We start from the raw sequence: 56,198 nt of genomic DNA, 5'->3' as shown, positions 1-56,198 counted from the left end.
CGCAACATCTCCGGCAACCAGGCGCTCTCGCTGGGCCTGGTCGCCGCCGGTCAGCGGTCGGGGCTGCCGCTGTTCCTCGGGGCGTACCCGATCACGCCGGCGTCGGACATCCTCCACGAGCTGTCCAAGCACAAGGCCTTCGGCGTGCGGACCTTCCAGGCCGAGGACGAGATCGCCGGTGTCGCGTCGGCCATCGGCGCCTCCTTCGGCGGGGCGCTCGGCGTCACCACGACGTCGGGCCCGGGTGTGTCGCTCAAGTCCGAGGCCATCGGGCTGGCGGTGATGATCGAGCTGCCGCTGGTCGTCGTCGACGTCCAGCGCGGCGGCCCGTCGACGGGTCTGCCGACCAAGACCGAGCAGTCGGACCTGCTCCAGTCGATGTTCGGCCGCAACGGCGAGGCCCCGCTGCCGGTGATCGCGCCGCGCTCCCCCGGCGACTGCTTCGACGCGGCGATCGAGGCGGCGCGGATCGCGCTGGCCTACCGCACGCCGGTGATCCTGCTGTCCGACGGCTACCTGGCCAACGGCGCCGAGCCGTGGGCGGTGCCCGACAGCGCCGACCTGCCCGACCTGCGGGTCGAGTTCGCCACGCAGCCCAACGGCGAGGACGGCGAGTTCCTGCCCTACCTGCGCGACCCGGAGACCCTGGCGCGCCCGTGGGCGATCCCGGGGACGGCGGGGATGCAGCACCGGGTCGGCGGCCTGGAGAAGGCCGACCGCACCGGCAACATCTCCTACGACCCGGCCAACCACGACTTCATGACCCGCACCCGCCAGGCGAAGATCGACGGCATCGCCGCGACGATCCCGCCCACCGACGTCGACGACCCCGACGGCGACGCGACCGTCGCCGTCATCGGCTGGGGCTCGACCTACGGGCCGATCGGCGCCGCGTGCCGGCGGGTGCGGCGGTCGGGGCGCAAGGTCGCGCAGATCCACCTGCGGCACCTCAACCCCTTCCCGGCCGACCTGGGCGAGGTGCTGGCCCGCTACGACCGCGTGATCTGCCCCGAGATGAACCTCGGCCAGCTCGCGCTCCTGCTGCGCGCCAAGTACCTCGTCGACGTCCAGAGCCACACCCAGGTGCGCGGGCTGCCCTTCCGGGCCGCCGAGCTCGCCGCCGTGGTGCAGGACGTCATCGACTCCACCACTCCCTCGGCCGTCCCCTCGGCCAGCACCGGAGGCACCCAGTGAGCACCATCGACCTCGGCATGCCCCTCGAGGGCCCCATCGCCGACGCCATCTCCTCCTCGGTGGCGACCAACGGCGAGAAGCAGACCGCGCTCAAGGCCAAGGACTTCAAGACCGACCAGGAGGTCCGCTGGTGCCCCGGGTGCGGTGACTACGTCATCCTCAACGCGGTCCAGAGCTTCCTGCCCTCCCTGGGCATCGCCCGCGAGGACATGGTCATCGTGTCCGGCATCGGCTGCTCGTCCCGTTTCCCGTACTACATGAACACCTACGGGATGCACTCGATCCACGGCCGCGCGCCGGCGATCGCCACGGGCCTGGCCGCCTCGCGCCCCGACCTGTCCGTGTGGGTCGTCACCGGTGACGGCGACTCGCTGTCGATCGGCGGCAACCACCTGATCCACGCGCTGCGCCGCAACGTCAACATCAAGATCCTGCTGTTCAACAACCGGATCTACGGGCTGACCAAGGGCCAGTACTCGCCCACCTCCGAGGTCGGCAAGGTCACCAAGTCCACCCCGATGGGCTCGCTGGACCACCCGTTCAACCCGATCTCGCTGGCCATCGGCGCCGAGGCGACCTTCGTCGGCCGGGCCATGGACTCCGACCGCAAGGGGCTGACCGACGTGCTCCGCCAGGCGGCCGAGCACCAGGGCACCGCGCTGGTGGAGATCTACCAGAACTGCAACATCTTCAACGACGGCGCGTTCGACCTGCTCAAGGACCCGGCCACGGGCGTGCAGTGGTCGATCCCGCTGGTCCACGGCCAGCCGCTGGTCTTCGGGCCCGAGGGCGCCTCCTGCGTCGTCCGCGACGACTTCGGCGGCCTGCGGATCGCCGAGACCAACCAGGTCCGCACCGAGGACATCGTCGTCCACGACGCGCACCGGACCGACCCGGCCTACGCGTTCGCCCTGTCCCGGCTCTCCAGCCAGGACCTGCGCTACACGCCGATGGGCGTCTTCCGGTCGGTGCAGAAGCCGACGTACGACCGGATGATGAGCGAGCAGCTCGACACCGCCGCGGCCCAGGGCACCGCCGACCTCGACGCGATCCTCGCCGGCGGCGACACCTGGACCGTCAGCGCCTGAGCGTCCCGGCGCCCCACGCAGGGCCGGTCCCCCTCGGGGGGCCGGCCCTGCGTGCTCCTAGGCCGGGGTGACGCGCAGGAGCCGGTCCTCGCCGTCGCCGTTGTCGGTCGTGACGTAGAGAGCGCCGTCGCGGCCCAGCTGCGGCGTCCGGAGGCGGCCGAAGACGTCCTCGAGCTCCGGGACGCGGAACTGCTCGAGCAGGGCACCCTCCTCGTCCAGGCGCAGCGCCAGCAGGCCGGTGTCCTTCTGCACCCCCACCACGAGCAGGCCGTCGTAGGCGCCCCACGGGGCGCCCGAGAGGAACGTGCCCCCCGAGGTGGCGATGGTGGGGTCGCCGGAGGCCCACGCCGCGAGGACGACGCCCGGCAGCTCCGGGTCGGTCATCGGGACGCTCTCGTCGTAGCTCCCGCCGCCGTCGGGGTCGTAGCCGCCGTTGGCTCCCGGCGACAGCAGGGTCACCTCGTCGTCGCGGTCGGTGCCCTGCTCCACCGCCCACACCTGCCCGGACCCCGGGCGCACGGCCAGGCCCTGCACGTTGCGGTGCCCGTAGGTCCAGACCAGCGGGGAGGCGTCCGGCCGCCCGGCGAACGGGTTGCCCGGCCAGGCCGCCCCGGTGGCGGGGTCGACCCGCAGCACCTTCCCGCCGAGGACGGCGAGGTCCTGCGGGTAGCTGCCGACGGCGTTGTCGCCGGTGCCGACCAGCAGCGCCCCCTCGGGGTCGAAGCGCAGCCGGCAGCCGCCGTGCCGGCCGGAGTCCTCGTTCGCGGGGATGCCGCCCACCAGCGGGTCGGCGACGCGGGTGGCCGCGGTCCAGGACGGGTCGACCGTCCACGCGACCACCTGGATCTCCGCGCCGCCGTCCTCCTCGACGCCCTGGCAGGTGTAGAGCCGCCGGTTCTGCTCGAACGCGGGGTCGAGGACCAGCCCCATGAGCCCGGTCTCCCCCTGCGCGTAGAGGTCGTCGAGGTCGGCGGCGACCTCGACCACCTGGCCGCCGGGCCGCACCGCGGTGAGGCCGCCGTCACGCTCGTCCAGGACGAGGGTGCCGTCGGGCGCCTGCGCGACGTCCCACGGGTGGTCGAGGCCGTCGAGGACCGTCTCGACCCGCAGGGCCGGGACGCCGGGACCGGCGGGCTCCGCCGGGTCGGGCACCTCGGCGGCCGTCGACTCGCCCTCCCGGCCGGGCAGGTCGCCGTCGCCGTCGCTGCTGCACGCGCCGAGCAGCAGGACCACGGCCGCGATGCAGGGCCCCGCCACGAGCCTGCGGGTGGTGGGGCGCGCGATGCCGGCCCTCGTGCAGGGGCCCGCCGCGAGCCTGCGAGCGGTGGGGAGCACGAGGGTCCTCCGTCAGCTGGTGCGGGTGACGACGTAGTCGCAGAGCGCGGACAGCGCCTCGCGCACCTCGCCCTCGGGCACCTCGACCAGGCGGGCCCGTGCCCGGTCGGCGTACTCGCGGAGCACCCCGGTGGCGCGCTCGAGCGAGGCCGACGCGCGCAGCAGGGCCAGCGCCTCGGCGTGCTCGGCGTCGTCGGTCAGGGGCGCGGCGACGAGCTCGCGGAGCCGGTCCTCGGCGGGGTCGTCCCCGGCCAGGGCGAAGAGCACCGGCAGCGTGGCGATGCCCTCGCGGAGGTCGGTGCCCGGCGCCTTCCCGGACGCGCCGACCTCGCTCACGATGTCGATGAGGTCGTCGGAGATCTGGAAGGCGACGCCGACCTCCTCGCCGAAGGCGGTCAGCGACTCCACCAGGGCGGCGTCGACGCCGGCGAAGGAGGCGCCGAACCGGGCGGCGGTGGCCACCAGCGACCCGGTCTTGTCGGCGAGGACCTCGAGGTAGTGGCCGACCGGGTCGTCCCCGGGCGCCGGGCCCACGGTCTCCCGGATCTGGCCGGTGACCAGGCGCTCGAAGGTCCGCGCCTGGATGCGGACGGCCTCGGGGCCAAGGTCGGCCAGCAGGTCGGAGGCGCGGGCGAAGAGGAAGTCGCCGGTGAGGATGGCGACGCTGTTCGTCCAGCGGGTGTTGGCGCTCGGGGCCCCGCGGCGGACGGCGGCCTCGTCCATGACGTCGTCGTGGTACAGCGTGGCCAGGTGGGTCAGCTCGCAGACCACCGCCGACTGGGTGACCCCCGGCGCCCCCGGGTCGCCGAGCTGGGCGGCCAGCAGCGCCAGCATCGGCCGGAAGCGCTTGCCTCCGGCGGCCATCAGGTGGGCGGCGGCCTCGCGCACGAACGGGTGCGGGCTGTCGACGGACGACGTCAGCGCCGCCTCGACCCGGGCGAGGCCCTCGGCGAGGGCGACGCCCAGGGCCCCCTCGGGGAGCCAGGCGCCGATCGTGGACGCCGGGGTGGACGCGCGGTGCCACACCTGGACGGGCGCGGTGGCGTCGGCGGCGCGGGCTCCGGTCATCAACCGACGAATCTAGCCGCCTGGCCTGCGAGGTCGAGCACCGCCCCGGGCACGATCCCCAGGACGAGGGTGGCCGCGGCGGTGACCGCCAGCACGATCGTCGTGGGCAGCCCCGGCACGCCGACCGTGGGGCCCTCGGCCGCGGGCTCGGAGAAGTACATGAGCACGACGACCCGCAGGTAGAAGAAGGCCGCCACGGCGCTGGCCAGCAGCGCGACGACGGCCAGCGGCCAGGCGCCGTCGTCGATGGCCGCCCGGAACACCGCGAACTTGCCGGTGAAGCCGCTGGTGAGCGGGATGCCGGCGAGCGCGAGCAGGAACAGCGTCATCACGGCCGCGACGAGGGGCGAGCGCTGGGCCAGGCCCGCCCAGGAGGAGAGGTGGGTGGCCTCGCCGTCGCCGTCCCGGACCATCGTCAGGACGGCGAAGGCGCCCAGCGTCGTCAGGCCGTAGACGAGCAGGTAGAAGACCGTCGCGGACAGGCCCGGGCTGTCGCCGGTCGCGTCGAACCCGATGACACCGGTGAGCAGGAAGCCCGCGTGCGCGATCGAGGAGTAGGCGAGCATCCGCTTGAGGTCGGTCTGGGTGAGCCCGAGGACCGCGCCCACGACCATCGAGACGATGGCGATGCCGTAGACCAGCGGCCGCCAGGTCCACTCGTCGGTGCCGAACCCGACGTAGAGCAGCCGCAGGATCGCCCCGAAGGCCGCGACCTTGGTGCAGGCGGCCATGAACGCCGTCACCGGCGTGGGGGCTCCCTGGTAGACGTCCGGCGTCCAGGTGTGGAAGGGCGCGACGCTGGCCTTGAACATCAGGCCGACCAGCAGCAGGGCCAGGCCCAGCACGAGCAGGACGTCGTTGCCGTCGGCGGTGACCGTCTCGGAGATGGTGGACAGCCGGACGCTGCCGGTGGCGCCGTAGACGAGCGCGAGGCCGTACAGGAAGAAGGCGGAGGCGAAGGCGCCGAGCAGGAAGTACTTGACCGCGGCCTCCTGCGACAGCAGCCGCCGGCGCCGGGCCAGGCCGCTGATCAGGTACAGCGGGAGGCTGAGCACCTCGAGCGCGACGAACATGACCAGCAGGTCGTTGGCCGCGACGAACAGCATCATGCCGCCGATGGCGAAGGTGGCCAGCGGGTAGACCTCGGTCTGCACGCGGGGCGCGGTCAGCAGCTCCCGGTCGCGCACGCTGCCGGCCGGGACGGCGGCCGCGGCCACGAACGACGACCTCGCGGGGTCGAGCGACCGCTCGGCGAAGAGCAGGACCGACAGCGCCCCGAGCCCGGCGATGGTCGCCTGCAGGAAGACGCCGGCGCCGTCGACGGCCAGCGCGCCGCCGGCGGTCACCTCGGCCCCGTCGCCGGCGAGGTCGCGGCCGGCGGCCAGCAGGATCGCGCTGACCAGCCCGCCCACGGTGCCGACCAGCGCCAGGGCCACCTGGACCGGGTGGCGCGACTCCCGCGGCGCGAAGGCCTCGACGAGGACGCCGATGCAGGCCGCGCCGAAGACGAACAGCAGCGGCGCGAGGGCCGCGAGCGAGAGGTCCGGTGCCTCGATCATCAGTTCCCCGCCTCCGTCTCGGCACCGCCGGTGCCCACCTCGGGCACGACTCCCCCGGCGTCCCCGCCCACGTCGGAGACGGTGGCGGAGACGGCGGGCTCGATCAGGTCGATGAGCGGCTGCGGGTAGACGCCCAGGACGACGACCAGCGCCACCAGCGGCGCGGCCACGGCGACCTCCCGCCGGCTGAGGTCGGGGAACCGCCGCGCCGCGGGAGGCGCCGCAGGAGGCGCCGCGGTCGCCGTCGCCGTCGTCGCACCGCCGTCCCCGGCCGGGACGGCACCGGCCGGCCCGGCGGCGCCGTCGTCCAGGCCGCGCCCGTCCATCAGCCCGCGGGCCGGGCCGTGCATGGTCCGCTGGTACATGAGCAGCACGTAGAGCGCGGCGAGGATGATCCCGACGGTCGCCAGGATCGTGAACACCGGCCGGCTCGGGAACGAGCCGATCAGCACGAGGAACTCGCTGACGAAGCTGTTCGTGCCCGGCAGGGCGAGCGAGGCCAGGCCGGCCACGAGGAAGACCCCGGCCAGGACCGGTGCCTGCGCCGCGACCCCGCCGTAGTCGGCGATCCGCCGGGAGCCGCCGCGGGCGATCAGCATGCCGACCACCAGGAAGAGCAGCCCGGTCGCGATGCCGTGGTTGACCATGTACAGCACCGCGCCGGTGCCGGCCTCGGTGGTGAAGGCGAAGATGCCCAGCGCGATGAAGCCGAAGTGGGCGACCGAGGTGTAGGACACCAGCCGCTTCATGTCGGTCTGCCCCATCGCCAGCAGCGCCGCGTACAGCACCCCGGCGACGGCGAGCACGAGCACGTACGGCGCGAGGTCGCGGGAGGCGTCGGGGAACAGCGGAAGGCAGTAGCGCAGGAACCCGTAGGTGCCGACCTTGTCGAGGACGCCGACGAGCAGCACCGCACCGCCGATCGGCGCCTCGGCACCGGCGTCGGGCAGCCAGGTGTGCAGCGGCACCAGCGGCGCCTTGATCGCGAAGGCGACGAAGAAGCCCAGGAACAGCAGCTTCTGCACGTCGGGGTCGATGTCGATGGCGTTGAGCACCTCGAAGGCGAAGCTGCCCTCGCCCTGCTGCGCGCTGACCACGTACAGGCCGATGACGGCGGCGAGCATGACCAGCCCGCCGACCAGGCTGTAGAGGAAGAACTTGACCGCCGCGTACTGCCGTCGCGGCCCGCCGAAGCTGCCGATCAGGAAGTACATCGGGACGAGCATCGCCTCGAAGAAGACGTAGAAGAGGAACACGTCGGTCGCGGCGAAGACGCCGACCATCATCGCCTCGAGCAGCAGGATCCAGGCGAAGAAGACGTTCATCGAGCGGGTGCCCACCGGCTCGTCGGCCCACGACGCGCCGATGACGACGGGCACCAGGACGCCGATCAGCAGCAGCATCACCAGGGCGATGCCGTCGACGCCGAGGGCGAAGGAGACGCCGAAGTCCTCGATCCAGGAGACCGAGGTGGTCAGCTGGAAGCGGTCGCCGCCGGTGTCGAAGGCCGCGGTCGCGAGCACCGCGAGCAGCAGCACGACGAGGCTGACGCCGAGGGAGACCTGCTTGGCCAGCAGCTCCCGGCCGCGCGGCAGGGCCGCGACGACCGCGGCGCCCACCGCGGGCACCAGGATCATCAGCAGCAGGAACGGGAAGTCATCCACGAGCGTGCGCCTCTCCGTGCGTCGTCATCCCGCTCAGCCCGCCGTCACCGCGAGCAGCGCGCCCGCGACCAGCACCGCGCCGCCGAGCATCCCCAGCGCGTAGGTGCGCACGAAGCCGGTCTGCGCCCGGCCCAGCCGCGCCGAGGAGCCGCCGAGGCCGGCGGCGAGGCCGTTGACCGCGCCGTCCACCCCGCGGTTGTCCACCCACACCAGCGCCCGGGTCAGCCACTGGCCGGGGCGCATGAACAGCGACTCGTTGATGGCGTCGGCGTACAGCGCCTTGCGCGCGGCCCGGGTGACCGGCGAGACCCGCGCGGGGGCCACCACCGGCACCTCGCGGCGGCCGACGAACAGCCAGGCCGCGAGGACGCCGAGCAGCATGACCGCGGTGACGACGACGCCCACGACGGCCGGCGCGACGACGTGCTCGGCCTCCTCCGGCTCCCCGAACACCGGCGTCAGCCACTCCTCGAGCGGGAAGACCTGCACCAGCAGGAAGCCGGCCGCGACCGAGCCGACGGCGAGCACGATCATCGGCACGGTCATCACCGACGGCGACTCGTGCGGGTGCGGCGTCGGCCGCCCCGGCGCCGAGGGCGCCCAGCGCGGCTGGCCGAGGAAGGTCATGAACATCAGGCGGGTCATGTAGAACGCCGTCAGCCCGGCGCCGAGGACGGCGACCCCGCCCAGCACCCAGCCGGAGACGCCGCCGTGGTCGAGCGCGGCCTCGATGATCGCGTCCTTGGTCCAGTAGCCGGACAGGAACGGGAAGCCGATCAGCGCCAGGTAGCCGAGCCCGAAGGTCACGAAGGTGACCGGGAGCTTCCGGGCCAGCCCGCCGAAGCGGCGCATGTCGACCTGGTCGTCCATGGCGTGCATGACCGACCCGGCGCCGAGGAAAAGCCCGGCCTTGAAGAAGCCGTGGGTCAGCAGGTGGGCCAGCGCGGCGACGTAGCCGGCGGGGCCCAGCCCGACGGCCAGGAACATGTAGCCGATCTGGCTGACCGTCGAGTAGGCCAGCACCTTCTTGATGTCGTCGTAGGCGCAGCCGGCGATCGCACCGATCATCAGCGTCACGGCGCCGACGACGAGGACGACGGTGCGCGCGGTCTCGGTCAGGTCGAAGACCGGCGCGGACCGGGCGATGAGGTAGACGCCGGCGGTGACCATGGTGGCCGCGTGGATCAGCGCCGAGACCGGCGTCGGGCCCTCCATGGCGTCGGGCAGCCACGCCTGCAGCGGGAACTGACCGGACTTGCCGCAGGCCCCGAGCAGCAGCAGGAGGCCGATCGCCGTCACCGTGCCGCCGGCCAGCAGGCCCACCGAGCCGAAGACGCCCTCGTAGGAGACGGTGCCCAGCTGGGTGAACATGATGAAGATCGCCAGGGCCAGGCCGACGTCGCCGACCCGGTTCATGATGAAGGCCTTCTTCGCGGCGGTGGCCGCAGCCGGGCGCTCGTGCCAGAAGGCGATGAGCAGGTAGGAGGCCAGGCCCACGCCCTCCCAGCCGACGTACAGGGCGACGTAGTTGTCGCCGAGCACGAGCAGCAGCATCGCCGCGACGAACAGGTTGAGGTAGGCGAAGAACCGCCGGCGGCGCGGGTCGTGCGCCATGTAGCCGATCGAGTAGACGTGGATGAGCGCGCCCACGCCGGTGATCAGCAGGGCGAACATGACCGACAGCGGGTCCACGAGCAACCCGGCGGAGACGTCGAGCGAGCCGGTGTCGACGAAGGTGAACAGGTCGACGGCGACCTGGCGCTCGTCGAGCTGGAACGCGCAGGCCAGCGCGATCACGAACGCCGCGGCCACCGTCCCGGTGCCCAGCAGGTGGCCCCAGCGGTCGGTGCGCCGGCCGCCCAGCAGCAGCACCGCGGCCCCGGCGAGGGGCAGCGCGATGAGCAGCCAGGAGGCGGAGATCAGCCCGTCAGCGGGCACGGTGTCCATCGACGCGGGTCCCGTCTCGTCAGTACTTCAGCAGGTTGGCGTCGTCGACGGACGCCGAGCGGCGGGTCCGGTAGATCGACATGATGATCGCCAGGCCGACCACGACCTCGGCGGCGGCGACGACCATGACGAAGAACGCCATGATCTGGCCGTCGATCGTGTCGGTCGCACGGGCGAAGGTGACCAGGGTCAGGTTCACCGAGTTGAGCATCAGCTCGACGCACATGAACACGACGATCGCGTTGCGCCGCACGAGGACGCCGACCGCGCCGATCGTGAAGAGGATGGCGGCGAGGACCAGGTAGTGGGCCAGCGTCATCGGTCGCCCCGCCCCCCGGGCACGTCGCTCGGCGTCCCGTCCAGGACACCGCGGGCGGCGTCGGGCGAGCCGAGCTGCTCCCGGCCGGTGGGGCGCGGCATCTGGTCGACCTCCTGGGGCTCGATGCCGGTGGCGAAGCTGTCCTCGGCCACCCGCCCGTCGGGCAGCAGCGCCGGGGCGGCGACCGAGTTGGCCCGGGCGTAGACGCCGGGGCCGGGCAGCGTCTGCGGCCGGTCGGTGGTGAGGAACCGGGCCCGCGACATCTCCTTCTGCGTCTGCCGGCCGCCGGGCTCGCGCTCGATGTGCGCGAGCACCATGGCGCCGACGGCCGCGGTGATCAGCAGCGCGCTGGTGACCTCGAAGGCCAGCAGGTACCGGGTGAACAGGACCTCGGCGATCTCCTGGATGTTGTTGTCGCCGCCGTTGCCGTCGCTCAGACCGCCGGCGGGCAGGTCCTGGGTGGCGCGGGCGATGCCGGCGCCGACGAGCCCGGCGAAGCCGACGCCGAGCGCGATGGCGGCCAGCCGCTGACCCCGCAGGGTCTCCACGACCGAGTCGGAGGAGTCCCGGCCGACCAGCATGAGCACGAACAGGAAGAGGATCATGATCGCGCCGGTGTAGACGATGATCTGCACCGCGCCGAGGAAGGGCGCCTGCTGGACGACGTAGAAGACGCCCAGCGAGAGCATGGTGGTGACCAGCCACAGCGCCGAGTGGACGGCGTTGCGCGAGAAGACCATCCCCAGCGCCCCGGCCAGCGCGACCGGTCCCAGGACCCAGAAGACGACGGCCTCGCCGGTGCCCAGCGAGACGCTGGTGTCGGCGGCCGCGGCCAGCGCGGTCACGGGTTCTCCCCGCGCTGGGTGGCGGCCAGGTAGTAGTCCTTCTCGTCGTCCCCGAGCCGCATGGCGTGCGGCGGGGCCTCCATGCCGGGCAGCAGCGGGGCCATGAGCTGTTCCTTGGTGTAGATCAGGTCCTGCCGGTTGTCGTCGGCCAGCTCGAAGTCGTTGCTCATCGTCAGCGACCGGGTCGGGCACGCCTCGATGCACAGCCCGCAGAAGATGCAGCGCAGGTAGTTGATCTGGTAGACGCGGCCGTAGCGCTCCCCGGGCGAGTAGCGGGCGTCCTCGGTGTTGTCACCGCCCTCGACGTAGATGGCGTCGGCCGGGCAGGCCCAGGCGCACAGCTCGCAGCCGACGCACTTCTCGAGGCCGTCGGGGTGCCGGTTGAGCACGTGCCGCCCGTGGTAGCGCGGCTTGGTGACCTTGGGGACCTCGGGGTACTCCTCGGTGGTCACCTTGCGGAACATCTGCGCGAAGGTGACGCCGAACCCCTGGCCCGGCGCGGGCAGCAGGCTCTTGCGCTTGGCGGGCGCGGCGTCGGGCCGCCGTCCCGCCCGCTCGACCTCGCCGCCCCGGACCGCCTGGGCGAGACCCTTCTGCTCGCCGCCGGTGGTCGGGCCCTGGTCGGGCCGCGGATCAGACACTGCCGTCCTCCATGCCGTTGGTCGAGGCGTCGGTGCGGGTGCTGCCGCGGCGGCCGGTGGCGACCACGCCGCTCTCGCCCCGGGGCGCGGCGCCCACGGGCTCGGCGCGCCGCAGCCGCGGCGACGGCGGCACCTGCAGGTCCATCGGCGGGACGGGGAAGCCGCCCTCGGCGCGGCTCGGGCCGCTGCGCTGGGCCGGCCGGCGGCGCGGCCCGCCCACCGGCGGCAGCACCTCCGGCTCCGGCTCGGTCGCGTGCACGGCGCCGGCGGTGGCCGCCTCCGCCATGATCCGGGTGTCGCGGTTGCCCGCCCGGCCGAACAGCCACAGCCCGCCGAGCACCAGCAGCGCGATGGGCACGCCGACGAACAGCGCCACCTGCCCGGTGGAGAGGTCGGCCTCGCGGGAGACCGTGCGCATGGTGGCCACGGCGAGGATCCACACCAGCGCGGTGGGGACCAGCACCTTCCAGCCGAAGCGCATGAACTGGTCGTAGCGGAGCCGGGGCAGCGTGCCGCGCAGCCAGATGAAGACGAACAGCGCCAGCACGACCTTGAGGAAGAACCAGAGCATCGGCCACCAGCCGGAGTTGGCGCCGTCCCAGATCGACAGCGGCCAGGGGGCGCGCCAGCCGCCGAGGAAGAGCGTGGCGGCCAGGGCCGAGACGGTGACCATGTTGATGTACTCGGCGAGGAAGAACAGGGCGAACTTCAGCGACGAGTACTCGGTGTGGAAGCCGCCGACGAGCTCGCTCTCGGCCTCGGGCAGGTCGAACGGCGCCCGGTTGGTCTCTCCCACCACCGCGATGGCGTAGATGACGAAGCTGACCGGCAGCAGGATCGCGAACCAGCTGGGGCCGGTGAACTCCAGGCCGAAGAACGAGACCTGGTTGCCGTCGGCCTGCGCGGCCACGATCTCCGAGGTCGACATCGTGCCGGCGTAGAGGAAGACCGCGACGATCGACAGGCCCATCGCGATCTCGTAGCTGACCATCTGGGCGGCGCTGCGCAGGCCGCCGAGCAGCGGGTAGGTCGAGCCGGAAGCCCAGCCGGCCAGCACGATGCCGTAGACGCCCATCGCCGAGCAGGCCAGGACGATGAGGACGCCGATCGGGGCGTCGGTCAGCTGCAGCGGCGTCCGCTCGCCGAAGATGCTCACCGTCGGACCCATCGGGATGACCGAGAAGGCCAGGAACGCCGGCACCGCGGAGATCACCGGGGCCAGGAAGTACACCGGCTTGTCGGCCAGCGCCGGCATGATGTCTTCCTTGAACGCCAGCTTCAGCCCGTCGGCCAGGCTCTGCAGGTAGCCGCGCGGGCCGACCCGGTTGGGGCCGATCCGCTGCTGCATCCGCGAGACGACCTTGCGCTCGAAGACGATGGCGAACAGCGTCATCAGCACGAGGACGACGAAGACGCCGACGATCTTGATGAGGACGATCCACCAGACGTCGTTGCCGAAGTCCTCGAGCGTCGGCTGCTCGGGGCTGGCCAGGACGGTCACGCGGCACCTCCGACGGACAGGCGGACGACGCCGCCGGGCTGCGTGCCGAGCCGGCTGCGCACCTCGCTGCCGGGTGAGCGCATCGGCAACCAGACCACGCGGTCGGGCATCTCGGTGACCAGCACCGGGAGCGTGATCGAGCCGGCCGCGCCGGTCACGGTGAGCCGGTCGCCGTCGGTGACACCCAGGCGCGCCGCTGCCTCCCGGCCGAGCCGGGCCACCGGCGGGCGGGCGGTGCCGGCGAGCTCGGGCTCGTCGCGCTGGAGCGTGCCGACGTCGAGCAGCTGCCGCCAGGAGGCGAGCACCGCCTCGTCGTCCCGCGGGGTGGCGTCGGCCGCCGGCGGCACGTCGAGGCCGGTCACGGGCGCCACGGTGGCCGGCAGCCCCAGCGTGCCCAGCTCGGCCTGCGCGGCCTCGACGACCGGCAGCCGCAGGTCGACGCCCATCTCCTCGGCCAGCCCGTGCAGCGCCCGGCCGTCGGTCAGCTGGCCGGTGCCGTGCAGCGTGGCGTCGAAGGACCGCACGCGGCCCTCCCAGTCGAGGTAGCTGCCGGCCTTCTCCGGCGCCGCGGCGACCGGGAGGACGACGTCGGCGTGCTCGGTGACCGCACTGGGCAGCATCTCCAGGCTGACGACGAAGCCGGCCGCCGCCAGCGCCGCCTCGGCCAGCCGCGGGTCGGGCAGGTCGGCCGGGTCGACCCCGCCGACGAGCAGCCCGCCCAGGACGCCGTCGCGCGCGGCGGTGAGGATCGCCGTGGTGTCGCGGCCGGGGGCGGCGGGGAGCTCCTCGAGACCCCACAGGGCGGCGACCTCCGCGCGGTGCGCGGCCTCGGTCACCACCCGGCCGCCGGGCAGCAGCCCGGGCAGGGCCCCGGCCTCGACCGCGCCGCGCTCGCCGGCCCGCCGCGGCACCCAGGCCACGCGCGCGCCGGTGACCCGGGACAGCTCGGCCAGGGCGCTGAACGCGCCGGGCACCTCGGCCAGCCGCTCGCCGGCGAGCACGACCGCGCCCGGCTGCTTCAGGGCGTCGACCGCCGGGCCGCCCCAGGTGCCGGCCGCGAGCGCGGCCAGCGAGCGGGCCTCGGTGCCCGGCAGCGTGCCGAGGACGGTGGCCTGCAGCTTGACCGCGGCGCGGGTGGCGAACGGCGCGAGGTCGAACACCGGGAGCCCGCGGGTGCGCACCGCGCGGCGCAGCCGCAGGAAGACGATCGGCGACTCCTCCTCCGGCTCGAACCCGGCCAGGAGCACGGCCGGGGCCGCGCCGAGGTCGTCGTAGGTGACCGCGCCGACGCCGGGGAAGCGGCCGGCGACACGGGCGGCGAGGAAGGCCTCCTCCTCCGCGGAGTGCGCGCGGGCGCGGGCGTCGACGTCGTTGGTGCCCAGCACCACGCGGGCGAACTTGGCGTAGGCGTAGGCGTCCTCGACGGTCAGCCGGCCGCCGGGCAGCACGCCGACCCCGCCGGCGGCCCGGGCCGCCGCCAGCCCGGCCGCGGCCGCCGCCCAGGCCTCGGGCCACGAGGCCGGCTGCAGGACGCCGTCGCGGCGGACCAGCGGGGTGGTCAGCCGCTCGTTGGCGGTGGTGTAGCGGAAGGCCCAGCGGCCCTTGTCGCAGTTCCACTCCTCGTTGACCTGCGGGTCCTCGCCGGCGAGCCGGCGGAGCACCCTGCCGCGGCGGTAGTCGGTGCGCTGCGCGCAGCCCGAGGCGCAGTGCTCGCAGACGCTGTCCTCGCTGCGCAGGTCGAACGGGCGGGAGCGGAACCGGTACTGGGCGCTGGTGAGCGCACCGACCGGGCAGATCTGGGTCGTGTTGCCGGAGAAGTAGGACTCGAACGGCTCGTCCTCGTAGATCGCCACCTGCTCCAGCGCGCCGCGCTCGAACAGCTCGATGAACGGGTCACCGGCGACCTGCTGGGAGAAGCGCGTGCACCGCGCGCACAGCACGCAGCGCTCGCGGTCGAGCAGCACCTCGCTGCTGATCGGCAGCGGCTTGGGGTAGGTGCGCTTGACGTCGACGAAGCGGCTCTCGGCGCGGCCGTTGCTCATCGCCTGGTTCTGCAGCGGGCACTCGCCGCCCTTGTCGCAGACCGGGCAGTCCAGCGGGTGGTTGATGAGCAGCAGCTCCATCGTGCCCTGCTGCGCCTTGTCGGCGACCGGGCTGGTCAGCTGCGTCTGCACGACCATGCCCTCGGTGACCGGCATGGTGCAGGAGGCCACCGGCTTGCGCTGGCCCTCGACCTCGACCAGGCACTGGCGGCAGGCGCCGACCGGCTCGAGCAGCGGGTGGTCGCAGAACCGCGGGATCTGCACGCCGATCATCTCGGCCGCGCGGATGATCAGCGTGCCCTTGGGCACCGCGACGTCGAACCCGTCGATGGTGCAGCGGACGGCGTCCGGCGGGGTGTGCGGGCCGGGGGCACCGGGCGGGACGGCCGCCGCCGGCTCGGGGCTGACGAGTGTCACGAGGCTGCCCCCACGGGCTCGAGGCGGAGGGATCGGCCGAGCCGGGCCTGCTCCTCGGGGGGCAGCAGCGCGACGTAGTCGTCCCGGAAGTACTTGAGCGAGCTGGCGATGCAGCTGGTGGCACCGTCGCCGAGGGCGCAGAACGACCGCCCCAGGATGTTGTCGCAGGTGTCGGTCAGCAGGTCGAGGTCGGCCGCGGTGCCCCGGCCCTCGACCAGCCGCTCGAGGATCTGGACCAGCCAGTAGGTGCCCTCGCGGCACGGGGTGCACTTGCCGCAGCTCTCGTGCGCGTAGAACTCGGTGAAGCGCAGGGTCGCCTCGACGATCGAGTCGGTCTCGTCGAACACCATGAGCGCGGTGGTGCCGAGCATGGAGCCCGCAGCGGCCACCGAGTCGAAGTCGAGCGGGACGTCGAGGTGCTCGGCGGTGAAGTACGGCGTCGACGAGCCGCCCGGCGTCCAGAACTTGAGCTCGTGCCCGGGCCGGATGCCGCCGGCCATCTCGAGCAGCTCGCGCATCGTCGTCCCCATCGGGGCCTCGTACTGGCCGGGACGGACGACGCGGCCCGACAGCGAGTAGATCTTCGGGCCGGGCGACTTCTCCGGCCCGAACTCCTTGAACCACCCGGCGCCGCCGCGGACGACGAACGGCACGCTGGCCAGCGTCTCCACGTTGTTGATCACCGTCGGGGCGCCGTAGAGACCGGCGACCGCGGGGAACGGCGGCTTGAGCCGCGGCTGCCCGCGGTAGCCCTCGAGCGAGTCGAGCAGCGCCGTCTCCTCGCCGCAGATGTAGGCGCCGGCACCGGCGTGCACGACGAGCTCCAGGTCGTAGCCCGAGCCGAGGATGTTCGTGCCGAGGTAGCCGGCGGCGTAGGCCTCCTGCGCGGCGCTGACCAGCCGGCGGTGGGCGTGCACCGCCTCGCCGCGCACGTAGATGACCGCGAAGTGGCACCGGATGGCGTAGGCGGAGATGATCACGCCCTCCACCAGGGAGTGCGGGTCGGTCATCATCAGCGGCAGGTCCTTGCAGGTGCCCGGCTCGCCCTCGTCGGCGTTGACCACGAGGTACTTGGGCTTGGCCGCCGGGCCGGTCGGGGTCTCCCCCGGCTTGGGCTGCGGGATGAAGCTCCACTTCATGCCGGTCGGGAAGCCGGCGCCGCCGCGGCCGCGCAGGCCGGAGTCCTTCACCAGGGTGACCAGCTCGTCGGGCGCCATGCCCAGCGCGGTGCGCAGGGCGGAGTAGCCCTCGAGCGACTCGTACGTGGACAGCCGCCAGGGCTGGTCGGCGCCCCAGCGCGAGGTGAGGACGGGGGTGAGGGGCATGTCAGGCCTTTCCGGGGCCCGGGGTGGACCGGGGGTGGGCGGCGGGACCCTGACCACTGGTGCCCGGCTCGCTTCCTGCAGGGGTGTCGGTGCCGGCGCGCTGGCGCCCGCGCGGCTGCCCGTACTCGGCGCCGCGGTCGGGGTGGGCCTGCGCCGCGCCGGCGCGCTCGGCCGGGGTGTCGGCGGCGGCGACGCGGGCGTCACCGGCCTCCTTCTCCGGGGTCTCGCCGGTCCGGCCCGAGGGCCGCACCGTCTCGCGCGGCTCGCCGGCGTCGGCCGGCTCGGACGGCGTCCCCGCGGGCATGGGCGGGGCCGCCTCGCCGCGCTCGGCGGCCAGGTGGACGCCGATCAGGGTCGGGCCGGCCTGCCAGGGGGCGTCGACGGCGGCGTCGGCGGCCTCGCCGTCGGCCCACTGGGAGAAGCCGGCCAGCTGGCGGGAGACGCCGCGGAAGTCGGTGAGCGGCGCGCCACGGGTGGGGTGCGGCTTCTCACCCCGGCGCAGCGCCGCCACCAGCTCGCGGGCGCTGTCGACGTCCTGCTGGTCGTAGAACTCGTAGTCGACGGTGACCACGGGCGCGTAGTCGCAGGCGGCCAGGCACTCGGCGTGCTCGAGGGTGACCGAGCCGTCGGCGGCGGTCTCGTCGTGGTGGACGCCGAGGTCGGCGCTGAGCGCCTCGTAGATGCGCTGCCCGCCGAGGACGTTGCACAGGGTGTTGGTGCACACGCTGACCAGGTGCCGGCCGGTGGGGCGGCGCTTGTACATCGTGTAGAAGGTCGCGACCGCGCCGACCTCGGCCTTGGTCAGGCCCAGCTCCTCGGCGCACAGCGCCACGCCCTCGGGGGAGACGTAGCCCTGGACCGACTGCACCAGGTGCAGCATCGGCAGCAGCGCCGAGCGCGGCTGCGGGTAGCGGGCGATGATCTCGCGCGCCTCGAGCCGGGTCTGCTCCGTCAGCGGCGGGAGCTCCGCCAGCGTCTGCGCCGCAGAGTCGACGGGCGTGTCGACCAGGCCGGTCGTGGCGGCACCCTCCGGCGAACCGGGCAACGCGCTCACCGGTCCACACCTCCCATCACCGGATCGATCGACGCGATTGCCGCGATGACGTCGGCGATCATGCTGCCCTCGCTCATCGCGGCCGTGGCCTGCAGGTTCACGAAGCTGGGGTCGCGCACGTGGACGCGCCACGGCCGGGTGCTGCCGTCGCTGACCACGTGGTAGCCGAGCTCCCCGCGGGGCGACTCGACGGGCACGTACACCTGGCCGGCGGGCACCCGGAAGCCCTCGGTGACCAGCTTGAAGTGGTGGATCAGGGACTCCATCGAGCCGGCCATGATGTGCTGCACGTGCTCCAGCGAGTTGCCCATCCCGTCGGCGCCGAGCGAGAGCTGGGCCGGCCAGGCGATCTTCTTGTCCTCGACCATGACCGGGCCGGGCTCGAGCCGGTCCAGCGCCTGGGCGACGATCTTGAGCGACTCCTGCATCTCGGCCATCCGGACCAGGTAGCGGCCCCAGGCGTCGGAGGTGTCGGCGGTCGGCACCTCGAAGTCGTAGGTCTCGTAGCCCAGGTACGGCTCGACCTTGCGCAGGTCCCAGGGCAGGCCGGCGGCCCGCAGGCAGGGGCCGGTGACGCCGAGCGCGACGCAGCCGGTGACGTCGAGGTAGCCGACGTCCTTGAGCCGGCGCTGCCAGATCGGCTGGCCGGTGAGCAGCCGGTGGTACTCGGCGAGGCGGCCGGGCATGACCGCCAGCCACTCGCGGATCGACTCCACCGCGCCAGGCGGGAGGTCCTGGGCAAGCCCGCCGGGACGGATGTAGGCGTGGTTCATCCGCAGCCCGGTGATCTCCTCGAGCAGGTCGAGGCACAGCTCGCGCTCGCGGAACCCGTTGGTCATCGCGGTGAGCGCGCCGAGCTCCATGCCGCCGGTGGCCAGGCCCACCAGGTGGGAGGCGATCCGGTTGATCTCCATGACCAGCACGCGGATCGTCTGCGCCCGCCGCGGCACCTCGACGCCGAGCAGCTTCTCCACGGCCATGCAGTAGCCGGCCTCGTTGTACAGCGGGGCCAGGTAGTCCATCCGCGTCACGAAGGTCGTGCCCTGGGTCCAGTTGCGGTACTCGGTGTTCTTCTCGATGCCGGTGTGCAGGTAGCCGATGACCACCCGCGCCTTGGTCACCGTCTCGCCCTCGAGGTCGAGCACCAGCCGGAGGACGCCGTGCGTCGAGGGGTGCTGCGGCCCCATGTTGACGACGAGCCGCTCCTCGCCGGTGAGGTCGGTGCCGAACGTCTGGTCCCAGTCGCCGCCGGTGACCGTGTAGACGCGGCCCTCGGTGGTCTCGCGGGAACCGGCGTAGGGGTCCTGCGTGCTCGTCATCGGTGGCCCCTCATCGGTAGGCCCTGCGGGTGTCGGGCGGCGGGATGGTCGCGTCGTGGTACTCCACCGGGACCCCGCCGAGGGGGTAGTCCTTGCGCTGGGGGAAGCCGTCCCAGTCGTCGGGCATGAGGATCCGGGTGAGCGACGGGTGGCCGTCGAAGACGACGCCGAACATGTCGTAGGTCTCGCGCTCGTGCCAGTCCGCCGTCGGGTACACGCCGGTCACCGAGGGCACGTGCGGGTCCTCGGCGGTGACCGCGACCTCGAGCCGGATGCGGCGGCGGTAGGTCATCGAGGTCAGGTGGTAGACGACGTGCAGCCGCGGCCGGCCGGGCGCGACGGCCGGGCCGCCGCTGTCGAGGTAGTCGACGCCGGAGACGCTGGAGCACAGCTCGAAGCGCAGCGCCTCGTCGTCCCGCAGCGCCCGGACCAGCGTGAGCAGGTGCTCGCGGGGGACGAAGTAGGTGATCTCGCCGCGGTCGACGAGCACCCGCGAGACCGCGACGGCGTAGGTGGCCTCGCCCACCGCCTCGATCAGCGCGTCGGTGACCTCGTCGAAGTAGCCGCCGTAGGGGCGCTCGGTCGAGTGCAGCGCGACCGCGCCACCCGGCTCGACGCGGACCAGGCCGCCGAAGCCGGAGGTGTCGCCGCTGCCGCTGACGCCGAACGCGCCCTTGCGGAAGCCGCCGGACGGCGCGGCCGCCCCCTGCCCGGCGTCGGTGCCGGACCGGTCGCCGGGGCCGGTCACCGCGGGCTCCGCACGTAGGGCTCGGGCAGGAGCACGGCCCGGCCGCCGCGCTGCTCGATGGCGAACTGGCCGCTGCGGCCCTCGGCCGCCGCCTGCTCGTAGGCCAGCCGGGCGGCCTTGTCGACGCGGACGCTGGAGGGCATCTCCACCAGCAGGTCCTTCGCGGTGCCGTCCTCGCGGGCGCGGGCGAGGGCCTTCTCCCGCTTGGGCCCCAGCGGCTCGTGCTGGATCTTGTAGTGCAGCTTGAGGATCGCGTCCATGAGCATCTCCGGCCGCGGCGGGCAGCCGGGCAGGTACATGTCCACCGGGACGACGTGGTCGACGCCCTGCACGATCGCGTAGTTGTTGAACATCCCGCCGGAGCTGGCGCACACGCCCATGGCGAGCACCCACCGCGGCTCGGGCATCTGGTCGTAGATCTGGCGCAGGACCGGCGCCATCTTCTGGCTCACCCGGCCGGCGACGATCATCAGGTCGGCCTGCCGCGGGGAGGCCCGGAAGACCTCCATGCCGAAGCGGGCCAGGTCGTAGCGGCCGGCACCGGTGGCCATCATCTCGATGGCGCAGCAGGCCAGGCCGAACGTGGCCGGCCAGAACGACGACTTCCGCGTCCAGTTGACCAGCTTCTCCACCGTCGTCAGCAGGACGCCGCTGGGCAGCTTCTCCTCGAGGCCCATGGCTCAGATCCCCACCTTCGGAAGTCCCACGATCAGTCCCATTCCAGTCCGCCCCGCCGCCACACGTAGGCGTAGGCGAGGAAGACGGTGCCGATGAACACGACCATCTCGACCAGCCCGAAGACGCCGAGCGCGTCGTTGGCGACCGCCCACGGGTAGAGGAAGACGATCTCGATGTCGAAGACGATGAAGAGCATCGCGGTCAGGTAGTACTTGATCGGGAAGCGGCCGCCGGTGAGCGGCTGGTCGACCGGCTCGATCCCGCACTCGTAGGCCTGCAGCTTGGCCCGGTTGTACCGGCGGGGGCCGATGAACGGGGCCGCGGTGACCGAGAAGAGCGCGAAGGCCGCGGCCAGGGCGAACAGGCCGACGATCGGCACGTAGGTCGACAGCATCAGCGGCACCCTACGGTGACGACGGTCACGGACATCGAGCGTCGAGCACGCGCCGTGTCGAATCGGTATCGGATCGTCATGTCGACCTCACACCGCCGGGGTCAGTCGGGTCAGGACGGCCAGCGCCCGGTCGAACCGGTCTCCCTGGGCGCCGTCGGACAGGTTGCCCATCAGCCGCAGCGCCCGGCTCACCAGGGCGGGGCGCTTGAGGCCGTGCGCGGTGGCGAAGCGGACGACGTCGGGCCGGTCCAGCAGCGCCAGGAAGCCCATGCCGAGCCGGTGGTGGCGCCCGTACTCGGCGCGCAGCCGGGCGGGGTGGCGGCGCAGCGCCGCCTCGCGCGCGGGCCCCTCGGGCAGCCGGAGCGCCTCGGCCGCCGCCTCGGCGGCCATCCGCCCGGTCTCCAGCGCGTAGCTGATGCCCTCGCCGTTGAACGGGTTCACCGTGCCGGCCGAGTCGCCGGCCAGCAGCAGGCCGCGGGTGTAGGCCGGGCCGCGGTGCAGCGCCATCGGCAGGCCGGCGCCGCGCAGGGGGGTGACGGCGTGCTCCTCGTCGAGCTGCCACTCCGGCGGGAGGGTGGCCAGCCACTGGCGCAGCACGGCGCGCGGCTCGGCGCCGGTGCCCCGGCGGGTGTCGAGCAGGCCGAAGCCGACGTTCGCGGTGCCGTCCCCCATGCCGAACGACCAGCCGTAGCCGGGCATGGAGTCGGCGCTGGGCCCGTCGGCGGAGAGGTCGAAGGAGATGTCGAGGTAGGGGTCGTCGGCCCTCGGCGTGCGCACGTACCTGCGGACGGCGACCCCCAGCGGGCGGTCCTCGCGCCGCACCAGGCCCAGCGACTTGGCCAGCCGGCCCGACAGCCCCTCGGCGGAGACGACCAGCGGCGCCCGCCAGGTCGCCGGCTCCTTCGCCGGGCCGACGAGGGCGTGCACGCCGGCGACCCGCCCGGCGTCGTCGAGGAACGGGTCGGTGACCTGCACGCCGGTGTGCACCCGGGCGCCGGCGGCCGCGGCGTGGTCGGCCAGCAGCGTGTCGAGGTCGCTGCGGGTGCGGATCAGCCCGTAGGAGGGCCACGAGCGCAGCTGCGGCCAGTCGACCTCGACGACCTCGCCGCCGCCGAAGACCCGCAGCCCGCGGTGGCGCACCCAGCCGGTCGTGTCGACGCCGAGGTCGTCGAGGGCCTTCACCCCGCGCGGGGTCAGCCCGTCGCCGCAGACCTTCTCGCGCGGGAACGCCGCCTTCTCCAGGACGACGACGTCGAGGCCGGCGGTGGCCAGGGTCCGGGCCGCGGCCGAGCCGGCCGGCCCCGCGCCGACCACCACGACGTCGGCGCGCAGCTCCTCGCTGCGCGGCGCCTCGGTCAGCGGCGTGGGCACGTCGACATCCCCTCGGTGGTTCCCGGTGAGCTTGTGAACATTTTCACGAAGTCGTCCGGTCCGAGCCTACGCCGCGGTGTGAGCCACGGAACAAGCCCCCCGTGACCAGGTTCACGCGGGCCGGCGCGGCGGCGGCGCCGCCAGGGCGGCCACCACCTCGTCGTCCGCCGTCGGGGAGAAGTCGCGGTAGGCCTGCCCGACGGCGCGGAAGCCGGCCGGGGCGGCGAGGCAGACCAGCGCGTCGACCTCGGTCGCGAGCTCCGCGGCCACCCGAGGGGAGGCCACCGGCACGGCGACCACGACCTGAGCGGGGTGCCGCCGCCGCACGGCCGCCAGCGCCGCCCGCATCGTCGAGCCGGTGGCCAGGCCGTCGTCCACCACGACGACCGTGCGCCCGCCGAGGGCCGGTGCCGGGCGGCCGGTGCGGTACGCCGCCGCGCGGCGGGAGAGCTCGGCGAGCTCCCGGTCGCGGACGGCGGTGAACGTGGCGGCGTCGACCGCCAGCGCGTCAGCGACCTCGGGCGTGCGGACGGTCTCGACGGCGTCCCCGATCGCCGCGACCGCACCCATCGCCAGCTCGGGCCGGCCGGGCGCCCCGAGCTTGCGGACGACGAGGACGTCCAGCGGCGCGTGCAGCGCGGCGGCCACCGGCGCGGCGACCACCACGCCGCCGCGGGGCAGGCCGAGGACGACCGGCTCGGCGGCCATCCGTCCGGCGAGCGCCTCGGCCACGGCGCCGGCGAGGGCGCGGCCGGCCTCGGCGCGGTCGGCGAAGCGCATGCGCCGAGGGGTCAGGCCGGTCCGGGAACCGGGTGCGCTGGTCTCGTCATGGACCGACGCTATGCCGCCGGTCCGGCGGCGGCCAGGGTCGTCGCGCCCCCGCCCGGCGCCGGCTACGGGCGGCGGGCGCGGTGCAGCGCGACGATCCCGCCGGTCAGGTCGCGCCAGGCGACGTCGGCCCAGCCCGCGGCCTGCACGCGGGAGGCCAGCGACGCCTGGTCGGGCCAGGCCCGGATCGACTCGGCGAGGTACACGTAGGCGTCGGGGTTGCTGCTCACCGCCCGGGCGATCCGCGGCAGCGCCCGCATCAGGTACTCGAGGTAGACGGTCCGGAACGGCGCCCAGGTGGGGCTGGAGAACTCGCAGACGACCAGCGTGCCGCCCGGCCGGGTGACCCGCAGGAACTCGCGCAGGGCCGCGTCGGGGTCGGCCACGTTGCGCAGGCCGAAGGAGATGACGACGGCGTCCACGCTCGCGTCGGCCAGCGGCAGCGCCATCGCGTCCCCGGCCACCTTGGGCACCTGTCGCGCGGCACCGGCGCGCAGCATGCCCTGCGAGAAGTCGCACGCGACGGCGGTCGCGCCGCCGGCGGCCAGCTCCACCGTGGAGACCGCCGTCCCGGCGGCGACGTCGAGCACGGTCTGGCCCGGCCGGGCTCCCACGGCCTCCCGGGTGGCCCGCCGCCAGCCGGCGTCCAGGCCGCCGGAGAGCACCGTGTTGGTGACGTCGTAGCGTCGCGCGACCCGGTCGAACATGGCCGCGACCTCGGCCGGGGCCTTGTCCAGACCGGCCCGGAGCCCGGCGGTGTGTGCGTCGTCTCGCCGGTCTCCCACGGCAGCGACGCTACCCGGCTGCCTACATTGGACCCGTGACGACGGCGGCGGTGACCTCCCCGGACGCGGCCGCGTCCGCGGTCACGACCGTCGAGCTCCCGGACGCCCCGGAGCTGCTGCGTCTGCTGCCGGCGCAGGGCGCGCTCTCCTGGGTCCGCCGCGGCGAGGGCCTGGTCGGCTGGGGAGAGGCCGCCCGGCTCGAGGTCTCCGGCCCGCGCGCGCTCGCCGAGGCCGCCTCCTGGTGGGCCGGCCTGTCGGCCGAGCTGGCCGCCGCCGACCCGGTCGCCGTCCCCGGGTCCGGCCCGGTCGTCTTCGGCAGCGTCGCCTTCGACCCCGAGGCGGGCACGTCGGTGTTCGTCGTCCCGGAGGTCGTCGTCGGGCGCCGCGACGGCGTGGCATGGATGACCACTGTCGGCGACCCCGCCCCGCTGCCGGCGCGCCCGGAGCCGGCCCAGTCCCCCGGCCGGCTGCGCTACGCCGACGGCGCGCTCGACCCGGCGTCCTGGTGCGCCGCGGTGGCCGCGGCCGTCCGCCGCATCGCCGCCGGCGAGCTCGACAAGGTCGTGCTGGCCCGCGACCTGCTCGTGACGGCCGACGTGCCGCTGGACCCGCGCCGCCTGCTGGACCGGCTCGCCGCCCGCTTCCCCGGCTGCTGGACCTTCGCCGTCGACGGCCTGCTCGGCGCGACGCCCGAGCTGCTGCTGCGCCGCACCGGCCGGGAGCTGTCCTCCCGGGTGCTCGCCGGGACCGCCCCGCGCGGGGCCGGCGCCGACGACGAGCGCCTGGCCGCCGCCCTGCTCGCCTCCCCCAAGGACCGCGCCGAGCACGCGCTGGCCGTGGAGTCGCTGGTCCGGGCGCTGGAGCCGTACTGCAGCGAGCTGCTCGCGCCGGCCGAGCCCGAGCTCCTCACGCTGGCCAACGTCCGCCACCTGGCCACCGACGTCACCGGCACCCAGCGCCGCGCCGGCCGGGCCGGCCGGGCGTCGCTGCTCGACCTGGTCGCCGCGGTGCACCCGACCGCCGCGGTCTGCGGCACCCCGCCGGACCGCGCGGCGGCCGTCATCGGCGAGCTCGAGGGCATGGACCGCGGCCGGTACGCCGGGCCGGTCGGTTGGCTCGACACCCGCGGGGACGGCGAGTTCGGGCTGGCGCTGCGGTGCGCGCAGCTGTCGCCCGACGACCCGGCGAGCGCCCGGCTGTTCGCCGGCTGCGGCATCGTCGCCGGCTCGGACCCGGCCGCCGAGCTGGCCGAGACGCAGTCGAAGTTCGCCGCGTTCCAGGCGGCGCTGGAGGGCTGACCCGCGGGGTCAGCGCAGCAGCTTCTCGACGGCCGCCGCGCCCAGGCCGACCTCCTCGTAGTGCCGGCGGGCCAGCTCGAGGTAGTCGTAGGCGTCGAAGGTGCCGCTGGGCTGCCCGTCCTCGTCGAGCCAGATGAGCGGGCCGGTCACGTTGAAGTGCACGCGCATCGGCTCGTCCGACTCGTGCGCGACGAGGGTGTGGGCCTCTCCGGGGGTCTCGTAGACGAAGCAGCCGCGGGTGGCCACCCAGTCGTGCTCCAGGTAGCTCCACTTCCCCGACAGCGTGTACCCGAAGACCTGGTGCGGGTGGTAGTGCCGGTTGACCAGCCCGGCCTGCTTCGCCATCAGGACGTCGGCCCAGCGGTTCTGGGTGAGCGAGATCCACAGCGGCCGCGAGCCGACGGTCTCCGACAGCGGGATGTAGTAGCGGTCGTCGTCGTCGAGGGTGTCGGGCAGGAAGATCTCCGGCGCCGCATCGGCGCGGAACACGTTCTCCAAGGGCTTGAGGTCACCCCAGAACTCCCCGCCGTTCGGCTCCGGACTCACCATGGTGGGCTCCCCTCCCGCTCGACTCGTGACGACGGTCACAGCCTGCTCCGCGGGAGCGCGCGGCGCACCAGCAACGGGCGCAGCTCCGGGGACGGTGTCGTTTCCGTCCAAGACCCGGCCGTCCCGGCCCCCTAGCGTCATGGGCAGTCGGGAGGCGCGGAGGGCGCCTCCCCGGGCCGGGGGGACGCGGGTCCCCCCAGGAGCGGAGAGGTGCACCATGGCGCGCGAGCTCGTCTGGACCGGTTTCATGACCCTGGACGGTGTCGTCGACTCCCCCGGCGGCGCGGTCGAGGGCCACCCCAGCGGTGGCTGGGTGCTGAGCACGCCGTTCGTCCCCCAGTCGTTCGCCCTCAAGGCCGAGGAGCTCGAGGAGACCGGTGCGCTGATGTTCGGCCGGCGCAGCTACGAGGCGTTCGCGAGCACCTGGCCGGGCTCCGAGGACCACGCCGCCTACCGCGACCTGCCCAAGTACGTCGTGTCGAGCTCGCTCGGCGAGGACGCGCTGGTCGACGGCTGGGGCCCGCAGGAGGTCCTGCGGTCCACCGAGGACGTCGCCGCGCTCAAGCAGACCGACGGCGGCGCGATCTTCGTCCACGGCAGTGCCGAGCTCGCGCGGAGGCTCGCCGACGCCGACCTGGTCGACCGCTACAACCTGCTGGTGTTCCCGGTGCTCCTCGGGTCGGGCAAGAGCCTGTTCAGCCGGGCCGACCGCGACCGGCAGCAGCTGTCGCTGCGGGAGTCGGAGTCCTACTCGAACGGCGTCCTCAAGGCCGTCTACGACGTCGTGCGCTGAGCGGTCAGCGCGAGCGCACCGCCGGTCCCGCTGCGCAGCTGACCGGCGGTGCGCCCGACGTAGCGCCGCAGCGCGCGGGCCAGGTGCGGCTCGTCGTAGTAGCCGAGCTCGGCGACGACGCCGGCGGCGGTGGCCCCGCCGAGCAGCAGGGTGGTCGCGGCCCGGGCACGCGCGATCTGCTCGACCGCGCCCCGGGTCAGGCCGGTCGCGGCGCGGAACCGGCGCTCGACGGTGCGGTCCGAGCCGGGCACGCCGCTCCCCCGCAGGGCCGCGGTGACGAGGGGGTCGCGCTCGACCACCCCGCTGCGGACGAGCCGCTCCACCAGGGCCTCGGCGTCGTCGGGCCCCGGGGTCTCCCAGCGGTCGCCGAACAGCGTGAAGTGCCGGCCCGTCGTGCCGGGGAGCTCCAGCCCCGAGTCCACGAGGGCCGGGGTGGGCGTCGTCCGCAGGCTGGTGCCCACGGCGAACTGGATGCCGAGGAAGACCGCGCCCTCGGGCACCGCGGCGGTGCTCGTGCGGGTCTCCGGTCCCGTGACCGCCGCGTGCGCCGCGCCGTCCTGCTCCCAGAAGACGAGGCCCCAGGTCTCCGACGCCACCGACGTCATCTGCGACACCGCGTCGCTGCGGCTGGTCCAGACGGCGTCGACCCACGGCGAGTCGGACGCGCGCGTCTCGATCTCCAGGCCCACGCCGACAACCTACGGCGACGGCACCCCCGGCGGCGGCGACCGGCGGTCGTCCTCACCGCGCTCGATGCGGGCGGCGCGCTCACCGCGCGTCGGGCTCCTGCGGTGCAGCTGCCCGTTGGCGCGGGCCAGGCGTGCGGCGTTGGCCACCCACACGCCCACCAGCCCGCCGATCACCACGACGGCCACCACGATCCAGATCCAGGTCACGACGACTCCTCCCTGGGCGCTCGCCGCGCTGCCGCGGCCGTGAACACCCGATCGGTCGTGCCCTACCCATCGGCCCCCGGCGCACGCCTCCCCCGGGTCAGCGGCCCTGCCAGGCGGCCCACAGCGCGGCGTAGCGGCCGCCGGCGGCGACCAGGTCGGCGTGGGTGCCCTCCTCCGCCACCCGACCGGCGTCGAGGACGACGACGCGGTCGGCCCGCAGCGCCTGGGTGAGCCGGTGCGCGACGACCAGCGTCGTGCGGCCCGCGGTCGCGGCGAACGCGGCCTCCTCCAGGTCGCGGGCGCCCGCGCTGCCCGCCTCCGCGGTCGCCTCGTCGAGCACCGCGACCGGGGGGTCGGCGAGCACGAGGCGGGCCAGCGCCAGCTGCTGGGCCTGGGCCGGGGTCAGGGCGGTGCCGCCCTCGCCGACCCGCGTCGCCGTCCCCTGGGGCAGGGCGGCCACCCACCGCGCGCCGACCAGCGCCAGGGCCGCCTCGACGTCGGCGTCGGTGGCGTCGGGGCGGGCGAGCCGGACGTCGTCGGCCAGGGTGCCGGCGAAGACGTGCACCTCCTGGCTGACCAGCGCCACGCGGTCGCGCAGGCCGCGGCCGGGCAGCTCCCCCGCCGGGACGCCGTCGACCAGCACCTCGCCGGCGGTGGGCTCCAGCGCGCCGGCCAGGACGGCGGCCAGGGTGGTCTTGCCCGCCCCGCTGGCGCCGACCAGGGCGACCCGCTCCCCCGGCGCGATGCGCAGGTCCACGTCGGCCAGCACCGCCGGCCCGTCGCCGTAGCGGTGCCCGATGCCGCGCAGCTCCACGGCCGGCCGGTCCGGGCCGGCCGGGCGCTGCGGCACGACGCCGGGGTCGGGCAGGTCCACGACGCCGACCAGGCGCACCAGCGCCGCGCCCGCCGCCTGCACCTCGTCGAAGGTGAACAGCAGCACGCCCAGCGGGGCGAACAGCCGGTGGAACAGCAGCGCCGCCGTCGTCACCTCGCCGACCGTGCCCACGTCCCAGCGGACCAGCAGGAACCCGACGCCCAGGACGGCGGCGAGGCCGAGGTACTCCGACCGGTTCATCCGCCAGCCGAAGTCGGTGTAGAGCCGGAAGACGCCGATCCCCACGTCGCGCGCGGCCGCCGACCGGCGGGCCACCTCCGCGGCGTGCTGACGGCTGCGGGCGTAGGCGCGGATGGTGTCGGCGCCGTGCACCGCCCCGAGCAGCCCGTCGGCGCGCTCGGCGACCACCACGCGCTCCCGGGCGTACACCGGTGCCGACCGCGGCAGGTACCAGCGCAGCGCGAGCCCGTAACCGGGCAAGGCCAGCACCCCGGCTACCGCCAGCCGCCAGTCGAGCGCGCCGAGGCCCAGCAGGGTGAGCAGCACCGCCAGCCCGGCGCCGACCACCTCGGGCAGGCCGGTGCTCACCGACTCGCTGACGCGGGCCACGTCGTCGCCGACCCGGGACACCAGGTCGCCGGGGCGGACGCGGTCCAGCACCGCGGTGTGCAGGTGCAGCACGCGGGCGACCACGGCCTCGCGCAGGCGGGCGAGCAGCGACTCCCCCAGCCGGCTGGTCGCCACCGCCGACGCCCCGACGAGGACCGCGCTGAGGACGGCCGCCACGGCCAGCGCGAGCAGGTACCCGCCGATCGACCCGCCCTCGGCGACGGCGTCCACGAGGCGGCCCAGCACCGCGGGCGCGACCAGCCCGGAGGCCGCGGACGCGACGGCCAGGACGACGGCGGCGACCACGTGCAGCGGCCGGTCGGCGGCGTACCGGCCGACGACCCGCGCCGCCCGCCGGCCCGTGGCGGTGGGCAGCAGCTCCGCCGCCGTCGCGCCGGGGGCGGTCCCGACGGCCGCGGGCTCCAGCGCCCCGGCGGTCACCGGAGCACCGCCGTCCGGTAGGCGTCGGCGGCCGAGAGCTCCGCGTGCGTGCCGCCGGCCGCGACCCGCCCGCCCTCCAGCAGCAGGACCCGCGCGCAGCGGCCCAGCAGCGCCGGGCTGCTGGTGACCAGGAGCGTCGTCCGGCCGCGGCGCAGGTCGGCGACCCCGGCGGCGATGGCCTCCTCGGTGACGGCGTCCACGGCCGTGGTCGGGTCGTGCAGGACCAGCACCGGCGGGGCCTGCAGCAGCGCCCGGGCCAGCGCCACGCGCTGGCGCTGGCCGCCGGAGAGGCTGCGCCCGCGGTCGGCCACGGCCCGGGCGGCGCCGTCGGGGTGGCCGGTGAGCACGTCGCCGGCGGCGGCCGCGTGCACCGCCGCGAGGAACCGGTCGTCGTCCGCGGCGCCGTCGGGGTCGACCGCCGTGCGCACGGTGCCCTCGAACAGCACGACCGCGTGCGGCTCGACCAGGACGGCGCGGCGGACGGCCGCGGGGTCCAGGTCGCGGACGTCGAGCCCGTCGACGAGGACCTCCCCGCGGACCTCCCCGGCCGGGAGCCGCCCGGCCAGCAGCGCCACCAGCGCCTCGGCGTCCCGGGGGTCGGGGGCCACGACGCCGACCAGCTCCCCCGGCGCCACGGCCAGCGACAGCCCGTCCAGCGGGCCGGCCACGACGTCGCGCAGCTCCAGCCGGCCCTCCCCGGCGGGGGCCCGGCCGGCCCCGCCGTCGGTGAGCACCGGCCTGGCCAGCACCTCGGCGATGCGGGCGGCCGACGCCTTCGCCTCGGCGTACTTCTGGCCGGCGAAGCCGAGCAGCCCGACCGGCTCGGCGAGGAACTGCGCGAGGCCCACGACGGTGACCAGGTCACCCACGCCGAGCTGCCCGTCGAACGCCAGGGCGCCCGCCGCGCCGGCGACCGCGGTGAGGAACAGGCCGCTGCCCAGGGTGGTGACCCCGCGGTAGACCCCGACGGCGCGGGCGGCGTGCAGGGTCGAGGCCAGCGCGGCCCGGCTGGTGCGCCGGTACCGCTCGGTGGCCGCGTCCTCCGCGCCCACGCCGCGCAGCGCCCGCACGCCCTGCACCAGGTCGGTGGCCATGCCGGCGGTGCGCGCGACGTCCTCCTGCTGGGCGCTCGTGCGGCGGGTGAGCAGCGGGGCCAGCAGCTGGAGGGCGCCCACCAGCAGCGGGGCGCCGACCAGCACCGCGAGCCCGAGCGGCACGTGCACCAGGAGCAGGGACACCGCCGCGACGACCAGGGCGGTCGTGCCGGCGACGACCACGGACGCGGCCTCGATCACCCGGCCGACCCGGTCGGCGTCGGAGGTCGCGGTGGACAGCAGCTCCCCGGTCGGCGGCGGGTCGGCCAGCCCGCGCGGGTCGAGCACCCGCTCGGTGACCTCCACCCGCAGCAGGTGGGTCTCCTCCCACCAGGCGGCCACGACGGCCCGCGCGCCGAAGCGGTAGGCCTGGGAGAGGACGACGAACAGCAGGCCGGTGCCCAGCAGGGCGACGACGAGCGCGGGGACCTCGCCGGTGGCGACGGCGCGGTCGATGGTCAGCCCGATCGCGACCGGCACCAGCGCCTCGCAGGCCTGGTGCAGCGACAGCAGCAGGACTGCGGCCAGCAGCCGCCGCGGGTGCCGCCGCAGGGCCCGCCGGAGCAGGGTGCGCGCCGTGGGAGGCAGGGCTCCTCCTCCGACGGCGGGCGACAGGTCAGGGCACCCTAACCTGCGCGGCGGGCAGCCCTCACGCGCGTTCCTCCAGCGCCGCCTGCGCGGCCTCGCGCAGCCGGACGGCGAGGTCGGCCTCGGCCCGCTGGTCGGTGCGGACGACGAGCACCCGCCGGCCGCCGCCGGCCAGGGCCGCGGGCAGGTCCGCGGCGCCGGGGAGCTCCTCGGCGGGCCAGCCCAGCGCCCGGGCGACGGCGGCCAGGTCGCGGCCGTGCGGGGTGCCGAACACGCGCCGGTAGTCGTCGGCGTACCGCGGCCGGCCCGGCTCGAGCTGGGCGAAGATGCCGCCGCCGTCGTTGTCGGGGACGACCACGGTGAGGTCCGGCTCGGGCTCGCCCTCGCCGGGCAGCAGTCCGGTCAGGTCGTGCAGGAACGTCAGGTCGCCCAGCAGCGCGACCGCCGGCCCGCCGCCGGCCCGCCGGTGCGCCAGCGCGGCGCCCGCCGCGGTGGAGACCGTGCCGTCGATGCCCGCGACGCCGCGGTTGGCCAGCACGGTGAGGTCGCCGCGCGGCACCGCCAGCCGGTCGACGTCGCGGACCGGCGTGGACGAGCCGAGCACCAGCAGCCCCCCGGCGGGCGCGGCGGCCACGACGTCGCGGGCCAGCCGCGCGGCGGTCCGGGGCTCCCGGGCGAGCACGGCGTCGACGGCCGCGCCGGCCCGGCCCGCGGCCTCGGTCCAGGCCGCGGCCCAGTCCGGGTCGGCCGGGGTGCCGGTGACCGGCAGCGCGCCGACCGCGGCGGCGGTGCGCCCGGCGTCGGCCCAGCGCGAGCCGGCCGGGACGACCTCCACGCGGACCGCGGGGTCGGCCAGCAGCGCGTTCACCGGGCGGGCCAGCGTCGGCCGGCCCACGACGAGGACCCGCTCGGGCCGGTGCCCGGCCAGCCAGCCGGCGGAGCCGAGCAGCAGCGCCCCGCCGCGCAGGCCCGCGCCCCAGGCGCCGCTGCTGGGTTCGGCGACCACCGGCCAGCCCGACCGCCGGGCCAGCGCGGCGGCCGCCGCGCCGAGGGCGGCCGGGGCGTCGCCGGCGACGACGACGGTGCGCGCGGGTCCGGCCGGCAGCGGGGCGGGGCCGGGGGCGCCGGGCTCGCCGGCGGTCCACGGCGCCCCGCCGGCGCGGCCGGCCCAGGCACCCTCGGCGGCCGCCGGCCCGTCGGGCAGCAGCGGCTCGCGGAACGCCAGGTTCAGCTGGACCGGGCCGGGGTCGCCGGAGACGACGCCCCGGGCGACCAGCAGTGCCCGGGCGACCAGGGCGCGCCAGTACCGGTTCTGCGGCTCCTCGCGGCCGGCCTCGGGCACCCCGACGTCCGCGGTGAACCGCACCGCGCCGCCGTAGAGGCCGGGCTGGTCGATCGTCTGGTTGGCGCCGGTGGCCCGCAGCTCGGGCGGCCGGTCGGCGGTGAGCGCCACCAGCGGGACGCCGCTCGCGTCGGCCTCCAGCACCGCGGCGTGCAGGTGCGCGGTCGCCGTCCCGGAGGTGGTGAGCACCGGTACCGGCCGGCCCGAGGCGCGGGCTAGGCCGAGGGCGAGGAAGGCCGCCGTCCGCTCGTCGGTGCGCACGTGCAGGGCGAGCCGGCCGGCCCGCTCGGCGGCGGCGAGCGCCAGCGCGACCGGCGCCGAGCGCGAGCCCGGCGCGACCACCGCGTCGGTGACGCCGCCGCGGAGCAGCTCGTCGACCAGCACGGTGGCCAGCGCGGTGGAGGGGTTCACGCGGCCGCCCCGTCCCGGACCGTCGCCAGCCGGGCCCGCCAGCGGGCGTCGACCTCGGCCGGCGCGGCGAGCTCGGCCAGCCGGTCCGGGACGACGGTGCGCACGGGCAGCGCGCCGCCGGCGGGCAGCAGGGGGTCGGCGGTGACGTCGCCGGTGAACAGCGCGACGGTGGCCAGCCCGCAGGCGAAGGGCAGCTCGGGCAGCGCGGCGGCCAGCGCGACGCCCGCGGCGATGCCGACCGAGCTCTCCAGCGCCGAGGACACCACGCACGGCAGGCCGTGCGCCGCGGCCACCTCCAGCGCCGCCCGCACCCCGCCCAGCGGCTGCACCTTGAGCACGACCACGTCGGCGGCCTCCCGCAGGTCGACCCGCAGCGGGTCGGCCGAGCGGCGCACGCCCTCGTCGACGGCGACCCGGACGTCGACCCGGCGCCGCAGGGCGGCCAGGTCGGTGAGCGTGGGGCAGGGCTGCTCGACGTACTCGAGGCCGCCCGCGGCCGCGTCGAGGTCGCGGATCCGCGCGGCGGCGGTCTCGGGGTCCCAGGCGGCGTTGGCGTCGACCCGCACCGCGCCCGCCGGGCCCAGGGCGTCGCGCACCGCCTCGACCCGCGCGAGGTCGTCGGCCGCCGTCTGCCCGGGCTCGGCCACCTTGACCTTGGCGGTTCGGCAGCCGGAGGCGGCGACGACCGCGTGCGCGCGCTCCGGGCCGACGGCGGGGACGGTCACGTTGACCGGCACCGTGGAGCGGACCGGCGGCGGCCAGCCCTCGACGGCGGCCTCGCGGGCGGCGGCCCACCACCGGCGGCTCTCGGCGGCGTCGTAGTCCCAGAACGGGCTGAACTCACCCCAGCCGGCCGGCCCGTGCACCAGCACCCCGTCGCGGACGTCGATCCCGCGGAACCGGGTGCGCAGCGGGACCGAGTACACGGCGACGGCGTCGATCCCCGCCGCGTCCGCCACAGAAAGGACCCCCCTGCCCCCCACCACTCGCGAGCTCGCAGCGGGACCCTACAGGGGGGCCGGGAGGGTCCCGTCACGTAGCGTGAGCCGTCGTGGCCCGGCACCTGACCCTCGTGCCCGCGCCCGCCGACCCCCTCGAGCTGCTGGCGCCGCTGCGCGCCTGCCTGGCCGGCGCCGCGCCGCTGGCCGTGCTGCCCGCGGGCCCGCCCGCCGCGGTGGCGTCCGCGCGCGCGGTGCTGCGGGCCGGGGAGCCCCTGGAGGACGGCGCCGACCTCGTCGTGGTCACCTCGGGCTCCACCGGCGGCGGCCGCGGCGTCCTGCTGCCCGCGGGGGCGCTGCGCGCCTCGGGCGAGGCGACGCACGAGCGGCTGGGCGGTCCGGGCGCATGGCTGCTGGCGCTGCCCGTGTCGGCGATCGCCGGCCTGCAGGTGCTCCTGCGGTCGCTGCTGGCCGGCACCGACCCGACGGTGCTGCGGCGCGACGAGCCGCTGGCCGCCGCGGTCGCCCGGATGCCGGCCGGGCGCCGCTACGCCTCACTGGTGCCGACCCAGCTGCGCCGGTACCTCGACGCCGAGCCCGCCGCGCTGCGGGCGCTGGACGCCGTCCTGGTCGGCGGCGCGGCCACCGACCCCGGCCTGCTGGCCCGGGCGCGGGAGGCCGGCGTCCCGGTGGTGACGACGTACGGGATGACCGAGACCGCGGGCGGCTGCGTGTACGACGGCGTGCCGCTGGACGGCGTGTCGGTGCGGGTCGCCGACGGCGCACCCGGCGGTGGAGGCGTCGAGGTGACCGGGCCCGTGCTGGCGCTGGGTTACCGGGGCGACCCGGCGGCGACCGCTGAGGCCTTCGCGGACGGCTGGTTCCGCACCCGCGACGCCGGGGAGCTCGTCGACGGCGTCCTGCGGGTCTCCGGCCGGCTCGACGACGTCGTGGTGACCGGCGGGGTCAACGTGGCGCCGCAGGCGGTCGAGGGCGTGCTGCGCGAGCACCCGGCGGTCGCCGACGCCGTCGTCTTCGGCCGGCCGGACGAGGAGTGGGGGCAGCGGGTGGTGGCCGCCGTCGTCGCGGCGCCGGACGCCGAGCCCGCGCTGGAGCAGCTGCGGCCGTGGGTCGCGCAGCGGCTGGGAGCGCCGGCCGCGCCGCGGGAGCTGCACCGCATCGCCGCCGTCCCCACGCTGCACACCGGCAAGCCCGACCGCCGCGGGGTGGCGGCGGCGCTGAGCGGTGGCCCCGCTGCAGGGGCCCGCCGTGCGCCTGCCAGCGGTGGCGGGCCGGGGGGGCCTCCGTGATGGCCACGCCTGCGCAGTGGGTGGCCGGCGCGCGCCCCCGGACGCTGCCCGCGGCCGTCGCCCCGGTGCTGGTCGGCACCGGCGCCGCGGCCGCGCTCGACGGGTTCCGGCCCGGGCCGGCGCTGCTGGCGCTGCTGGTCGCGCTGGCCCTGCAGGTGGCGGTCAACTACGCCAACGACTACTCCGACGGCCGCCGCGGCACCGACGCCGACCGGGTCGGGCCGATGCGGCTCGTCGGCTCGGGGGCGGCCACGCCCCGGCAGGTGCTGGCCGCCGCGCTGGCCGCGTTCGCCGTCGCCGGCGTCGCGGGGCTGGCGCTGGCCGCGCTGTCGAGCTGGTGGCTGGTCGCCGTCGGCGCGGTCTGCATCGCGGCCGCCTGGACCTACACCGGCGGCCCCCTGCCCTACGGCTACCGGGCGCTGGGCGAGGTGTTCGTCTTCGTCTTCTTCGGGCTGGTCGCCGTCGCCGGGACGACGTTCGCGCAGACCCGCGCCGTCGAGGGGCTGGCGCTGGCGGCGGCCGTGCCGATCGGGCTGCTCTCGGTGGCGCTGCTCGTGGTGAACAACCTGCGCGACATCGCCGGGGACGCGGCGGTGGGCAAGCGGACGCTCGCGGTGCTGCTCGGCGAGCGCGGCACCCGGCTGGCCTACGCGGGCCTGCTGGTCGTCGCGTTCGCGGTGGTGGTGGCGATCGGGGTGGCCCGGCCGTGGGCCCTGATCGCCCTGCTCGCCGCACCGCTGGGGGTGCCACCGGCCCGGCTCGTGCTGTCGGGCGCCCGGGGGCCGGCGCTCATCGCCGGCCTGCAGTCCACGGGGCTGCTGACCCTGGCCACCGGCGTGCTGCTCGGCGCGGGGCTGGCCCTCAGCTGAGGAACGGCGCCGGCCGGCCGAACAGCCAGCCCTGGCCCCGCTCGACGCCCCGCTCGACGAGCGCCAGGTGCTCCTCCTCGAACTCCACGCCCTCGGCGACCACGGTGGCGCCCACGTCGCGGGCGAAGCCGTGCATGGCGGCGATCAGCGCCTGCTTGGCCGGGTCCCGGTGCACGCCGGTGACCAGCGCGGCGTCGAGCTTGATCGCCTCCGGCTCGAGCCGGAGCACGTGCCGCAGCGAGGCGTAGCCGGCGCCGGCGTCGTCCACCCACACCGGGACACCCGCGTCCCGCAGCGCGTGGCGGGTAGCCAGCAGCGCCGGGTAGTCGTCGACCCGCCGGTGCTCGGTGACCTCCACGACGACCCGTTCGTCCGCGGCGGACACCACCGCGTCGAGCACCGCGGGGGTCACCAGGGCCTCCGGCGAGAGGTTCAGCGTGACCGGCACGTCCAGGGGGCGGTGCGCGGCCGCGTCCAGCGCCGCGCGGAGCGCCAGGGTCTCCAGCTCCACGCCGCGGCCCTGCCGGGCCGCGTCGGCGAAGACCCGGGCCGTGGGCCCCCCGGGGAACCGGGCGAGCGCCTCGAAGGCCACCGTCTCGCCGGTGCGCAGGTCGACGAGGGGCTGGAAGACCGCCGCGACGTCGGCCACCGGGGGCAGCCGGGCCGCCGCGACGCCGGCCGGGGGCGTGTCCCGCAGGTGGTGGCCCAGCAGGTCGGCCAGGAACTCCAGGAAGCGCGCCGAGTCCCGGTCCAGGCGGGCGTCGTCCTCGCTCCCGACGCAGCAGACCATGCCCAGCGGCGGGGCACCGGGCGCGGTGCGGACCGGGGCGCCCACGTAGGAGCCGATGTTCAGCTCGGTGGTCAGGGAGAGGTCGCGCGTGCGCGGGTCGCGGCGGGCGGCGGTGACCACCGGCGGCAGCTCACCGGCCAGCACCCGGATGCAGTAGCTGTCCTCCAGCGGGGTCGCGGTGCCCGGGGCGACCGGCACCGCCTCCCGGTCCCCGACGGCGGCCCGGATCACCTGCTCGTCGGGGGTGAACTCGGACAGCCAGGCCACGTCGGCGTCCAGGCGCACCCGGGCGGCGTCGAGCAGCTCCCGCACCACCGGGTCGTCGTGGTGTCGCTCCGCCGCCATCTCCCCTCCCGCGGCCGGCTCCTGACCATCGGGGTTCCGATACCGGGACCGAGGACGAGGGTGTCAGACCTCGTCGTCGGCGTCGCCGGACAGCCGCGCGCGGAGGTCCTCCTTCGCGGCGCGTCGCGCGACACTCCGCGCCGCGAGCGCCTCGGTGAGCCGGTCGCGGACGCCGCGCAGCAGGAAGTGCGCGGCCGGCATCGACAGCAGCAGGCCGAACAGCAGCGCCGGGAAGCCGGGCAGCCCCGCCACCCAGATCAGCGCCACCAGCGCGACGGTGATCAGCAGGCGGCCGAGCGTGTAGAGCACCAGCGGCGGCGCCACCCGCGGCGGTGTCGCCGGCCCGCCCGTCGGGGACCCGGGGGTCGCCGGGTCGGTCGTCCGGTCCGTCGGCTCAGCCATGCCGGCCCTCCCACTTCGTCGAGAGCACCACCGTGGTCCGGGTGCGTGCGACTCCTCTGATGCGGTTCAACGCGCTGATGGCCGCCTCCAGTGCCGGGATGTCGGCCACACGGACCTTGAGCACGTAGCCCTCGCTGCCGGCCACCCGCCAGCAGTCCTCGACCTCGGGCATCGCGGCCAGCGCCGCCTCGACGCCGGTCTCGTCGACGGAGTCGCTCTCGATGACGCTGACCAGGGCGGTCACGTCGAGCCCGACGGCCATCGGGTCGACGACCGCCCGGTAGCCGGTGATCACCCCGGCGGCCTCGAGCTTGCCGACCCGCTCGTGCACCGCGGGCGCCGAGAGACCGACCTGACGGGCCAGCTCCGCGTAGCTCGCCCGCCCGTTGGCCTGCAGCAGCTCGAGGAGCCTGCGGTCGACCGCGTCGATGACGTCCTCCGTCCGGACCGGGATCGGACGCTCCGACCCCACCCCCGAGTATCGCCGCCGACGTACCCTCGTCCGTACGGGGGAGACGGAGAGGTGGCGCCGCGTGGTGTTCCTGGTGTTCCTGGTGGTGGCGATCGCCGTGGTCGTGCTGGTCATGCGCGCCGCGGAGAAGTCCGGCACGTCGGGTGGTCCCGGCCTGGGTGCTCCGCGCCCGCAGCGCCGGCCCAAGCCCCCGCGCAACGTGCGCCCGCTGGCGCCCGACGACGATCCCGAGTTCCTCCGCGAGCTGGAGCGCCGCGCCCGTCGCGACGACGGCTCGCCGGCCTGACCGGGCGCATCCGCCCGATCACGTGACGGGCGGGCTGCTCCTCCGCCGTCACCCCGCCGCGGTGGCCTCACCGCGCGACGGGACAGCACCGCTGCGCGGGGGCGGCGAGCCCCCGGCCCCTGTTCCTGCTCCTGCCCCCTGCCGGGTCGGAGGGGCGGGACGCTAGGCCGCGCGGCTGCCGAACAGGCGCCGCCAGCCGCGCGGGCGCCCGGTGTCCGGGGCCTCCTCCGGCGCCGGGTCCGGTGCAGCGGTCGGGTCCACGGCCGGTTCCGCGGCCGGAGCCCCCGCCGGCTCGTCGGTGATCGAGCCCGGCCAGCCGACCGGCGAGCCGCCCGGTGCCTCGTCGTCGCGTCCGGGCCAGCCGACCGGCGTCGTGCGCCGCTCCTCGCCGTCGCGGGCGTGCCGCGGGCCCGCGCCGTCCGCTCCGCGCCGGGCGAGCGCCGCCGCGACGAGCGGGTCGACGTCCGCGTCCGTCGCTGCCGCGTGCCTACCCACCGTGATCAGCCCCGAGCCGGTCCATGCCTGCATCCCAGCACGGACCGGGCGGTCCCGTCACCCGCCGGGGTCCCCCGTCCGGGGTCCGGTCACCCGGAGTGACCACCCCGAGGGGCCGGCCGGGGGTCAGGAGACGCCGGCGTAGCTGTGCAGGCCGGTGGACACCATGTTGACGTAGAGCAGGTTGAACACCATCACGCCCAGGCCGACCACGTTCACCCACGCGGCCGGCCGGCCCCGCCAGCCGGCGGTCGTGCGGGCGTGCAGGTAGGCGGCGTACACGACCCAGGCGATGAACGCCCACGTCTCCTTGGGGTCCCAGCCCCAGAAGCGCCCCCAGGCGCTCTCGGCCCAGATGGCGCCGGCGATGACGGCGAAGGTCCAGATCGGGAAGCCGAACACCGCCGTGCGGTGCGCGACGCGGTCGAGCGCGGCGGGCGCGGGCAGCCGGTCGAGCAACCCCCCGGCCGTCGCCGTCCCCGCGGCGACGCGGGCGTCGTGCCGCACCCGGAGCAGGTACATCACGCTGGCGATGCCGCTGACGAAGAAGATGCCGAAGCCCAGGATCGCCGTCGACACGTGCACGGCCAGCCAGCTCGACCGCAGGGAGGCCACCAGCGGGCCGGCCTCGGCGTAGAGGAACAGGCCGATCCCGACCATCGAGAGCACGACCGGCCCGAGCACGAAGACGCCCAGGTGGCGCAGCGCGGGGCGGCGGACCGCCAGGACGACGAACGCGACGACGGCCACGAGCACGACCCCGGTCGCGAACTCGTACATGTTGCCCCAGGGCAGCCGGTCGGTGGCCAGCCCGCGGAACAGCAGCACCCCGGCCTGCGCGAGCGCGCCCAGGACCGTCAGGACCATCCCGGCGGCGCCGTAGCGGCGGACGCTCGCCGGCTCGGCCGGGACGTCGGCGGGCGACGGCCCGGCCGGGGCGCCGGCGCCGACGAGCTCCCGCTGCGCGGCGGGGCGGCGACCGAAGGCCAGCTGCGCGCAGAAGGCGATGACCGCCAGCGAGTACAGGCCGACGCTGACGGAGAACAGCGTGTCGGACAGGTCGGCCAGGGTGGTGTCGACGGTCACGGGGTGGGGACCTCCGGGTCCGGGGGGACCCCGCCGGCCGGCGGGGCGGGTCGTGCGGGGGCACGGGCGGCCAGCGCCGCCCGCAGGTGGTCGGCCAGACCGGCGAAGCGCTCGGTGCCGTCGCCGCCGCCGCGCGTCAGCGAGCCGACCGTCAGCACGGTACCGCCGGTCGCGGCGGCCGGGCCGACGCGGGCGAAGACCCGTTCCCGGCGCAGCAGCAGCATGGCCAGCAGGCCGACGAGGACGGCGACGGCGGACACGAGCACCCACACCTGCCCCGGGTCGTGCGACAGCTGCAGGGCGGCGAACTGCTTGTAGCCGGTGAAGGTGATCGCGGTCCCGTCGTCCAGGGTCAGCGTCTCGCCCACGGCGAGGTTGGCGGCGCCGACCCGCTCCAGCGCCCCGCGGTCGATCTGCTCCTGCTCGATCGCGTAGACCGACTGGGGCCGGCCGCTGTCCAGGCCGAGGTAGCCCTGGTAGGCCACGATCGCCACCCGCGGCTCGAGCGGGCGCGGGTCGACGCTGGCGAGGATGCCGTCGCGGACCACGCCGGTCGGCGCGAAGAAGCCCTGGATCGCCAGCTGCGACTCGGCGTCGGCGCCCAGGTCGGGCAGCTTGAGCGCGCCCTCGCTGGCCATCGTCGACTGGTCGGTGGGGAGGAAGGGCGCGGAGACGTCCTCGAAGGTCCGGCCGTTGGCGGTGACCGTGAAGGTCGGCGCGTAGCCGTGGCCGGTGAGGTAGACGCGGGCGCCGTCGACCCGCAGCGGGTCGTTGACGCCGATGGTCCGGTCCTCGGCCTCCTCCCCCGGCGCGCCGTAGGAGATGTCGGCGGTGAACGAGGAGGCGGTCAGGTCGTCCTCGTACTCGGCGCGGAAGTCCTGCAGGTCCACGCACAGCGGCGCGAGGTCGCCGCCCTCGACCAGGGGCCCGGCGGAGTAGGTGTCGTACTGCTGGAAGGCGTTGCAGAAGCCCTGGTCCTCGGTGACCAGGATGCTGCCCTCGTAGCCCCAGAGCTTCCCGCCGGCCAGCGCCACGAGCAGCGCGACCAGGGAGAGGTGGAACAGCAGGTTCCCGGCCTCCTTGGCGTAGCCCTTCTCGCCCGAGAGCTCGTCCGTGCCGCTGGACCCGGCGGGATCGGCTCCGGCCGCGGTGGAGCGCCGGACGACGCGGTAGCGGCGCACCCGCAGCTCCTCCTCGACCACGTCGAGGGCGGCGGGGCCGTCGAGCGGCGTCTCCAGCCGCGCGGAGTCCGGGAGCCGCACGAGGTTGCGCGGCGCCGGCGGCGGCGGGGTGCGCAGCGCCCGCGCGTGCTCCACCGCCCGCGGCAGCACGCAGCCGATCAGCGAGATGAACAGCAGCAGGTAGATCGCGGCGAACCACGGCGAGCTGAAGACGTCGAACAGGTACAGCCGGTCCAGCACCGGCGCGAGCGTCGGGTGGTCGGCGAAGTACCGGGCGACGTTGGTCTGCGACAGCGAGCGCTGCGGGAGCAGGGACCCGGGGACGGCCGCGAGCGCGAGCAGGAACAGCAGGATGATCGCCGTCCGCATGGCGGTCAGCCGGCGCCACCAGCGCACCCACAGGTTCCAGGCGCGGCGTCCGGCGGAGGGCCGGGCGGGCGGCGGGGGCGGGGTGGCGGCCTCGCGCGGCGGGGCCGTGGTCGTCACAGCGACGTCCCGATGCCGGTGGCGGCCGCCCAGGAGCGCAGCCAGCCCATCATCTCGGTCCAGGCGCCGGTGACCAGGAGCAGGCCGACGAGCACGAGCAGCCCGCCGCCGACCCGCGTGACCGCGCGGGCGTGCCGGCGGAGGAACGCGGTGGCGCCCAGCGCCCAGCGGGCGCCGAGCGCGACCAGCACGAAGGGCACGCCGAGCCCGAGGCAGTAGGCCACCGACAGGAACGCGCCGCGACCGGCGGTGCCCTCGGCGTAGGCCAGGCTGAGGACGGCGCCCAGCGTCGGCCCCAGGCACGGCGTCCAGCCCAGGCCGAAGACGACCCCGAGCAGCGGGGCGCCGACCAGGCCGGTCGACGGCCGCAGCGACAGCCGCTTGGTGCGCTGCAGCAGCGGCAGCCAGCCGAGGAAGCCCAGGCCCACCACGACGACCACGACGCCCATGACGCGGGTGATGACGTCGTCGTGCACGAGCAGCAGCCGCCCCAGGGAGCCGGCCGCGGTGCCGAGGGCGACGAAGACGGCGGTGAAGCCCAGCACGAACAGCAGGGAACCCAGCACCATCTGCCGGCGGCCGGTGCGCTGGTCGGTCGCCGTCGCCGTGGCGGTCCCCCCGCCGCCGGCGGGCCGGTCGCCGTCCGCCGTCCGCCCGGTGCCGGCCAGGCCCGCGACGTAGGACAGGTAGCCGGGCACGAGCGGCAGCACGCAGGGCGAGGCGAAGCTGATCAGCCCGACCAGCGCGGCGACGGCCGCGGCCACCAGGAGCGGGCCGTCGGTGACCAGGCCGCTGAAGGTCTCCCCCACGTCAGCCCTCCTCGAGCAGCCGGTCGAGCACGGTGCGCAGGTCCTCCTGCGAGACCTGGCTGGTGTAGACGGCGGCGACCCGGTACTCGCGGTCGAGCACGATCGTGGACGGGACGGCGTTGGCCGGGTAGTCCCGGAACGCCAGCGCGACCTCGCCGCGCGGGTCGTACACCGACGGGAACTCGATGGCGTTGGAGTCGACGAACGCCTGGGCGAACTGCGGGTCGGTCTCCTTGACGTTGAGGCCGACGAACTGCACGCCCTCGTCGCGCACCTCGGCGTAGACCTCCTGGAACTCCGGCGTCTCGACCCGGCAGGGGGCGCACCAGGAACCCCAGAAGTTGAGGACGGCGACGTCGCCGGTCAGGTCGGCCGAGTCGAAGTCGCCCCCGCCGAGCAGCTCGCCGGCGAACTCCGGTGCGGTGGCGCGCTCGCCGACGGGGATGACCTCGCCGTCGGGGGTGCCCGCGACGAAGCGGAACTCCCCGCCGTTGTTGACGTCGACCGCCGACCCCTCGCCGGTGGTGCAGCCGGCGGCGAGCACGAGCGCGCCCCCGAGGGCCGCGAGGAGGCGCCTCATGCGCCGGGCACCGCGTCGGGGTCGGTGGCGCCGGCCGGCTCGGCGTAGGTGACGCCGGCGACCCGGTCGCCCTGGTAGGTCACCGACGTGACGCTGGCCAGCGCGCACTCGCGGCGGCGCGGGTCGTGCACGTAGCGGCGGCCCTCCAGGTGCAGCCGCAGCGTCCAGATGGGCAGCTGGTGGCTGACGCAGACGGCGGCCGACCCGCGGGCGGCGTCGCGCGCCGCCTCGACGGCCCGCAGCATCCGGGCGGCGATCTCCACGTAGGGCTCGCCCCAGGACGGCCGGAACGGGTTGCGCAGCTTCCACCAGTGCCGCGGGTCGCGCAGGGCGCCGTCGCCGACGGCCACCCGCAGCCCCTCGAAGTCGCTGGCCGCCTCGATCAGCCGGTCGTCGGTCTCGATCGGCAGCCCGAGTGCCTCGGCGATCGGGGCGGCCGTCTGCTGGGCGCGCTCCAGCGGGCTGGCCACCAGGTACGTCACGGCCGGGTCGGCGGCGACGCCGGTGAACCACCTCGCGGCGCTGCGGGCCATCTCCTCGCCGGCCTCGGAGAGCCGGTAGCCGGGCAGCCGGCCGTAGAGGACCTTCGCCGGGTTGAACACCTCGCCGTGGCGCAGCAGGTGGACGACGGTGGTCTCGCTCATCAGGTGCTGACCTCGCTCGGGTCCTGGCCGGTGGCCCGCGGCGCGTCCTCCGGGGTGGCCTCCGCGGCCGCCTGCGCCGCGGCCGGCAGCGCGTCGAGGACCCGCTGCACCGCGGCGTCGTCCAGCGCGGCGCTGACGAACCACGCCTCGAACGCCGACGGCGGCAGGTAGACGCCGCGGCTGAGCATGGCGTGGAAGAACGCGGTGTAGCGGAACGTCTCCTGGCTGCGGGCGTCGTCGAAGTCGCGCACCTGCCGCTCGTCGGGGACGAAGAACACCGAGAACATCGACCCGGCCTGCTGCACCCGGTGCGGCACGCCGGCGGCGAACAGGGCGGCGCTGGCCGCCCCGCGCAGCGTCGCCGCGACCTCGTCGCAGCGGGCGTAGACCTCGTCGGTGCACAGCCGCAGCGTGGTGAGCCCGGCGGCCACGGCGACGGGGTTCCCCGAGAGGGTGCCGGCCTGGTAGACGGGGCCGGACGGCGCCAGCTGCGACATGAGGTCGGCGCGGCCGCCGAAGGCCGCGGCCGGCAGCCCGCCGCCCATGACCTTGCCGAAGGTGAACAGGTCGGCGTCGACCGGGTCGAGGCCGTACCAGCCGGAGCGGGAGACCCGGAAGCCGGTCATCACCTCGTCGAGCACGAGCAGGGCGCCGTGCTCGGCGGTGATCCGGCGCAGGTGGGCGTTGAACCCGTCCAGCGGCGGGACGACGCCCATGTTGCCCGGTGCGGCCTCGCTGACCACGCAGGCGATGTCGGCCCCGCGCTCGGCGAAGACGGCCTCGACGGCGGCCACGTCGTTGTAGGGCAGGACGACGGTGTCGGCGGCCGCGCCGGTGGTGACCCCCGGGGTGTCGGGCAGCCCGAGGGTGGCCACGCCGGAGCCGGCCGAGGCCAGCAACGCGTCGACGTGGCCGTGGTAGCAGCCGGCGAACTTCACGACCAGCGGGCGGCCGGTGGCGCCGCGGGCGAGCCGGATCGCCGAGAGCACGGCCTCGGTGCCGGAGTTGACCAGCCGCACCCGCTCGACGGGCGGCACCCGGCCGATGATCTCCTCCGCCAGCTCCAGCTCGCCCTCGGTCGGGGCGCCGAAGGAGGTGCCGCGGCGGGCAGCGGCGGTGACCGCCTCGACCACCGCCGGGTGGGCGTGGCCGAGGATCAGCGGGCCCCAGGAGGCCACCAGGTCGACGTAGCGGCGGCCGTCGGCGTCGGTCAGCCAGGGGCCCTGCCCCTCGGCCATGAACCGCGGCGTGCCGCCCACGGCGCGGAAGGCGCGGACCGGGCTGTTCACGCCGCCCGGGGTCACGCGCTGCCCGCGGGCGAACAGCTCGGCGGAGACCGGGGCCTCGTAGGGAAAGCGGGGAGCGTCCAGCGAGGTCACGGCCCCAGTGTCCCCTCCGCGCCGGGGGCGCCGGGTGAGGGCCCCGTCTCACCGGCCTCCGCCGGCGCCGCCGCGAGCAGGGCGCGGGTGAGCGCGGCCGGGTCCCGGGTGGGCACGAGGACGGTCCGGCCGTCGGTCAGCCGCAGCGGCAGGCCGGTGCGGCCGCGGGGCAGCGTCCAGCCGCCACCGAGCACGGGCGCGCCGGCGTCCACCCCGGCCTCGCCCTCCCGGACGGCGCGCAGGTGGTCGGTGTCGACCTCGGCCAGCGGCACCCGCTCCCGGCCCACGCTGAGCGCCGGCTGGCCGGCCGGCCCGTCGGCCGCCTGGGCGGGGCCCCCGACGCGGACGGTCCACACCCGGCGGGCCGACAGCGCCCCGGCGGCGACGATGCCGAGGACGGCGACCAGGGACAGGGCCCACACCAGCGGCGGCACGTCCGGGCCCGGCAGCACGACGTCCATGACGACGAGGGCGCCGAGGGCCGCCGCGACCAGCCAGAACGGCCGCCAGGAGCCCCCGGCCTCGACGTAGTCCGTCCCCTCGACGTAGTCCGTCCCCTCGACGTCGTCCATCCCCTCGCCGCGCCCCCGCTCAGCGGCGCAGCAGGCGGGCGGCCTCGACCGCCCAGTAGGTGAGCACCGAGCCGGCCCCCGCCCGGCGGATCGCCGTCAGCGTCTCGAGGATCGCCCGCTCCCGGTCCACCCAGCCGTTGGCGGCGGCCGCCTCGACCATCGCGTACTCGCCGCTGACCTGGTAGGCGCTCACCGGCACCCGGACCTCGTCGGCGACCCGCGCGATGACGTCGAGGTAGGCCAGCGCCGGCTTGACCATGACCGCGTCGGCGCCCTCGGCGAGGTCCTGCTCGACCTCCCGCAGCGCCTCGTCGGCGTTGGGCGGGTCCATCTGGTAGGTCGAGCGGTCGCCGAACTGCGGCGCGCCCTCCGCCGCCTCGCGGAACGGGCCGTAGAAGCACGAGGCGTACTTGGCCGCGTAGGCCAGCACCGGCAGCTCGGAGTACCCGCCGCCGTCCAGCGCCCGGCGGATCGCGGCGACCTGGCCGTCCATCATCCCGCTGGGGGCGATGACGTGGGCCCCGGCCTGCGCCTGGGCCAGCGCCACCGCCGCGTAGCGGTCCAGCGTCGGGTCGTTGTCGACCACGCCCGCCGGGGTGACCACGCCGCAGTGCCCGTGGTCGGTGTACTCGCACAGGCACAGGTCGGCCATGAGCACCAACTCGTCGCCCAGGTCGGCGCGCAGCTGCTGCAGCGCGACGTTGACCACGCCGTCGGCGGCGTCGGCCTGGGAGCCCAGCGGGTCCTTGTCGGCGGGGATCCCGAACAGGATGAGCCCGCTGATGCCGGCCTCGGCGGCCTCGTGCGCGGCCTTGCGCAGCGAGTCCTGGGTGTGCTGGACGACGCCCGGCATCGAGCCGATCGGCTGCGGCTCGGCGATGCCCTCCTTGACGAACACCGGGAGCACCAGGTCGGCCGGCGACAGCCGGGTCTGCGCCGTCAGCCGCCGCAGCGCGGGCGTCGACCGCAGCCGACGCCCGCGCGCGAAGCCCGGGTTCGCCCCGCCCGCGCCGGTCACTTGCCGGCGCCCTCCTGCTCGGCCCGCCGCGCCTCGGCGAACTCCGCCAGGGCGTCGACGAGCGGGGCCACCGCGGCCGTCTCCGGCTGGACGTCGACCCGCAGGCCGAACTCCTGCGCGGTGGCGGCGGTCTGCGGCCCGATCACCGCGACGACCGTCTTGGCGTGCGGCTTGCCGGCGATGCCCACCAGGTTGCGCACGGTGCTCGACGAGGTGAAGCACACCGCGTCGAAGCCGCCGCCCTTGATGGCCTCGCGGACCGCGGCCGGCGGCGGGGCCGCCCGGACGGTGCGGTACGCCGTGACGTCGTCGATCTCCCAGCCGCGCTCCTTGAGCCCGGCGGCGAGGGTCTCGGTCGCGATGTCGGCGCGGGGCAGCAGCACCCGGTCGATCGGGTCGAGGACGTCGTCGTACTCGGGGAAGTCGGCCAGCAGGCCCTCGCTGGACTGCTCCCCGGTCGGGACGAGCTCCGGCACGATGCCGAAGTCGCGCACCGCGCCCGCCGTCTGCTCGCCGACGCAGGCCACCTTCACGCCCGCGAAGGCCCGGGCGTCCAGGCCCAGCTCGGCGAACTTCTCCCGGACCGCCTTCACCGCGTTGACGGAGGTGAACACGATCCAGCCGTACCGGCCGGTGACCAGGCCCTTGATCGCGCGGTCCATCTGGGCCGGGCTGCGCGGCGGCTCGACGGCGATCGTGGGCACCTCGACCGGCACCGCGCCGTAGGCCCGCAGCCGCTCGCTCATGTCGCCGGCCTGGTCCTTGGTGCGCGGCACCAGCACCCGCCAGCCGAACAGCGGCCGGCTCTCCCACCAGGAGAGCTTGCCGCGCTTGTCGACGACGGCGCCGACCGTGGCCACGACCGCGCCGGTCAGCGCGTCGAGGCCGGCGGTCTTCTCGGCGACCGCGCCCAGCTTGGCCGGGACGCTCTTCTGGTCGGTGGTCGACCCCGCGGTCGTGACGACGACGGGCGTGCCGGCGGGCAGACCGCCCTCGACCAGCCGGGCGGCGGCGTCGGGCAGGTCCGCGGCGTCGCCGGTGAGGACCAGCGGGGCGCCCAGGCCGTGCGCGGCCGAGGCCAGCGCGGTCAGGTCGCCGCCGCCGCGCAGGTCCGCCGTCAGCGTCGTGCCGCCGAGCGCGACCCCGGCGAAGGCCGGGACGGCCGTGGCCGCCGCGACGCCGGGGACGACGTCGAAGGGCACGGAGGTCCGGCCGACGGCGAGCACCTCCTTGACCACCGCGTCGGAGGTGAAGGGGTCACCGGCGACGAGCCGGACGACGGTCTCGCCCTTCTTCGCCGCGGCGACGGCGGCCTTGGCCACCTCGTCGGGCTCGCCGGTCGCCGTCGTCGGCTCCAGGTCGGGCCGGCTCTCGCGGACCGCGGCCGTGACGGCGGGGGCGACCCCGGCGTCGACGACCAGGACGTCGGCCTCGGCGAGCGCCGCCGTGGCGCGGGCGGTCAGCATCCCGGGGTCGCCCGGGCCGGCGCCGACGAAGACGACCGTGCCGGCCGCCCCGCCGCTCTTGCTGCGGAAGCGCGTCATCGCGTGCTCCTGTTCTGGCCCTCGGGGAGGGCGTCTTCTTCGGGGGTCTGGGGCCGGGCCGCGGTGCCCGGCGGGGGGAGGGTCGGGGGTGCGGTCACCGGGAGGCGGCCACGAGCTCGGCCGCGCCGCGGTCGACCAGGTCGGCGGCGAGCTCGCGGCCCAGCCGCTCGGCGTCCTCGGCCGGGCCGGTGACCGAGCCGCGGACGCCGTCGCTGCCGTCCAGGGCGGTCACCGACGCGCGCAGGTACAGCTCGGGTCCGTCCTCGCCCTCGGCCACCTCCGCGTAGGCGGCGACCGGGGCGCTGCAGCCGGCCTCGAGCGCGGCCAGCGTCGTCCGCTCGGCCAGCACGCAGGCGCGCGTCACCGGGTCGTCGAGCGCGGCCAGGACGGCGCGGGTGGCCGCGTCGTCGGCCCGGCACTCGACGGCCAGCGCGCCCTGCGCCGGCGCCGGCAGCACCTGCAGCGGGTCGAGCGTCTCGGTGATCGCGTCGACCCGGCCCAGCCGGGTCAGCCCGGCCCGGGCGAGGACGACGGCGTCCAGGTCGCCGGGGACCACGCGGGCCATCCGGGTGTCCACGTTGCCGCGGATCGGGACGACGTCGAGGCCGAGACCCAGCGCCCGCAGCTGCGCGACCCGCCGGGGGGCGCCGGTGCCCACGCGGGCGCCGGCCGGCAGCTCGCCGAGCGTGAGGCCGTCGCGGGCGACGAGCGCGTCGCGCGGGTCCTCCCGCGGCGGGACGGCGGCCAGGACCAGCCCGGGCTCCGGCGCGGTCGGCAGGTCCTTGTAGCTGTGCACGGCGACGTCGACGGTGCCCTCGAGCAGCGCGCGGCGGATCGCGGTGACGAACACGCCGGTGCCGCCGAGCTGGGCGATCGCCGCGGCGGAGCGGTCGCCCTCGGTGCTGATGTGCACCAGCTCCACGGGGACCCCGCTGGCGGCGGTGATGGCGTCGGCGACCGTCTGCGACTGGGTGGTGGCCAGCCGGCTGGCGCGGGTGCCCAGCCGCAGGGTCCGCACCGCGGTGCCGTCGGGGCGCAGGGCGGTCATGCCGGACCGCCGGGGCGCAGGTCGTCGGGGTCGACGGTGACGGCCTCGGCCAGCCGGGGCCCCTCGGCCGGCACGTCGGCGTCGATGCCCAGGCCGAACAGGGCGCGCAGCGCGTCGGCGTAGTCGACGCCGCCCGGTGCGCTGGCCAGCTCCTTGACCCGCACGGTCGGCTCGTGCAGCAGCTTGTCGACCACGCGGCGCACGGTGCGGGCGATCTCCGACCGGGCGCGGGCGTCGAGGTCGGGCAGCCGGGTGGACAGCCGCAGCAGCTCGGCGTCGACGACCTCCGCGGCCTGGCTGCGCAGCGCCGACACCGTCGGCGCGACCGCGGCGGCCTGGCGCTCGGCGCGCAGCAGCGCGGTCTCGGCCTCGATCAGCGCGTGGGCGGCGGCGATGTCGTCGGCGGCGACGGCCCCGGCCAGCGAGGCGTCGTGCGCGGCGGTCCGCTCGCCCTGCAGGAGGGCTCCGCGCTTCTCGCTCTGCAGGAGAGCCAGGTCGACGACGTGCACGCCGGGCAGGCCGGCGACGGCGGGGTCCACGTCGCGGGGCAGCGCGAGGTCGACGACGGCCAGCGGCCGGTCGGTGCGCCCGCGCATCGCGGTGGCGACGGCCTCGGTGCCCACGACCAGGCCGGAGGCCCCGGTGCAGGTGACCAGCAGGTCGGCGGCGGCGATGGCGGCCGGCAGGTCGGCCATCTCCGCGGTGCCGCCGTCGACGGCGGCGGCCAGCCGGGCCGCGGACTCGGGGGTGCGGCTGGCGACGGTGACCAGGGCGCCGCGGCGCGACAGGGTGGTCGCGGCCAGCGCGCCCATGGAGCCGGCGCCGACGACGAGCACCGGCCGGCCGGCGAGCGGCCCGATCCGCTCCTCGGCGTGGTCGAGCGAGACCGACACCAGCGAGGCGCCGGCCCGGTCGATGCCGGTCTCGGAGTGCACCCGCTTGCCGACCCGCAGGGCGTGCTGGGCGACCGGGTGCAGCGCCCGCCCGACCGTGCCCTGCTCGCGGGCCAGCGCGTAGGCGTTGCGCAGCTGGCCGAGCACCTGGGTCTCGCCCACGACCATGGAGTCCAGGCCCGCGGCGACGGTGAACAGGTGGGCGACGGCCTGGTCCTCGTAGTGGACCGTGACGTAGGGCGAGAGCTCCTCGACGGTGGCGCCGGCCTGGCGGGCCAGCACGCGGCTGACCTCGGTGACGCCGCCGTGGAAGCGGTCGACCTCGGCGAAGACCTCGACCCGGTTGCAGGTCGCCAGGACGATGGCCTCGCTGACGTGGTCGCTGCCGACGAGCTCGCCCAGCGCCTTGACGGTGTCGTCGGTGCCCATCGCGAACTGCTCGAGCAGCGAGACCGGCGCCGTCTGGTGGCTGATGCCGACGGCCAGGAGGCTCATGCCGTCCCCCCGAGGGCCGGGACGGGGGCGGCGACGGGGCGCCGGTCGGCGCCGGCGTCGCGGTCGGTGTCGAGGAACGCGAGGACCTGCAGCTCGACGGAGAGGTCGACCTGCCGGACGTCGACGCCCGCCGGAGCGGCCAGCGTCACCGGCGCGAAGTTCAAGATGCTCCTCACCCCGGCCGCGGTCAGCCGGTCGCAGACCGACTGCGCCACCTCGGCCGGTGTCGCGATGACCCCGATCGTCGCCCGGGTCTCGGCCACCACCTGGTCGAGCTGCGCCACGGGGTGCACGGTGCGGCCGCCGATCACCTGGCCGATCCGGTCCGGCGAGCTGTCGAACAGGCCCACGAACTCGAAGCCCCGGCTGCCGAACCCGGCGTAGTCGGCCAGCGCCGAGCCGAGGTTTCCCAGGCCGACGAGCACGCAGGCCCGCGACCGCTCGACGCCCAGCACGCGGGCGATCCGGTCGCGCAGGCCGGCCACGTCGTAGCCCACGCCGCGGACGCCGCAGGGGCCGAGGTGGGAGAGGTCCTTGCGCAGCCCCGCGGGGTTCACCCCGGCCGCGCCGGCCAGCTCGCCGGAGGAGACACTGACCCGGCCGCCGTCGGCCAGCCCGGTGAGCACCCGGAGGTACACGGCCAGGCGGGCCACGGTGGCCTCCGGGATCCGGGGCCTCGACGGGTTCACGGGACGGTCTCCACAGCGGGCGCGCCGTCCACCCGGCGGCTGACCGGGGAGCGACGACATCGGGGACCGGACGCAGACGCCGTCCGGCGCCGCCCACGTTAACCGCTTGTGAACGCAGGAACAAAGTCGCTGCGCAGCGGCCGGGCCGCCGGGCAGCGCGGATGCGTCTCCCTGTGGTGGACACCATAACGGGAGTCGCCCGGCGCCACCCGTCCGGGTGCGGTCCGGCGACCGGGTCAGCCCAGTCCGAGATCGCGGCGGAGCCGGGGGACGTCGACGGTGAAGTAGGAGTGCTCCCGCCCGTCGAGCAGCAGCACCGGGACCCGGTCGCCGTACTCGGCCTGCAGGTCGGGGTCGCCGTCGACGTCGACCGGGACGACGTCCAGCCCTGCCTCGGCGGCCACCGGCGCGAGCGCCTGCGCCGCCGTCTCGCACAGGTGGCAGCCGACGCGGGTGAGCAGCTGCAGCCGGTCAGCCATCGCCGCCCACCGCCACGGGTGCCGGCTCGGCCGCGTCGTCGGCACGGGTGAGGCCGAGCTCGCGCAGCCGGGCGCGGCTCACCTTGCCGGTCAGCGAGTGCGGCAGCGCGGGCAGGAAGTGCACCGACGTCGGCACCTTGTAGCGGGCCAGCGACGCCGCGGCGTGCTCCTGGAGCTCCTCCAGCGTCGCCGTCGCCCCCGGGGCCAGGACGACGACGGCGCGCACCGCCTGGCCCGTCCGGGCGTCGGGCACCCCGATGACCGCGCTCTCCCGCACGGCCGGGTGGGCGTCGAGCACGCGTTCCACCTCGGCCGGGTAGACGTTGAAGCCGCTGACCAGGACCAGGTCGCTGCGCCGGTCGACCAGGTGCAGGTCGCCGTCGGCGTCGCGGTAGGCGAGGTCGCCGGTGGCCAGCCACCCCTCGGCGTCGGGACCGTCGGCGCCGTCGGGCCAGTAGCCGGAGAAGAGGTTGGCCCCGCGCACCCAGATCTCGCCGGGCCCCTCGTCGGCGATCTCCTGGGCCGGCGCCCCGGGGCCGGTCCCGTGGGTGGCGGTGTCGCGCAGCTGCACCTCGACGCCCGGCAGCGGGCCGCCGATGCACGCCGGCTTCGGCCGCCCGGTGGCCAGCGTGCTCGCGACCACGGGACAGGCCTCGGTCAGCCCGTACCCCTCGTGGACGGTGACCGCGGCGCGCTCGCGCATCGCGGTCCAGGTCCCGGCGGGCAGCGGCGCCGCACCCGAGGAGGCGATCCGCACCGCGGCGAACGCCCGGCGCAGGTCCGCGTCGCCGCCGGCGGCGTCGGCGGCGGCCAGCCAGGCCTGGTACATCGGCGGCGCGCCCGGGACGGCGGTGACCGCCTCGGCGGCCATCAGCGCGAGGGCGGCGCGGGGCTCGAACGACTCCATGAGCACGGCGCACGCCCCGGTCGCGGCCACCAGCCCGAAGCCGGCGTTGAGCCCGTAGACGTGGAACAGCGGCAGCACGAGGAGCACCCGGTCGTCGGGCCGGACCGGCGGCGGGTCCATGGCCAGGCACTGCTCCTGGTTGGCGCGCAGGGCGGCCGTGCTGAGGACCGCCCCGCGGGGGCGGCCGGTCGTGCCGCTGGTGTAGGCCAGGAACGCCGGCGGCGCCGGGCTCGGGCTCCACCTCGGGCGCCGGGCCGTCGTCCTCCGGGGCCCCCGCGCACACCGGCACCCCGGCGACCGGGGACCGGTCCTGCCGGGTGACGAGCAGGGCGGCGCCGGAGTCGCCGAGGACGTGCTCGAGCTCGGGGTCGGTGTAGGCGGTGTTCACCGGGACGACGACGAGGCCGGCGCGCAGCGCGCCGAGCGTGGCCCGCAGCCACGGCACGCCGTTGGGCAGCTGGACGGCCACCCGCTCCCCCGGCGCGAGCCCGCGCGCGGCGTACCCGGCGGCGGTCCGGTCGACCTGCGCGTCGAGCTGCGCCCAGGACAGCCGCGTGTCGCCGGCCACGACCGCCGGCGCGTCCGGCCGTCCCCGGGCCGCGGCGCGGACCAGCGCGGCGAGCGAGGGCGGGGCTCCGGACACTCGGCATCTCCTCCGGCGGGCGCGGCGGCCACCCCCGCGGGTCACCCGGGAGGGGCGCTCACCCGGGTGGCGTGGACGGGTCCTCGCGATGTTGTCACCATGTGACCAGCACCGCAGCACGCGCGCGACACCCCGGCGGGCGTCGCGCAGCACACGAGCCGGTCCCGGGTCCGCGGGCCGACGAGGAGGTCGACGCCCGCATGGCCCAGTCGCGCCCCGTGGACGAGCGGTCCGCCGCCGTCCCCGAGGGGGCCGCCGGGCTGCCTCCCGCCCCGCGCCGGCCACGTCCCACGCCGTACCCGCGGGCGAGCGCGGAGGAGGCACCGGCGCGGCTGCCCAACGTGGTCGCCGCGTTCCCGGCGCAGACGGCGTCCCCGGCCCCGGCCCCCGCGGAGCCCGGACCGGGCACGCCCGCGGCCGGCGACGACCTGGCGCTGGCGCCGGAGGCCGACCCGGAGGACGCCGCGCTCGTCGCCGAGGTCGCGGCCCTCGAGGAGACGCTGCCCGACGACCGGGTCGACGTGTGGGCGCTGGTCGCCCGGGCCCAGCGCGGCGACGCCGAGGCCTTCGGGGAGCTGTACGACCACTACGTCACGATGGTCTACCGGTACCTGTACCACCGGGTCGGCGACCGGACGCTGGCCGAGGACTTCACCAGCGAGACCTTCGTCCGCGCGCTGCGCCGCATCGACTCGCTGTCCTTCCAGGGCCGCGACGTGGGCGCCTGGCTGGTGACGATCGCGCGCAACATCGTCCGCGACCACGTGAAGAGCAGCCGTTACCGGCTGGAGGTCACCACCGCCGACATGCGCGACGCCGACCGCGGGACCGACGGTCCGGAGGACTCGGTGGTCTCGCGGCTGACCCACGAGCAGCTGCTGGCCTGCGTGCGGCAGCTCAACAGCGAGCAGCAGGAGTGCATCTCGCTGCGCTTCCTGCAGGGCCTGTCGGTGGCCGAGACCGCGGCGGTCATGGGCAAGAAGGACGGCGCCGTCAAGGCGCTGCAGCACCGTGCCGTGCGCCGGCTGGCCAGCCTCCTGCCGGAGGGCCTCCGATGACCGCGCGACCGGACCCTGTAGTTACCCACGAGTACCCCGTAACCGCCACCCGAGGGACGTCGTTGGCCGTCCGGATGCGGGTCGGGACCGGCCGGACCCGTCCAGGACCGACCGGAGGACGGCGATGACGACGGAGGACCGCGGTCTGCCTCCGGTCGCGCCCGCGCGCGGCCGCTCCGCCGGCGTCCGGGACCGGGAGGAGGCGGTCGTCGCCGGGCTGCGCCGGCTCGCGACCGCCCTGGACGACGAGCCGGCGCCCGACTTCCGCGCCGCCTCCCGCGCCCGGCTGGTCGCCATGGCGGCGGTCCGCTCGCCCGAGCCGGCGCGACCGACCGTCGTCCGCCGGCTGCTCGGCGCCCGCGCCGGGGACGGCCCGCCGTCCCGGTGGCGCACCCGGGTGACCGCCGGCATCGCCGGGGCGGCTCTCGCGGTCAGCGCGCTGGGGACCCTGGTGGCCCTGTCCGCCGACGCCCAGCCCGGCGACCTCCTCTACGACCTCAAGCGCGGCACCGAGCAGACCCAGCTCGCACTGGCCGGCGACGACCGCGGACTGACCCTGCTGGAGTTCGCGAGCACCCGCCTCGACGAGCTCGCCGCCGCCCAGGACGACCCGGAGCTGGTCGTGCAGACCCTCGCCACGATGGACGCGCAGACCACCGAGGGCGCGGCCCTGCTGGTCGGCTCCGCCGTCGAGGACGGCGACCCGGCGCCCGCCGACCGGCTGGCGGACTGGAGCGAGCAGCAGGCCGCCGAGCTCGCCGCGCTGCAGCCGGAGCTGCCGACCGTGACCTCGGGGGCGGCCCAGGCCTCGCTGGAGCTGCTCGACGCCGTGCAGGCCCGGGTCGCGGCCGTGCAGGCCGCGCTCGACTGCCCCACGGTCCCGCCGGCCGAGGGCCGCGACGCCCTCGGCCCGGTCCCGGGCATCTGCGCGGCCCCGGCCCCGGTCACCCCGCCGCCGGCGGGGGGCGCCCCGTCGGCCGACCCGGACGCGCCGGCCGGCGACGACCCGGCGGTGCCGCCTCCCCCGCAGCAGACGCCGGCCCCGCAGCCGGGCGGGACGGTGCCGACGCCGGGTGGGGCCGCCACCCCGGGGTCCGGGGGCGGATCGGGCTCGGGCTCCGGATCGGGTCCCGCGGGCGGCGCGCCGTCGACGGGCGCGGGTCCGGCGGTCCCGTCGGTGCCGCTGCCGCTGCCGGGCCCTGGTGGCGGCCTGCTCCCCGTCCCCTCGGTGCCCGGCGGGGGCGGTCCGCCACCGGCGGCGACGCCGACCCTGCCGCCTCCGCTGATCGACCTCCCGCTGCCGGTGTGCGTCTGGCCACTCGTCTGCTGACCGTGCGCACGCCGGTCGGTGGGGCTCACTAGGGTCGCGAGGGGTGAGCCCGCCGGCGGGCTCGGAACCGAGGAGGTCGTCCGTGCCGGTCCTGCCCTTCCGCGGCCGACGGGCCGGGGAGCTGCCCGGCAGCGAGGAGACGCGGGCATCGGTGGCCGGCGCCGCCTCGGCCGCCGCCGCGGAGGTGGAGCCGCCGCCGGCCGTCGTCCCGGACCCGACCGCCGCCGCGTTCTTCGACGTGGACAACACGATGATGATGGGCGCGTCGCTGTTCTGGTTCGCCCGCGGGCTGGCCGCGCGCAAGTACTTCACGGCGCGGGACCTGGCGCGCTTCGCCTGGCAGCAGGCGAAGTTCCGGATGGCCGGCAACGAGAGCGCCGACGACATGCACACCATCCGCGAGAACGCGCTGGCCTTCGTGGCCGGCCGCCAGGTCACCGAGATCGTCGCGGCCGGCGAGGAGATCTACGAC

General features: G+C 76.1%; 54 protein-coding genes and 1 pseudogene (2 of these 55 cut by a window edge). 10 read left to right on the top strand and 45 right to left on the bottom strand.

The genetic code is table 11. The annotated features are described in order from the left end of the window. Positions 1–1,194, top strand: the 3' portion of a protein-coding gene (locus ACI8AX_RS05270) for a 2-oxoacid:acceptor oxidoreductase subunit alpha (RefSeq protein WP_456548746.1). It extends 750 nt beyond the left edge of the window; 1,194 of the gene's 1,944 nt are visible here — the last part of the coding sequence; its start codon lies beyond the left edge, outside the window; the stop codon is at positions 1,192–1,194. Further along, the gene (locus ACI8AX_RS05265) at positions 1,191–2,282 is read left to right on the top strand and encodes a 2-oxoacid:ferredoxin oxidoreductase subunit beta (protein WP_456548745.1); all 1,092 of its coding nucleotides are present in this window, start codon (positions 1,191–1,193) and stop codon (positions 2,280–2,282) included. Before ACI8AX_RS05270 ends, ACI8AX_RS05265 begins: the two co-directional genes overlap by 4 nt. 57 nt (positions 2,283–2,339) lie before the next feature. On the opposite strand, the gene ACI8AX_RS05260 is transcribed toward ACI8AX_RS05265, so the two are convergent. The 19 genes from ACI8AX_RS05260 to ACI8AX_RS05170 all read right to left on the bottom strand — a co-directional run bounded on the left by ACI8AX_RS05260 (position 2,340) and on the right by ACI8AX_RS05170 (position 24,122). Beyond that, the gene (locus ACI8AX_RS05260) at positions 2,340–3,539 is read right to left on the bottom strand and encodes a PQQ-dependent sugar dehydrogenase (RefSeq protein WP_456548744.1); all 1,200 of its coding nucleotides are present in this window, start codon (positions 3,537–3,539) and stop codon (positions 2,340–2,342) included. A gap of 90 nt (positions 3,540–3,629) precedes the next feature. Continuing rightward, positions 3,630–4,685 carry a polyprenyl synthetase family protein gene (locus ACI8AX_RS05255; RefSeq protein WP_456548743.1) on the bottom strand — a complete coding sequence of 352 codons (1,056 nt, stop codon included), beginning with the start codon at positions 4,683–4,685 and terminating at the stop codon, positions 3,630–3,632. Then, complete coding sequence (gene nuoN, locus ACI8AX_RS05250; protein ID WP_456548742.1) at positions 4,685–6,244, bottom strand: NADH-quinone oxidoreductase subunit NuoN; 1,560 nt, start codon at positions 6,242–6,244, stop codon at positions 4,685–4,687. Before nuoN ends, ACI8AX_RS05255 begins: the two co-directional genes overlap by 1 nt. Beyond that, positions 6,244–7,908 carry an NADH-quinone oxidoreductase subunit M gene (locus ACI8AX_RS05245; RefSeq protein ID WP_456548741.1) on the bottom strand — a complete coding sequence of 555 codons (1,665 nt, stop codon included), beginning with the start codon at positions 7,906–7,908 and terminating at the stop codon, positions 6,244–6,246. The genes nuoN and ACI8AX_RS05245 overlap by 1 nt, the downstream gene beginning before the upstream one ends. Before the next feature lie 33 nt (positions 7,909–7,941). Next, positions 7,942–9,855 carry an NADH-quinone oxidoreductase subunit L gene (gene nuoL, locus ACI8AX_RS05240; RefSeq protein WP_456548740.1) on the bottom strand — a complete coding sequence of 638 codons (1,914 nt, stop codon included), beginning with the start codon at positions 9,853–9,855 and terminating at the stop codon, positions 7,942–7,944. Between the two features lie 19 nt (positions 9,856–9,874). After that, the gene (gene nuoK, locus ACI8AX_RS05235; protein ID WP_456548739.1) at positions 9,875–10,174 is read right to left on the bottom strand and encodes an NADH-quinone oxidoreductase subunit NuoK; all 300 of its coding nucleotides are present in this window, start codon (positions 10,172–10,174) and stop codon (positions 9,875–9,877) included. Beyond that, the gene (locus tag ACI8AX_RS05230; RefSeq protein WP_456548738.1) at positions 10,171–11,019 is read right to left on the bottom strand and encodes an NADH-quinone oxidoreductase subunit J; all 849 of its coding nucleotides are present in this window, start codon (positions 11,017–11,019) and stop codon (positions 10,171–10,173) included. The genes nuoK and ACI8AX_RS05230 overlap by 4 nt, the downstream gene beginning before the upstream one ends. After that, positions 11,016–11,660, bottom strand: a complete 645-nt coding sequence (gene nuoI / locus ACI8AX_RS05225; protein WP_456548737.1) for an NADH-quinone oxidoreductase subunit NuoI — start codon at positions 11,658–11,660, stop codon at positions 11,016–11,018. The genes ACI8AX_RS05230 and nuoI overlap by 4 nt, the downstream gene beginning before the upstream one ends. Next, positions 11,653–13,161 carry an NADH-quinone oxidoreductase subunit NuoH gene (nuoH, locus tag ACI8AX_RS05220; RefSeq protein WP_456548736.1) on the bottom strand — a complete coding sequence of 503 codons (1,509 nt, stop codon included), beginning with the start codon at positions 13,159–13,161 and terminating at the stop codon, positions 11,653–11,655. The genes nuoI and nuoH overlap by 8 nt, the downstream gene beginning before the upstream one ends. Continuing rightward, on the bottom strand, positions 13,158–15,620 hold the full coding sequence (locus ACI8AX_RS05215; RefSeq protein ID WP_456548735.1) for an NADH-quinone oxidoreductase subunit G: 2,463 nt from the start codon (positions 15,618–15,620) through the stop codon (positions 13,158–13,160). Before ACI8AX_RS05215 ends, nuoH begins: the two co-directional genes overlap by 4 nt. Continuing rightward, positions 15,617–16,945: an NADH-quinone oxidoreductase subunit NuoF gene (nuoF, locus tag ACI8AX_RS05210; protein WP_456548734.1), complete on the bottom strand. Its 1,329-nt coding sequence runs from the start codon at positions 16,943–16,945 to the stop codon at positions 15,617–15,619. The genes ACI8AX_RS05215 and nuoF overlap by 4 nt, the downstream gene beginning before the upstream one ends. A 1-nt stretch (position 16,946) precedes the next feature. Beyond that, complete coding sequence (gene nuoE / locus ACI8AX_RS05205; protein WP_456548733.1) at positions 16,947–17,999, bottom strand: NADH-quinone oxidoreductase subunit NuoE; 1,053 nt, start codon at positions 17,997–17,999, stop codon at positions 16,947–16,949. Continuing rightward, positions 17,996–19,318 (bottom strand): NADH-quinone oxidoreductase subunit D, encoded by a 1,323-nt coding sequence (locus ACI8AX_RS05200; protein WP_456548732.1) that lies wholly within the window; start codon positions 19,316–19,318, stop codon positions 17,996–17,998. Before ACI8AX_RS05200 ends, nuoE begins: the two co-directional genes overlap by 4 nt. Positions 19,319–19,328: 10 nt before the next feature. Beyond that, positions 19,329–20,066 (bottom strand): NADH-quinone oxidoreductase subunit C, encoded by a 738-nt coding sequence (locus tag ACI8AX_RS05195; protein WP_456548731.1) that lies wholly within the window; start codon positions 20,064–20,066, stop codon positions 19,329–19,331. Further along, positions 20,063–20,743 carry a NuoB/complex I 20 kDa subunit family protein gene (locus tag ACI8AX_RS05190; protein ID WP_456548730.1) on the bottom strand — a complete coding sequence of 227 codons (681 nt, stop codon included), beginning with the start codon at positions 20,741–20,743 and terminating at the stop codon, positions 20,063–20,065. Before ACI8AX_RS05190 ends, ACI8AX_RS05195 begins: the two co-directional genes overlap by 4 nt. A gap of 32 nt (positions 20,744–20,775) precedes the next feature. Next, positions 20,776–21,138 carry an NADH-quinone oxidoreductase subunit A gene (locus tag ACI8AX_RS05185; RefSeq protein ID WP_456548729.1) on the bottom strand — a complete coding sequence of 121 codons (363 nt, stop codon included), beginning with the start codon at positions 21,136–21,138 and terminating at the stop codon, positions 20,776–20,778. 87 nt (positions 21,139–21,225) lie between these two features. Further along, positions 21,226–22,509, bottom strand: a complete 1,284-nt coding sequence (locus ACI8AX_RS05180) for a geranylgeranyl reductase family protein (protein ID WP_456548728.1) — start codon at positions 22,507–22,509, stop codon at positions 21,226–21,228. Positions 22,510–22,620: 111 nt separating this feature from the next. Next, positions 22,621–23,289 carry a phosphoribosyltransferase gene (locus ACI8AX_RS05175; RefSeq protein WP_456548727.1) on the bottom strand — a complete coding sequence of 223 codons (669 nt, stop codon included), beginning with the start codon at positions 23,287–23,289 and terminating at the stop codon, positions 22,621–22,623. Between the two features lie 113 nt (positions 23,290–23,402). Then, entirely contained in the window at positions 23,403–24,122 is a 720-nt protein-coding gene (locus ACI8AX_RS05170) for a demethylmenaquinone methyltransferase (protein ID WP_456548726.1), read from the bottom strand. Positions 24,123–24,157: 35 nt separating this feature from the next. Here ACI8AX_RS05170 and ACI8AX_RS05165 point away from each other — a divergent pair, with 35 nt between their 5' ends. Further along, complete coding sequence (locus tag ACI8AX_RS05165) at positions 24,158–25,420, top strand: isochorismate synthase (RefSeq protein WP_456548725.1); 1,263 nt, start codon at positions 24,158–24,160, stop codon at positions 25,418–25,420. Between the two features lie 9 nt (positions 25,421–25,429). Here ACI8AX_RS05165 and ACI8AX_RS05160 read toward each other — a convergent pair whose 3' ends face one another. Further along, a complete protein-coding gene (locus tag ACI8AX_RS05160) occupies positions 25,430–25,969 on the bottom strand; it encodes a 2,4'-dihydroxyacetophenone dioxygenase family protein (protein WP_456548724.1) in 540 nt (179 codons plus the stop codon). Between the two features lie 217 nt (positions 25,970–26,186). Between ACI8AX_RS05160 and ACI8AX_RS05155 the strand changes: the two genes are divergently transcribed. Continuing rightward, entirely contained in the window at positions 26,187–26,762 is a 576-nt protein-coding gene (locus ACI8AX_RS05155; protein WP_456548723.1) for a dihydrofolate reductase family protein, read from the top strand. Here ACI8AX_RS05155 and ACI8AX_RS05150 read toward each other — a convergent pair. The 6 genes from ACI8AX_RS05150 to ACI8AX_RS05125 form a co-directional block, all read right to left on the bottom strand. Further along, the gene (locus tag ACI8AX_RS05150) at positions 26,744–27,451 is read right to left on the bottom strand and encodes a helix-turn-helix domain-containing protein (RefSeq protein ID WP_456548722.1); all 708 of its coding nucleotides are present in this window, start codon (positions 27,449–27,451) and stop codon (positions 26,744–26,746) included. The genes ACI8AX_RS05155 and ACI8AX_RS05150 overlap by 19 nt on opposite strands. A gap of 9 nt (positions 27,452–27,460) precedes the next feature. Continuing rightward, a complete protein-coding gene (locus tag ACI8AX_RS05145; protein WP_456548721.1) occupies positions 27,461–27,658 on the bottom strand; it encodes a hypothetical protein in 198 nt (65 codons plus the stop codon). Positions 27,659–27,755: 97 nt separating this feature from the next. Continuing rightward, positions 27,756–29,543: an ABC transporter ATP-binding protein gene (locus tag ACI8AX_RS05140; protein ID WP_456548720.1), complete on the bottom strand. Its 1,788-nt coding sequence runs from the start codon at positions 29,541–29,543 to the stop codon at positions 27,756–27,758. Continuing rightward, a complete protein-coding gene (locus tag ACI8AX_RS05135; protein WP_456548828.1) occupies positions 29,540–31,153 on the bottom strand; it encodes an ABC transporter ATP-binding protein in 1,614 nt (537 codons plus the stop codon). The genes ACI8AX_RS05140 and ACI8AX_RS05135 overlap by 4 nt, the downstream gene beginning before the upstream one ends. A gap of 133 nt (positions 31,154–31,286) precedes the next feature. Next, positions 31,287–32,978 (bottom strand): 2-succinyl-5-enolpyruvyl-6-hydroxy-3-cyclohexene-1-carboxylic-acid synthase, encoded by a 1,692-nt coding sequence (menD, locus tag ACI8AX_RS05130; RefSeq protein WP_456548719.1) that lies wholly within the window; start codon positions 32,976–32,978, stop codon positions 31,287–31,289. Further along, a complete protein-coding gene (locus tag ACI8AX_RS05125; protein WP_456548718.1) occupies positions 32,975–33,937 on the bottom strand; it encodes an o-succinylbenzoate synthase in 963 nt (320 codons plus the stop codon). The genes menD and ACI8AX_RS05125 overlap by 4 nt, the downstream gene beginning before the upstream one ends. Before the next feature lie 92 nt (positions 33,938–34,029). On the opposite strand from ACI8AX_RS05125, the gene menE reads away from it, so the two are divergent. Both menE and ACI8AX_RS05115 read left to right on the top strand, forming a co-directional pair. Further along, a complete protein-coding gene (gene menE / locus ACI8AX_RS05120; RefSeq protein WP_456548717.1) occupies positions 34,030–35,226 on the top strand; it encodes an o-succinylbenzoate--CoA ligase in 1,197 nt (398 codons plus the stop codon). After that, entirely contained in the window at positions 35,226–36,095 is an 870-nt protein-coding gene (locus ACI8AX_RS05115; RefSeq protein ID WP_456548716.1) for a 1,4-dihydroxy-2-naphthoate polyprenyltransferase, read from the top strand. The genes menE and ACI8AX_RS05115 overlap by 1 nt, the downstream gene beginning before the upstream one ends. On the opposite strand, the gene ACI8AX_RS05110 is transcribed toward ACI8AX_RS05115, so the two are convergent. The 3 genes from ACI8AX_RS05110 to ACI8AX_RS05100 all read right to left on the bottom strand — a co-directional run bounded on the left by ACI8AX_RS05110 (position 36,088) and on the right by ACI8AX_RS05100 (position 38,104). Then, the gene (locus tag ACI8AX_RS05110; RefSeq protein WP_456548715.1) at positions 36,088–37,230 is read right to left on the bottom strand and encodes an EAL domain-containing protein; all 1,143 of its coding nucleotides are present in this window, start codon (positions 37,228–37,230) and stop codon (positions 36,088–36,090) included. The two genes, ACI8AX_RS05115 and ACI8AX_RS05110, sit on opposite strands and share 8 nt — an antisense overlap. A gap of 63 nt (positions 37,231–37,293) precedes the next feature. Further along, positions 37,294–37,632, bottom strand: coding sequence for a DUF4229 domain-containing protein (locus ACI8AX_RS05105; protein ID WP_456548714.1), 339 nt, complete (start codon positions 37,630–37,632; stop codon positions 37,294–37,296). Continuing rightward, on the bottom strand, positions 37,625–38,104 hold the full coding sequence (locus ACI8AX_RS05100) for an Lrp/AsnC family transcriptional regulator (RefSeq protein ID WP_456548713.1): 480 nt from the start codon (positions 38,102–38,104) through the stop codon (positions 37,625–37,627). The genes ACI8AX_RS05105 and ACI8AX_RS05100 overlap by 8 nt, the downstream gene beginning before the upstream one ends. Positions 38,105–38,165: 61 nt before the next feature. Between ACI8AX_RS05100 and ACI8AX_RS05095 the strand changes: the two genes are divergently transcribed. Further along, a complete protein-coding gene (locus tag ACI8AX_RS05095; protein ID WP_456548712.1) occupies positions 38,166–38,390 on the top strand; it encodes a hypothetical protein in 225 nt (74 codons plus the stop codon). Between the two features lie 162 nt (positions 38,391–38,552). Here the strand turns inward: ACI8AX_RS05095 and ACI8AX_RS05090 are convergent, their stop codons facing one another. From ACI8AX_RS05090 to ACI8AX_RS05015, 16 genes and pseudogenes are all read right to left on the bottom strand, one after another. Further along, complete coding sequence (locus ACI8AX_RS05090; RefSeq protein WP_456548711.1) at positions 38,553–38,918, bottom strand: hypothetical protein; 366 nt, start codon at positions 38,916–38,918, stop codon at positions 38,553–38,555. A gap of 93 nt (positions 38,919–39,011) precedes the next feature. Beyond that, entirely contained in the window at positions 39,012–39,971 is a 960-nt protein-coding gene (gene ccsB / locus ACI8AX_RS05085) for a c-type cytochrome biogenesis protein CcsB (protein WP_456548710.1), read from the bottom strand. Continuing rightward, complete coding sequence (gene resB, locus ACI8AX_RS05080) at positions 39,968–41,638, bottom strand: cytochrome c biogenesis protein ResB (RefSeq protein WP_456548709.1); 1,671 nt, start codon at positions 41,636–41,638, stop codon at positions 39,968–39,970. Before resB ends, ccsB begins: the two co-directional genes overlap by 4 nt. Then, positions 41,635–42,447: a cytochrome c biogenesis CcdA family protein gene (locus ACI8AX_RS05075; protein ID WP_456548708.1), complete on the bottom strand. Its 813-nt coding sequence runs from the start codon at positions 42,445–42,447 to the stop codon at positions 41,635–41,637. The genes resB and ACI8AX_RS05075 overlap by 4 nt, the downstream gene beginning before the upstream one ends. Position 42,448: 1 nt before the next feature. Then, positions 42,449–43,027: a TlpA family protein disulfide reductase gene (locus ACI8AX_RS05070; protein WP_456548707.1), complete on the bottom strand. Its 579-nt coding sequence runs from the start codon at positions 43,025–43,027 to the stop codon at positions 42,449–42,451. Then, positions 43,024–43,671 carry a histidine phosphatase family protein gene (locus ACI8AX_RS05065; protein WP_456548706.1) on the bottom strand — a complete coding sequence of 216 codons (648 nt, stop codon included), beginning with the start codon at positions 43,669–43,671 and terminating at the stop codon, positions 43,024–43,026. The genes ACI8AX_RS05070 and ACI8AX_RS05065 overlap by 4 nt, the downstream gene beginning before the upstream one ends. Next, entirely contained in the window at positions 43,671–45,050 is a 1,380-nt protein-coding gene (gene hemL / locus ACI8AX_RS05060) for a glutamate-1-semialdehyde 2,1-aminomutase (protein WP_456548705.1), read from the bottom strand. Before hemL ends, ACI8AX_RS05065 begins: the two co-directional genes overlap by 1 nt. Further along, complete coding sequence (locus tag ACI8AX_RS05055) at positions 45,047–45,622, bottom strand: hypothetical protein (RefSeq protein WP_456548704.1); 576 nt, start codon at positions 45,620–45,622, stop codon at positions 45,047–45,049. Before ACI8AX_RS05055 ends, hemL begins: the two co-directional genes overlap by 4 nt. Before the next feature lie 19 nt (positions 45,623–45,641). Continuing rightward, the gene (gene hemB, locus ACI8AX_RS05050) at positions 45,642–46,640 is read right to left on the bottom strand and encodes a porphobilinogen synthase (RefSeq protein WP_456548703.1); all 999 of its coding nucleotides are present in this window, start codon (positions 46,638–46,640) and stop codon (positions 45,642–45,644) included. Continuing rightward, on the bottom strand, positions 46,637–48,184 hold the full coding sequence (locus ACI8AX_RS05045; protein ID WP_456548702.1) for a uroporphyrinogen-III synthase: 1,548 nt from the start codon (positions 48,182–48,184) through the stop codon (positions 46,637–46,639). The genes hemB and ACI8AX_RS05045 overlap by 4 nt, the downstream gene beginning before the upstream one ends. Positions 48,185–48,278: 94 nt before the next feature. Beyond that, positions 48,279–49,232 (bottom strand): hydroxymethylbilane synthase, encoded by a 954-nt coding sequence (gene hemC, locus ACI8AX_RS05040; protein WP_456548701.1) that lies wholly within the window; start codon positions 49,230–49,232, stop codon positions 48,279–48,281. Beyond that, positions 49,229–50,620: a glutamyl-tRNA reductase gene (locus ACI8AX_RS05035; protein WP_456548827.1), complete on the bottom strand. Its 1,392-nt coding sequence runs from the start codon at positions 50,618–50,620 to the stop codon at positions 49,229–49,231. Before ACI8AX_RS05035 ends, hemC begins: the two co-directional genes overlap by 4 nt. Then, entirely contained in the window at positions 50,617–51,309 is a 693-nt protein-coding gene (locus tag ACI8AX_RS05030; protein WP_456548700.1) for a redox-sensing transcriptional repressor Rex, read from the bottom strand. The genes ACI8AX_RS05035 and ACI8AX_RS05030 overlap by 4 nt, the downstream gene beginning before the upstream one ends. A gap of 236 nt (positions 51,310–51,545) precedes the next feature. Then, positions 51,546–51,788: a glutaredoxin family protein gene (locus ACI8AX_RS05025; protein WP_456548699.1), complete on the bottom strand. Its 243-nt coding sequence runs from the start codon at positions 51,786–51,788 to the stop codon at positions 51,546–51,548. Next, positions 51,781–52,905 (bottom strand): AMP-binding protein, encoded by a 1,125-nt coding sequence (locus tag ACI8AX_RS05020; RefSeq protein ID WP_456548826.1) that lies wholly within the window; start codon positions 52,903–52,905, stop codon positions 51,781–51,783. Before ACI8AX_RS05020 ends, ACI8AX_RS05025 begins: the two co-directional genes overlap by 8 nt. Positions 52,906–53,056: 151 nt before the next feature. After that, positions 53,057–53,263 (bottom strand): annotated as a pseudogene (locus tag ACI8AX_RS05015) (AMP-binding protein); the annotation flags it as partial. Positions 53,264–53,538: 275 nt separating this feature from the next. Between ACI8AX_RS05015 and ACI8AX_RS05010 the strand changes: the two are divergent. The 3 genes from ACI8AX_RS05010 to ACI8AX_RS05000 all read left to right on the top strand — a co-directional run. Next, entirely contained in the window at positions 53,539–54,396 is an 858-nt protein-coding gene (locus ACI8AX_RS05010; RefSeq protein ID WP_456548698.1) for a sigma-70 family RNA polymerase sigma factor, read from the top strand. 124 nt (positions 54,397–54,520) lie between these two features. Further along, complete coding sequence (locus ACI8AX_RS05005) at positions 54,521–55,726, top strand: DUF5667 domain-containing protein (protein WP_456548697.1); 1,206 nt, start codon at positions 54,521–54,523, stop codon at positions 55,724–55,726. A gap of 82 nt (positions 55,727–55,808) precedes the next feature. Next, positions 55,809–56,198 carry the start of an HAD family hydrolase gene (locus tag ACI8AX_RS05000; protein ID WP_456548696.1) on the top strand. The gene runs 567 nt beyond the window's last position, so 390 of the gene's 957 nt are visible here — the first part of the coding sequence; it begins with the start codon at positions 55,809–55,811; the stop codon falls past the right edge of the window.

This window comes from Blastococcus sp. SYSU D00813, from assembly GCF_054050735.1.
The sequence above is the reverse complement of the archived record's forward strand: the minus strand, read 5'-3'. Positions and strand labels throughout refer to the sequence as shown.

Coding starts and splice junctions, on each gene's coding strand:
- ACI8AX_RS05175 (WP_456548727.1), bottom strand. CDS start 23,289: ATGCGCTTCGCCGACCGCGCCGAGGCCGGCCGCGCCCTCGCCGGCGCC.
- ACI8AX_RS05115 (WP_456548716.1), top strand. CDS start 35,226: ATGGCCACGCCTGCGCAGTGGGTGGCCGGCGCGCGCCCCCGGACGCTG.
- nuoN (WP_456548742.1), bottom strand. CDS start 6,244: ATGATCGAGGCACCGGACCTCTCGCTCGCGGCCCTCGCGCCGCTGCTG.
- ACI8AX_RS05155 (WP_456548723.1), top strand. CDS start 26,187: ATGGCGCGCGAGCTCGTCTGGACCGGTTTCATGACCCTGGACGGTGTC.
- ACI8AX_RS05090 (WP_456548711.1), bottom strand. CDS start 38,918: ATGCAGGCATGGACCGGCTCGGGGCTGATCACGGTGGGTAGGCACGCG.
- ACI8AX_RS05160 (WP_456548724.1), bottom strand. CDS start 25,969: ATGGTGAGTCCGGAGCCGAACGGCGGGGAGTTCTGGGGTGACCTCAAG.
- nuoK (WP_456548739.1), bottom strand. CDS start 10,174: ATGACGCTGGCCCACTACCTGGTCCTCGCCGCCATCCTCTTCACGATC.
- ACI8AX_RS05035 (WP_456548827.1), bottom strand. CDS start 50,620: ATGAGCCTCCTGGCCGTCGGCATCAGCCACCAGACGGCGCCGGTCTCG.
- ACI8AX_RS05190 (WP_456548730.1), bottom strand. CDS start 20,743: ATGGGCCTCGAGGAGAAGCTGCCCAGCGGCGTCCTGCTGACGACGGTG.
- ACI8AX_RS05055 (WP_456548704.1), bottom strand. CDS start 45,622: ATGGACGACGTCGAGGGGACGGACTACGTCGAGGGGACGGACTACGTC.
- ACI8AX_RS05025 (WP_456548699.1), bottom strand. CDS start 51,788: ATGGCTGACCGGCTGCAGCTGCTCACCCGCGTCGGCTGCCACCTGTGC.
- nuoF (WP_456548734.1), bottom strand. CDS start 16,945: ATGCCCCTCACCCCCGTCCTCACCTCGCGCTGGGGCGCCGACCAGCCC.
- ACI8AX_RS05110 (WP_456548715.1), bottom strand. CDS start 37,230: ATGGCGGCGGAGCGACACCACGACGACCCGGTGGTGCGGGAGCTGCTC.
- ACI8AX_RS05045 (WP_456548702.1), bottom strand. CDS start 48,184: ATGACGCGCTTCCGCAGCAAGAGCGGCGGGGCGGCCGGCACGGTCGTC.
- ACI8AX_RS05200 (WP_456548732.1), bottom strand. CDS start 19,318: ATGACGAGCACGCAGGACCCCTACGCCGGTTCCCGCGAGACCACCGAG.
- hemC (WP_456548701.1), bottom strand. CDS start 49,232: ATGACCGCCCTGCGCCCCGACGGCACCGCGGTGCGGACCCTGCGGCTG.
- ACI8AX_RS05065 (WP_456548706.1), bottom strand. CDS start 43,671: ATGAGCGAGACCACCGTCGTCCACCTGCTGCGCCACGGCGAGGTGTTC.
- ACI8AX_RS05010 (WP_456548698.1), top strand. CDS start 53,539: ATGGCCCAGTCGCGCCCCGTGGACGAGCGGTCCGCCGCCGTCCCCGAG.
- ACI8AX_RS05005 (WP_456548697.1), top strand. CDS start 54,521: ATGACGACGGAGGACCGCGGTCTGCCTCCGGTCGCGCCCGCGCGCGGC.
- nuoL (WP_456548740.1), bottom strand. CDS start 9,855: ATGGACACCGTGCCCGCTGACGGGCTGATCTCCGCCTCCTGGCTGCTC.
- ACI8AX_RS05185 (WP_456548729.1), bottom strand. CDS start 21,138: ATGCTGTCGACCTACGTGCCGATCGTCGGCCTGTTCGCCCTGGCCGCG.
- ACI8AX_RS05255 (WP_456548743.1), bottom strand. CDS start 4,685: ATGACCGGAGCCCGCGCCGCCGACGCCACCGCGCCCGTCCAGGTGTGG.
- ACI8AX_RS05105 (WP_456548714.1), bottom strand. CDS start 37,632: ATGGCTGAGCCGACGGACCGGACGACCGACCCGGCGACCCCCGGGTCC.
- ACI8AX_RS05070 (WP_456548707.1), bottom strand. CDS start 43,027: ATGAGGCGCCTCCTCGCGGCCCTCGGGGGCGCGCTCGTGCTCGCCGCC.